This is a genomic window from Aquimarina sp. U1-2 (genome assembly GCF_017897595.1).
In the GTDB taxonomy this organism is placed as follows: domain Bacteria; phylum Bacteroidota; class Bacteroidia; order Flavobacteriales; family Flavobacteriaceae; genus Aquimarina.
Window position 1 is genome coordinate 230,686 of record NZ_JAGKIK010000005.1, and the last position, 57,671, is coordinate 288,356.

The 57,671-nt window shown below is 34.2% G+C and carries 51 protein-coding genes (1 of these 51 running past the window's edge); 15 read left to right on the forward strand and 36 right to left on the reverse strand.

The window, feature by feature from the left end:
- Nucleotides 1-52 carry the 5' portion of a bifunctional oligoribonuclease/PAP phosphatase NrnA gene (locus J8281_RS09090; protein ID WP_210197295.1) on the reverse strand. It extends 956 nt beyond the left edge of the window, so 52 of the gene's 1,008 nt are visible here — the first part of the coding sequence; it begins with the start codon at nt 50-52; its stop codon lies beyond the left edge, outside the window.
- Between the two features lie 120 nt (nt 53-172).
- Here J8281_RS09090 and J8281_RS09095 point away from each other — a divergent pair, with 120 nt between their 5' ends.
- Both J8281_RS09095 and J8281_RS09100 read left to right on the forward strand, forming a co-directional pair.
- Entirely contained in the window at nt 173-1,297 is a 1,125-nt protein-coding gene (locus J8281_RS09095; RefSeq protein ID WP_246849049.1) for an alkaline phosphatase D family protein, read from the forward strand.
- A 260-nt stretch (nt 1,298-1,557) separates the two neighbouring features.
- Nucleotides 1,558-1,977 (forward strand): nucleoside-diphosphate kinase, encoded by a 420-nt coding sequence (locus J8281_RS09100; RefSeq protein WP_210197296.1) that lies wholly within the window; start codon nt 1,558-1,560, stop codon nt 1,975-1,977.
- Between the two features lie 303 nt (nt 1,978-2,280).
- Here the strand turns inward: J8281_RS09100 and J8281_RS09105 are convergent, their stop codons facing one another.
- From J8281_RS09105 to J8281_RS09120, 4 genes are all read right to left on the reverse strand, one after another.
- A complete protein-coding gene (locus tag J8281_RS09105; RefSeq protein ID WP_210197297.1) occupies nt 2,281-4,833 on the reverse strand; it encodes a TonB-dependent receptor plug domain-containing protein in 2,553 nt (850 codons plus the stop codon).
- A gap of 7 nt (nt 4,834-4,840) precedes the next feature.
- On the reverse strand, nt 4,841-5,746 hold the full coding sequence (locus tag J8281_RS09110; protein WP_210197298.1) for a FecR family protein: 906 nt from the start codon (nt 5,744-5,746) through the stop codon (nt 4,841-4,843).
- A gap of 129 nt (nt 5,747-5,875) precedes the next feature.
- Nucleotides 5,876-6,235, reverse strand: coding sequence for a four helix bundle protein (locus tag J8281_RS09115; RefSeq protein ID WP_210197299.1), 360 nt, complete (start codon nt 6,233-6,235; stop codon nt 5,876-5,878).
- A gap of 76 nt (nt 6,236-6,311) precedes the next feature.
- The gene (locus J8281_RS09120; RefSeq protein WP_256437882.1) at nt 6,312-6,830 is read right to left on the reverse strand and encodes an RNA polymerase sigma factor; all 519 of its coding nucleotides are present in this window, start codon (nt 6,828-6,830) and stop codon (nt 6,312-6,314) included.
- A 249-nt stretch (nt 6,831-7,079) separates the two neighbouring features.
- Between J8281_RS09120 and J8281_RS09125 the strand changes: the two genes are divergently transcribed.
- The 3 genes from J8281_RS09125 (at nt 7,080) to J8281_RS09135 (ending at nt 11,314) form a co-directional block, all read left to right on the forward strand.
- Nucleotides 7,080-8,831 carry a hypothetical protein gene (locus tag J8281_RS09125; RefSeq protein ID WP_210197300.1) on the forward strand — a complete coding sequence of 584 codons (1,752 nt, stop codon included), beginning with the start codon at nt 7,080-7,082 and terminating at the stop codon, nt 8,829-8,831.
- A 262-nt stretch (nt 8,832-9,093) separates the two neighbouring features.
- Nucleotides 9,094-10,824 (forward strand): hypothetical protein, encoded by a 1,731-nt coding sequence (locus J8281_RS09130; protein WP_210197301.1) that lies wholly within the window; start codon nt 9,094-9,096, stop codon nt 10,822-10,824.
- A 91-nt stretch (nt 10,825-10,915) separates the two neighbouring features.
- Nucleotides 10,916-11,314, forward strand: coding sequence for an acyl-CoA thioesterase (locus J8281_RS09135; protein ID WP_210197302.1), 399 nt, complete (start codon nt 10,916-10,918; stop codon nt 11,312-11,314).
- Here the strand turns inward: J8281_RS09135 and J8281_RS09140 are convergent.
- From J8281_RS09140 to J8281_RS09150, 3 genes are read right to left on the reverse strand one after another with little or no spacing between them, the layout of a single operon-like run.
- Complete coding sequence (locus J8281_RS09140; protein WP_210197303.1) at nt 11,306-11,602, reverse strand: DUF721 domain-containing protein; 297 nt, start codon at nt 11,600-11,602, stop codon at nt 11,306-11,308. The genes J8281_RS09135 and J8281_RS09140 overlap by 9 nt on opposite strands.
- Entirely contained in the window at nt 11,602-12,027 is a 426-nt protein-coding gene (locus J8281_RS19665; protein WP_210197304.1) for a lipocalin family protein, read from the reverse strand. The genes J8281_RS09140 and J8281_RS19665 overlap by 1 nt, the downstream gene beginning before the upstream one ends.
- Complete coding sequence (locus J8281_RS09150; protein ID WP_210197305.1) at nt 12,024-13,112, reverse strand: DNA replication/repair protein RecF; 1,089 nt, start codon at nt 13,110-13,112, stop codon at nt 12,024-12,026. The genes J8281_RS19665 and J8281_RS09150 overlap by 4 nt, the downstream gene beginning before the upstream one ends.
- Nucleotides 13,113-13,248: 136 nt before the next feature.
- On the opposite strand from J8281_RS09150, the gene J8281_RS09155 reads away from it, so the two are divergent.
- From J8281_RS09155 to J8281_RS09185, 7 genes are all read left to right on the forward strand, one after another.
- Nucleotides 13,249-14,016: a tol-pal system YbgF family protein gene (locus tag J8281_RS09155; RefSeq protein WP_210197306.1), complete on the forward strand. Its 768-nt coding sequence runs from the start codon at nt 13,249-13,251 to the stop codon at nt 14,014-14,016.
- 47 nt (nt 14,017-14,063) lie between these two features.
- Nucleotides 14,064-14,567 (forward strand): 6,7-dimethyl-8-ribityllumazine synthase, encoded by a 504-nt coding sequence (gene ribH, locus J8281_RS09160; protein WP_210197307.1) that lies wholly within the window; start codon nt 14,064-14,066, stop codon nt 14,565-14,567.
- A 108-nt stretch (nt 14,568-14,675) separates the two neighbouring features.
- Nucleotides 14,676-14,966 carry a riboflavin synthase subunit beta gene (locus J8281_RS09165; RefSeq protein ID WP_210197308.1) on the forward strand — a complete coding sequence of 97 codons (291 nt, stop codon included), beginning with the start codon at nt 14,676-14,678 and terminating at the stop codon, nt 14,964-14,966.
- Complete coding sequence (gene mutL / locus J8281_RS09170) at nt 14,966-16,840, forward strand: DNA mismatch repair endonuclease MutL (protein WP_210197309.1); 1,875 nt, start codon at nt 14,966-14,968, stop codon at nt 16,838-16,840. Before J8281_RS09165 ends, mutL begins: the two co-directional genes overlap by 1 nt.
- Before the next feature lie 8 nt (nt 16,841-16,848).
- Nucleotides 16,849-17,601: a rhomboid family intramembrane serine protease gene (locus tag J8281_RS09175; protein ID WP_210197310.1), complete on the forward strand. Its 753-nt coding sequence runs from the start codon at nt 16,849-16,851 to the stop codon at nt 17,599-17,601.
- A gap of 1 nt (nt 17,602) precedes the next feature.
- Nucleotides 17,603-18,490, forward strand: coding sequence for a rhomboid family intramembrane serine protease (locus J8281_RS09180; protein WP_210197311.1), 888 nt, complete (start codon nt 17,603-17,605; stop codon nt 18,488-18,490).
- Between the two features lie 22 nt (nt 18,491-18,512).
- A complete protein-coding gene (locus tag J8281_RS09185) occupies nt 18,513-19,511 on the forward strand; it encodes an endonuclease/exonuclease/phosphatase family protein (RefSeq protein ID WP_210197312.1) in 999 nt (332 codons plus the stop codon).
- A 20-nt stretch (nt 19,512-19,531) separates the two neighbouring features.
- On the opposite strand, the gene J8281_RS09190 is transcribed toward J8281_RS09185, so the two are convergent.
- From J8281_RS09190 to J8281_RS09225, 8 genes are all read right to left on the reverse strand, one after another.
- Nucleotides 19,532-20,311 (reverse strand): M949_RS01915 family surface polysaccharide biosynthesis protein, encoded by a 780-nt coding sequence (locus J8281_RS09190; protein WP_210197313.1) that lies wholly within the window; start codon nt 20,309-20,311, stop codon nt 19,532-19,534.
- Nucleotides 20,312-20,532: 221 nt separating this feature from the next.
- On the reverse strand, nt 20,533-21,171 hold the full coding sequence (locus J8281_RS09195; protein WP_246849051.1) for a WbqC family protein: 639 nt from the start codon (nt 21,169-21,171) through the stop codon (nt 20,533-20,535).
- 18 nt (nt 21,172-21,189) lie between these two features.
- Nucleotides 21,190-22,761 (reverse strand): signal peptidase I, encoded by a 1,572-nt coding sequence (gene lepB / locus J8281_RS09200; RefSeq protein ID WP_210197314.1) that lies wholly within the window; start codon nt 22,759-22,761, stop codon nt 21,190-21,192.
- 52 nt (nt 22,762-22,813) lie between these two features.
- Nucleotides 22,814-23,512, reverse strand: a complete 699-nt coding sequence (dapB, locus tag J8281_RS09205) for a 4-hydroxy-tetrahydrodipicolinate reductase (RefSeq protein WP_210197315.1) — start codon at nt 23,510-23,512, stop codon at nt 22,814-22,816.
- A 36-nt stretch (nt 23,513-23,548) separates the two neighbouring features.
- A complete protein-coding gene (locus J8281_RS19670) occupies nt 23,549-24,160 on the reverse strand; it encodes a DUF5683 domain-containing protein (protein ID WP_371812598.1) in 612 nt (203 codons plus the stop codon).
- Nucleotides 24,150-25,064 (reverse strand): ParB/RepB/Spo0J family partition protein, encoded by a 915-nt coding sequence (locus J8281_RS09215; protein WP_210197316.1) that lies wholly within the window; start codon nt 25,062-25,064, stop codon nt 24,150-24,152. The genes J8281_RS19670 and J8281_RS09215 overlap by 11 nt, the downstream gene beginning before the upstream one ends.
- 6 nt (nt 25,065-25,070) lie before the next feature.
- Nucleotides 25,071-25,835: a ParA family protein gene (locus J8281_RS09220; protein ID WP_210197317.1), complete on the reverse strand. Its 765-nt coding sequence runs from the start codon at nt 25,833-25,835 to the stop codon at nt 25,071-25,073.
- 139 nt (nt 25,836-25,974) lie between these two features.
- Nucleotides 25,975-26,856, reverse strand: coding sequence for an SDR family oxidoreductase (locus J8281_RS09225; protein ID WP_210197318.1), 882 nt, complete (start codon nt 26,854-26,856; stop codon nt 25,975-25,977).
- Between the two features lie 487 nt (nt 26,857-27,343).
- Between J8281_RS09225 and J8281_RS09230 the strand changes: the two genes are divergently transcribed.
- A complete protein-coding gene (locus J8281_RS09230; RefSeq protein ID WP_210197319.1) occupies nt 27,344-29,110 on the forward strand; it encodes a carboxypeptidase-like regulatory domain-containing protein in 1,767 nt (588 codons plus the stop codon).
- A 30-nt stretch (nt 29,111-29,140) separates the two neighbouring features.
- On the opposite strand, the gene scpA is transcribed toward J8281_RS09230, so the two are convergent.
- The 17 genes from scpA to J8281_RS09315 all read right to left on the reverse strand — a co-directional run bounded on the left by scpA (nt 29,141) and on the right by J8281_RS09315 (nt 48,945).
- Nucleotides 29,141-31,267: a methylmalonyl-CoA mutase gene (scpA, locus tag J8281_RS09235; RefSeq protein ID WP_210197320.1), complete on the reverse strand. Its 2,127-nt coding sequence runs from the start codon at nt 31,265-31,267 to the stop codon at nt 29,141-29,143.
- A gap of 94 nt (nt 31,268-31,361) precedes the next feature.
- The gene (locus J8281_RS09240; RefSeq protein WP_210197321.1) at nt 31,362-31,985 is read right to left on the reverse strand and encodes a hypothetical protein; all 624 of its coding nucleotides are present in this window, start codon (nt 31,983-31,985) and stop codon (nt 31,362-31,364) included.
- An 89-nt stretch (nt 31,986-32,074) separates the two neighbouring features.
- Nucleotides 32,075-33,439 carry a methylmalonyl-CoA mutase subunit beta gene (locus tag J8281_RS09245; RefSeq protein WP_210197322.1) on the reverse strand — a complete coding sequence of 455 codons (1,365 nt, stop codon included), beginning with the start codon at nt 33,437-33,439 and terminating at the stop codon, nt 32,075-32,077.
- A complete protein-coding gene (locus tag J8281_RS09250) occupies nt 33,432-33,746 on the reverse strand; it encodes a septum formation initiator family protein (RefSeq protein ID WP_256437883.1) in 315 nt (104 codons plus the stop codon). Before J8281_RS09250 ends, J8281_RS09245 begins: the two co-directional genes overlap by 8 nt.
- 81 nt (nt 33,747-33,827) lie before the next feature.
- Nucleotides 33,828-34,436, reverse strand: a complete 609-nt coding sequence (gene udk, locus J8281_RS09255; RefSeq protein ID WP_210197324.1) for a uridine kinase — start codon at nt 34,434-34,436, stop codon at nt 33,828-33,830.
- A 141-nt stretch (nt 34,437-34,577) separates the two neighbouring features.
- Nucleotides 34,578-35,663, reverse strand: a complete 1,086-nt coding sequence (locus J8281_RS09260; protein ID WP_210197325.1) for an anhydro-N-acetylmuramic acid kinase — start codon at nt 35,661-35,663, stop codon at nt 34,578-34,580.
- Nucleotides 35,664-35,716: 53 nt separating this feature from the next.
- Complete coding sequence (locus J8281_RS09265) at nt 35,717-36,445, reverse strand: hypothetical protein (protein WP_210197326.1); 729 nt, start codon at nt 36,443-36,445, stop codon at nt 35,717-35,719.
- Between the two features lie 88 nt (nt 36,446-36,533).
- Entirely contained in the window at nt 36,534-36,995 is a 462-nt protein-coding gene (locus tag J8281_RS09270) for a cytochrome c (RefSeq protein WP_210197327.1), read from the reverse strand.
- A gap of 131 nt (nt 36,996-37,126) precedes the next feature.
- Nucleotides 37,127-38,245: a PQQ-dependent sugar dehydrogenase gene (locus tag J8281_RS09275; protein ID WP_210197328.1), complete on the reverse strand. Its 1,119-nt coding sequence runs from the start codon at nt 38,243-38,245 to the stop codon at nt 37,127-37,129.
- A 215-nt stretch (nt 38,246-38,460) separates the two neighbouring features.
- Nucleotides 38,461-40,707 (reverse strand): TonB-dependent receptor domain-containing protein, encoded by a 2,247-nt coding sequence (locus tag J8281_RS09280; protein ID WP_210197329.1) that lies wholly within the window; start codon nt 40,705-40,707, stop codon nt 38,461-38,463.
- 608 nt (nt 40,708-41,315) lie between these two features.
- Nucleotides 41,316-41,687 (reverse strand): DUF2237 family protein, encoded by a 372-nt coding sequence (locus J8281_RS09285; protein WP_210197330.1) that lies wholly within the window; start codon nt 41,685-41,687, stop codon nt 41,316-41,318.
- A 5-nt stretch (nt 41,688-41,692) separates the two neighbouring features.
- The gene (locus J8281_RS09290) at nt 41,693-42,124 is read right to left on the reverse strand and encodes a hypothetical protein (RefSeq protein WP_210197331.1); all 432 of its coding nucleotides are present in this window, start codon (nt 42,122-42,124) and stop codon (nt 41,693-41,695) included.
- Nucleotides 42,125-42,284: 160 nt separating this feature from the next.
- Nucleotides 42,285-42,467, reverse strand: coding sequence for a hypothetical protein (locus tag J8281_RS09295; RefSeq protein ID WP_246849059.1), 183 nt, complete (start codon nt 42,465-42,467; stop codon nt 42,285-42,287).
- Between the two features lie 711 nt (nt 42,468-43,178).
- Nucleotides 43,179-44,429, reverse strand: coding sequence for a hypothetical protein (locus J8281_RS09300; RefSeq protein WP_210197333.1), 1,251 nt, complete (start codon nt 44,427-44,429; stop codon nt 43,179-43,181).
- Nucleotides 44,430-44,478: 49 nt separating this feature from the next.
- A complete protein-coding gene (locus J8281_RS09305; RefSeq protein ID WP_210197334.1) occupies nt 44,479-46,878 on the reverse strand; it encodes a TonB-dependent receptor in 2,400 nt (799 codons plus the stop codon).
- Between the two features lie 101 nt (nt 46,879-46,979).
- Nucleotides 46,980-48,644 carry a PepSY domain-containing protein gene (locus J8281_RS09310; protein ID WP_210197335.1) on the reverse strand — a complete coding sequence of 555 codons (1,665 nt, stop codon included), beginning with the start codon at nt 48,642-48,644 and terminating at the stop codon, nt 46,980-46,982.
- A 19-nt stretch (nt 48,645-48,663) separates the two neighbouring features.
- The gene (locus J8281_RS09315; protein ID WP_210197336.1) at nt 48,664-48,945 is read right to left on the reverse strand and encodes a hypothetical protein; all 282 of its coding nucleotides are present in this window, start codon (nt 48,943-48,945) and stop codon (nt 48,664-48,666) included.
- Nucleotides 48,946-49,552: 607 nt separating this feature from the next.
- On the opposite strand from J8281_RS09315, the gene J8281_RS09320 reads away from it, so the two are divergent.
- Nucleotides 49,553-50,122, forward strand: a complete 570-nt coding sequence (locus J8281_RS09320; protein ID WP_210197337.1) for a dual specificity protein phosphatase family protein — start codon at nt 49,553-49,555, stop codon at nt 50,120-50,122.
- Nucleotides 50,123-50,203: 81 nt separating this feature from the next.
- Here the strand turns inward: J8281_RS09320 and J8281_RS09325 are convergent, their stop codons facing one another.
- Genes J8281_RS09325 through J8281_RS09335 form a run of 3 tightly spaced genes read right to left on the reverse strand, consistent with a single transcriptional unit; the run spans nt 50,204 to nt 55,890 of the window.
- A complete protein-coding gene (locus tag J8281_RS09325) occupies nt 50,204-52,195 on the reverse strand; it encodes a hypothetical protein (protein ID WP_210197338.1) in 1,992 nt (663 codons plus the stop codon).
- Between the two features lie 37 nt (nt 52,196-52,232).
- Nucleotides 52,233-53,492 (reverse strand): hypothetical protein, encoded by a 1,260-nt coding sequence (locus tag J8281_RS09330; protein WP_210197339.1) that lies wholly within the window; start codon nt 53,490-53,492, stop codon nt 52,233-52,235.
- Between the two features lie 10 nt (nt 53,493-53,502).
- Nucleotides 53,503-55,890 carry a TonB-dependent receptor gene (locus J8281_RS09335; RefSeq protein ID WP_210197340.1) on the reverse strand — a complete coding sequence of 796 codons (2,388 nt, stop codon included), beginning with the start codon at nt 55,888-55,890 and terminating at the stop codon, nt 53,503-53,505.
- A 173-nt stretch (nt 55,891-56,063) separates the two neighbouring features.
- Here J8281_RS09335 and J8281_RS09340 point away from each other — a divergent pair, with 173 nt between their 5' ends.
- Nucleotides 56,064-57,557, forward strand: coding sequence for a helix-turn-helix domain-containing protein (locus J8281_RS09340; protein WP_210197341.1), 1,494 nt, complete (start codon nt 56,064-56,066; stop codon nt 57,555-57,557).
- Nucleotides 57,558-57,671 lie beyond the last annotated feature (114 nt).

The window sequence follows — 57,671 nt, forward strand, 5'->3', positions numbered from 1 at the left end:
TCACAATTTGCCTGGGAGCACTTAAAAGTTCTTTAATTTCTTTGATATTCATAAGGGAGCGAATATACAAAAAGCCAATCTAGTCCCAAAACAAGAAGCAACAATCGTTAATAAGGATTTAATATTTTGATAATATAATAAACTGTATTTTTAAAGCTTTAACGCTACAAACATGCAAAGAAGTAAACTACCTCGGGACAAGCCCACGAGGCATTCGTTGAAAACAATTTTTCAATTTCGAGGCAAGCCTAGGGGGATTATACCCTTTGCCGGTGCCAATAAAATAGTTTTTGTGCTCATTTTTCTATCCTACTTTAACTATGGTCAAATGCCAGAAACAAGACGCGATAGTGACTTCGTTATTGCCTTTGGTAGTTGTAATAGACAAGATCATCCTCAACCTTTTTGGGAAGAAATAGTAAAAAATAATCCGGATCTGTTTATTTGGGGAGGAGATAATATTTATGCAGATACAAACGATATGTCAAAAATGAGCCAATATTACACGTTGCAACAAAATAATAAGGGGTATGAAAAATTAAAAAATAGTACTACGGTGATGGCTACTTGGGACGATCACGATTATGGTAAAAATGATGCCGGAGAAGAATGGGAAATGAAACAGGAGAGTCAGCAATTATTTTTAGACTTTATTGGAATAGGCAAAAGTGATTCAAGGAGACAACAAGAAGGAATATACACGTCTAGAATTTTTGAGATTGAAAAAGGTACTATCAAAGTAATTGTATTAGATACTCGATATTTTAGGTCTCCTTTAATAAAAAATGAAGTAAAGGGCAGACGATATAATCATAATAACGACCCTAAAAGCACAGTTTTAGGCGAAACACAGTGGAAATGGTTAGAAAACGAATTAGAAAATAATTTTTCTGACTTTATTGTCATTGTAAGTAGCATTCAATTTTTATCATCAGAGCATGGTTTTGAGACTTGGGGTAATTTTCCGCACGAAGTGAAAAGACTCAAAAAATTATTAGTAGATAAGGCGGTAAGAAATGCAATAATTTTGAGTGGTGATAGGCATCTGTCAGAGTTTTCTACCACCAAAATAAAAGGTCTTAAGTACCCTTTAATCGATTTTACCTCGAGCGGATTAACCCATGCGTATACATCGTACAACGGAGAATCAAATAAATATAGAGTAGGTAAAGTCATTGCTCAGCCCAGTTTTGGACTTCTAAAATTTGATTTGGATAGCTATACAGTAACAATGGAAATGAGAGGGAATAACAACATCGTACTTCAAAAATATAGTAAGCAATATCCTAAAAACTGACTTTTTTACCTCAATTGCGGTATTTGACACACTTTCTTATTATAATTCTTGCTTTTGATCCTTTTATGGCTAATTTTGCACAAATTTTCTAAATGAACTGATGTAAACTTTTTTGATTTAGGCAGGACCGACCGATAGGAAGGTGTCGGATGATGAGATTGCAAAACAGCATTTTTTAACAAATTGAAAAAAGTTTACATCAGTTCAATAATTAATACAGAAATTCACACATTTCTTTAAGAAATAAATATTAAAAGACAATGGCAACAAACAGAACTTTTACAATGCTTAAGCCGGATGCGGTGAGAAAAGGATATATCGGGGCTATCCTCGAGCAAATTACAGCGTCTGGTTTCAGAATTGTAGCAATGAAACTTACACAACTTACTACGGCTGATGCCAAAGAATTTTATGCAGTTCATAAAGAGCGTCCATTTTACGGTGAGTTAGTCGATTATATGACGAGTGGTCCTATTGTTGCGGCTATTTTAGAAAAGGAGAATGCCGTAGAAGATTTTAGAACTTTGATAGGGGCTACAAACCCAGAGGAAGCTGCAGAAGGTACAATTCGTAAAAAATTTGCTACCTCTATTAGTGAAAATGCGGTTCATGGAAGTGATAGCGACGAAAATGCTGCTATCGAAGGTGCGTTTCATTTCTCTGGAAGAGAGCAATTTTAAAAAAGTTTAGATCACAATATTTTAAGGGAGGTTGTTAAAAAAGTAAAGCTAATTGTTAAAGTGATTTGCTTTGAGCAGAAGGGTAATTCGTTTTTGAGTAACTTAAATCAAAAAAAATCCTTCGTTTCTTGCAGAATCACAGCTTTCAGACAGTCTCTTTTCTCATTTGCTAATAGATTGGTGTAAGTTAGTATAGCAGCGCACGTTAATTATGAGACTTGTTTTGGCTTGTACAAAATCGTCTTAAGTTAACAGAAATTTGTATTTCAACACTTCAAAATTCAGTTGTTTTTCTAATAGAAGTCACCAGAAAATTCTAAAGCTAAGGTTTGGTGTGATACCGAGTGAAATTATATTAGCATCAATAAATTGATTGTTTAAAGAGTTTGTAGTTCTAAACTCTCTGTTTAAAATGTTTTTTCTGTCGTATAGATTAAGCACAGAAATCCCAAGTCGATATTTGATACTTGACGTAGATCCAATCGTAAAATCATATATAGCAGAGAAATCTAGCCTATGATAAATCGGCAAATTAGCACTGTTTATAGCATCATATTCTAGAAGTACGATTTCATTTCCGTTATCAACCTGAGTAACATTGGTAAACGCTTTTCCTGTATGCCAAAACCAGCCTAAGGAGAATTGAAAATTTTTGATGCGGTAAAAATGAGACCATTTTACTGTATGCTCGATATTCCAGTTACCAGGAAAAAATTCATTATTATTAATGTTTTTAAATTTGTTTCGAGTATTAATGTATGAGTAGCTTATCCATGTTTTATAGTTAAGAAATCTTTTTTTTAAGAATACGTCAAAACCATAAATTTTGCTCTCTCCATTTTGGTATGTGTTATTTATAGGATTTATGAACCCCGCGGTTAAAGAGGTTACATCATCTATTTGCTTAAAATAGCCACCTATATCAAAATACCACTTATTTTTTTTAAAACTACTTCCAAACGTATACTGATAGCTCGAAATGATAGGGAATTGATCATTATTTGCAAGTGTCCATACCTGATTTTCTAGAGAAAGATCACTTATTACAGATTCTTGTATTTGACTTGTTGCCTGACTTCGGTATTCAACACTAGTATTAATTTCCCAATATGTACTTATATGTTTCTGAAGAAAAATTCTTGGTTCTACAAAAGATTGACTCAGTTCTTGGTAATGATTCATTCTTAGTCCTACAGATATATAGAAATTTTTAGGATCTTCAAATTGATATTCACTGTAAAATGAGTGGGTATTTAAATAACTATCATTTTCGTCTAAAATCAACTCATACGACGGAGTGGTAGTTACAAAGGCATACCGGGTATTGTTGTTAGAATATTGATATCCTAAAGATAGTTTTTGGTATAAAGACATTTGATACTTCAAATGCAATTCTCCCCCATAATCACGAACATAATTTTTTTTGTGTTCTGTAGAAGTTTTTACATCATTATCTCTGGTTATAAATTGATAATTTAAAATATATTTGGTGTAATATGAATGCATATGTAAAGAGACTTTGTCTGAAAAAATACTATTCCACCTTATATTATATCCTTCATTTTTAGTAACAAGATTATCGTTAAATGACTCGTTATCATCATTTTGTCTAAAATCAAGATCGTTAGTGCCGTAAATCGTATTAATTTCTATTTTTTGATACTCTGAAGGCTGAATTAGAAGATTGGCATTGTAGTCTGCATAGAAAAATTCTTTTTTTTCGTTGTTAAAATTCACAGAATCGACGATTTTTGTATTTTGAAAAACACGATCAGATAATTGGTTATAGGTAAAGGTTTCAAATACATCGGTATATGATCTTCTGCCAGATACCTGAAGCGAAACTTTATCTTTAATGATAGGAGTATGTACTACTGCATCGGCATTAATCATATTGATACCGGCACCACCAGTAAAACGATCAGCAATTTCGTTTTCTGAGGTTATATTTACAACACCTGCAATTCTATCACCATATCTGGCACTCACACCGCTCTTATAAAAATTTACATTTTTGGCTACATAAGGATTGAATGAAGACAACATTCCGAAAAAATGTGCCTGTTGGTAAGTTTTAATACCGTTCCACAATACTAAATTTTGATGTGGTGTGCTACCTCTTACAAACAATCCCGAAGCCGTTTCATAAGGATTATTTACTCCTGGGGTAAGTTGTACACTTTGCAAAATATCTGGTTCTGTTCTTCCGGGCAAGACTTCTACATCTTTTAAATTTACATCGATTATTTTTTTATTTTGAGAAATTCCTTTGGCTAAATATTCCTCAATTAAAACTTCATCCAGTAGCTCTTCTTCTGCCGGGATTAGGTACATCTTTGCACAGTTATTAAATAAAAATGATTTCGAATTCAGAACTTTCTGTCTAAAATCGGGAGCGCTTATGAGTATAATCGAATTGTAAGGAACTTCAGAATATTCAAAATAACCATTTTTATCTGTAGTGGTATTACTGCGAGTAGACTTGAAAAAAATTCGTATATCTTTAAGTGGCTTTTTGTTTTTATCAAGAATATAACCGCAAACAAAAATTTTATCGCTTTTATTAAAAGAGCGAATACTAATAAAATTGTTCCCTGTAAAATTAAATTTTAGACTTGTTTTCAGTTCGAGTTCTTTAACTAGTTGTTTTATAGATGTCTCAGGGTCTATAGTAATAGATATTTTGTGATGGTCTAATAATGAATCTATGTAAGAGAATTTTACATCATATTGCTTTTCAACAATTTGAATAACCTCAAACAACGATGTGTTTTCTAACACGATTGTATTTGTATTCTTTTGAGAAAAAACAGATAAATTGAATAAAAAAATAAAAGCACACAAAAATCGTATCATGCCGTGGCTACTTTTTAAGTACAACGGTTTTTCTATCTTGAGATATGGTATATTCGATACCTAAAGTATTGCAAACGGTTCTAAGAGCTACCTGTAGATTATTATTTGGAAATGTCCCTGTAAACGTATGTTTATTTAATTTTACATTATCATCGACTATTATAATATTGTACTGTTCTTCAAGTTCAGCAAAAACATATTGTATAGGGATATTTTTAAATGAACTTGTATTGGTTAACCAAGAAGGGATTGATGTGCTGAATTTCCATTTTTCTGAATTTTTATCAAGGCGTCTAAAGGCTATTCCTGCACTTAATATTGTATGCTCTTTATGACTAGCGACACTTACTTTACCTTCAAAACAATGAACCTGAAACAAAGATTTTTGAGAATGTACACTAAATTGTGTTCCAAGTACCGAAACTTCACCATTGGCAGTAGTTACTGTAAATTTACTGCCTTTTTGCACCTTAAAAAATGCTTCGCCTTCTAAAGTAATATTGCGTTGAGTATCCCAATTGCTTTCATCAAAACTAGCAGTAGATTTTGCATTAAGTGTCATTTCTGATCCATCAGGAAGTGTAACTGTTAGTGTTTCACCATAATTTGTATGGTAAGATATGTCAGGCGTAAACAAGAATAGACCAAAAATTATAACAATCGAAGCCGCCGCAGCAACAAAAGGCCACAATTTAATCGTAGAACTTGATTTCTTAAAATTACGTTTCGATTTAAGATCGGCGAGTTCCTTTTCAATATCATACTGCTTAGGATGCAGGGCATCAACTCCAGTTATAATTTTTTTATAGTGTGTATATTCTGGATGAGAGCGAAATTCATTAAGCTCTTTTTCAGAAAGTTCACCATTGATCCATCTAGATAAGAATATGTCGTCTTTTTTGTCGTCTAGCATAATCAAGTTCTTATAGTATTATAACGTTTTAATGTTCAACTACCCTACCTATGGTTTATTTTTTTTTGATTCAAGTATTATAGTCTATAGCTCATAGTCAATAGATCATGGTACATTAATTATTTAAATTTAATTCTTAATTAAAGTTTTTCTTAATGTTTGAATCATTTTAATAATTTCAGTTAGTTTATTGTAGAAAATATTGAACTGATTGTGATCAATTAAGTTTCTTCTTTTAGCCAAATATAAGCAACTTACAACTTCAATTGCTGAACGTAGAGCTATGCCTAAAAATCTATTAAATTCTTTATTTGTTTGTCCTGTCGATCCTTCTGCAATATTGAGAGAAATGGAATCTGTAGTTCTTTTTATTTGAGAAGTTAATATATAAACTTCTTCTTTTGGAAAACTAATCGTTAACTCATGAATGTCACCAGAAAGGTCAATAGACTTTTGCCATACTTTTAGTTTTTCAAATTTAAAACCCATGTAGTTCTTTCTCTTTTATAAGCGCTATATTAAAACACCAACCATCGACTATGGACTACCCGAACATTGACTACAATCAAATATTCCCAATCGTCTTCCTAAGCGTAGCCAATGCCTTATGCATCAATTTTTCTATAGCTTTGACAGAAACATTGGATATTTCTGCTATTTCTTTATATGTTTTTTTATCTATTCGGCTCAATAAAAAAACTTCTCTTTGTCTTTCAGGTAATTCTGCTATAGCTTGTTTTAACTTTTGCATATATTCTTTTTCTAGCGCAATAAATTCAGGAGATTCATTAGTAATGCCAGTGTTACGATGTAGAATATAATCTTTATAATTAAATTTTACTTTTTCATGACGTGCACGACTAATTCCTAAATTTGTAGCAACAGTGTAAACATAACTTTTGGCTTTATCGAGATGTACTTTTGAGCAATTTTTCCATAATTTGATAAAGGCATCCTGAACAATATCTTCAGCCTGATCAAGATTTCCAAACTTGTAATATAGGTAATTTCTCAAAAGTTTAGCATGACTTCTGAAAAAATGATCAAATACCTTTTCATTACAAGTAGAATCTTTTTCGTCCAAAATTAGATGTATAATACAGCGTCAAATCTATATGATTTTTTTATTCTGTCAAAAACTCTAGCTTTTGCTTAACAGAATTGAGTGTATTTTATTGGACTATTTAATTGTTGGTTTTGGTATTAAAACTTCAGGACTTGTCAGAAAGTAATTCATTTTTTTAGAGTAGAGGGGTAGGGTGTTTTTTTTTCATCGCGTTTCATAAGTGAGCCAACCGGCTTGAGAAAAAAATAAACCTCTAAATTAGAAATAATGAAAAAACTTAGTATTTGGCTGTTGTTATCATGCGTTACAGCACTATTTTTCACATCTTGTGAAGGAGAAATATTCGAATCTTGCCCTGATATGGCCTTTGAAATCGTGAAGAATGATACGGTAAAAACTAAAACGAGTAAAATAGATTCATTGATAGAAGTAAGCTTTAAAGCAAATTTTTCAGGAATCGAGAACACACCTTACGAGTGGTTTGTAAACGATAGTATTGTGGATTCTGAGATTGCTCTTGATAATCGGGATCATAAATATGTAGGCTTATTTGCACCTGGTAGTTACGAAGTTTGTATTAGAGCTGAAACTCCTGATTGTCCTGAAGGCGCTTCTTTTTGTGAAACTATAATTGTAGAAGAGCCTAATTCAAATTGCCCTGATGTTAATTTTACAATGGAAATCGAACCGGGGACATCTATTGGATATGGATTTTTAGCAGATTTTGAAGGAATAGAAAATGTTACTTCTTTTCAATGGTTTATTAATAATCAACAAATAGAGAGTCCAAATGATTCACAGATGGGTAGCAAATATCTATATGAAGTATTAGAACCGGGAGAAACATACAATGTGTGTCTCAAGATATTTACACCAGAATGTATTGATGGAACTTCCTTTTGTAAACAATTTGTAGCCGGAAGTGAGGTTGAATGCCCTATAACTACTTTTGAAGTACAGGCACAAGAAAATGAAGGAAATTATAAGTTTATTGCCGAAATTCAAAGAGAAGATGTTCTGTATTATTGGTACATTAATGACACATTAGTTGGTGATGCCGGCAACGCTGTATTTCAATACGATTTTTTACAAGATAACAGTGGACAAGTACCAGGTGGTCCAGGTGAGTACAAGATTTGTTTAGCAATAGAAGCTCCTAATTGTACTCTCGAGCAAAGTGAAAAAACTTGTGTTACTGTTTTGGTAGAAAATACTACTGTCTCTTGTCCTGAACCATTATTTATTATAGAACCCATTAATGAAACTACAAAAATGTTTATTCCTGATTTCGAGATCAATGAAGGTGACACATTACAATGGTTTGTTAATAATCAATTACAATTTGAACCTATGGGAGCGGCATGGGATGATTATACCTTTACCTATCAATTTGAACCTGGAACCTACGAAATATGCTTGAAAGTGGAGCGAGAAGGATGTAATGATGAAAAAATAGTGTGTAAAAATATTACAATTGCGGGATGTCCAGATATTTCTTTTAACGAAGAGCAAGATGCTGATAGCTTATCATATTTTTTCTATCCCAATGCTTTTACAGATATAGACAATACTCAAATTGATTGGTTTGTTGCAGGAAGTTTTGTTGGTAGCTCACCAGAAAATGCGCATAACAACCCTTTTAGCTATCAATTTGGCAAAGCAGGTATTTATTATGTATGTATGAAGATTGAGACACCTTCTTGCCCGAGCGGAGTAGAATATTGTAAAACGATAGTTGTAGGAGAGGTATGTCCACCAGCACCCGTATTCGACTATTATCCCATACCTAATAGTGTTGATCGGTACCAATTTTCGGTTCGCGAATTAGAATGGTCATTCATATCTGGTTATAGGTGGTACATTAATGGGGAGTTATTAGTAACCCCTAATGGTAATCCATTTACAGATAATCTCATCGAATATCAGTTAACTGCCGGCACCTACACCATTTGTGCGGTAGCCATGTCTGATAACTGTAGAGAAGGATCTGAGTTTTGTAGAACAATCCAAATAGAATAATACTGAATGATAATGAATATAACGTAAGTTAGTTAGGTTAGATCAATTAGGTAAATCCCCCTAAATGCGTTATTTGCGCTTATGGGGGATTTTTGTTCAATCCCACTTTACTAAGGGTGAAATAGATGTTAGATATAACCTCAATAGAATCATCAAATATTGACAGAAAATTTCAATTGGGATGATGTATTACTATAAGTGGTAGGGTACTATTAGTTTCAATCGTTATATTTATACAGAAAAAGGACTATAGCAAGATAACTTGAAAAGAAGAATTACATATAAATGGACAATAATATTCGTCATAACTTTGCAACTTTTTGGCTGTATTGATGATGAAGAAATTGACTTTCCTGAGCGATCGCAGATGAATATTGAATCTAGTAATGCGTTGGTTTCGGTTCTTAATAATATAGCTTCTGATATTGAAATTTCTAATGATAGTCCGTGTTTTACTTTTGTATACCCTATTATTTTAGGATATAATAATGAATCTAATATCACTATTGAAGATTACGACGGATTAGTAAGTGTTATTTCTAGTCAGGCCTCAAATTTCAATATTACAGGCTTGGTTTTTCCGATAGAAATCATTTTGAGCAATAGTAATGATGTTGTAAAGCTTACTAATGAAAATGAGTTATTTGATTTATTAGAAAATTGCAGCTATACAACTTTCCGTGATGAATTTGATCGTTTGTTCATGCAATGTTTTACGCTCAATTACCCTATAGATTTGTTTGATGAAGAGGGAAATGAAGTGCGTTTAACATCAACTGAAGAATTCGATACTTTTTATACTAATCAATCAGATAGTTATCAACTTGATTTTCAGTTTCCTTTATCAATATCAATAGTAACAGAAGGCGTTGACATATCCATAAATTCAATTTATGACTTTTATGAAATAATCAACGATTGTGTGGGATGTCCTGATCTTCGCTTTACGACTACAGAAATTACCCCAAATACCTTTGATTTTGATCCTGATTTTGAAGTTTTACCGCAGTATGAATTGTTTTGGATTATTAATGATGAGATACTATCTTTAATAGATACTTGGGGAGGAGCCTGGGATACCGATACACTAGTAAGACAATTTGAACCCGGACAGTACACCATCTGTATTCGAGCTATCACGCCCAATTGCTCTTCTGGTATAGACGTATGTCAAAATGTAATAGTACCATCTGTTTGTCCTAATCTTTCGTTTACTGGTAATCAAGAACCAGAATCTTTTATGGTTACTTTTGTTGCCGACTTTATTGAAATACAAACAACTCAATATCAATGGTTTGTTGACGATGTTTTTATAGAAGAAGATGGGGCAGAGGTCGCTAACGGAGATAATCGATTAATTTATAATTTTGAAGCGCCTGGTGAATATCAAGTATGTATAAAAACCACATCTCCTTTCTGTCCAGAAGGAAGATCATTTTGTGAGACAATAGTCGTAGAACCCATTTGTCCTGATCTGTTTTTTTCTGGCAATCAAGAACCTGACTCTTTTACATATGATTTTACGGCGAATTTCGAAAATATTGCAAACACAAGCTACCAGTGGATTATTGATGATATGTTCGTAGAGAATGATGGTGCTAATGCCCCAAATAGCGATAATAGTCTAATTTACAATTTTGAAGCTCCGGGATCTTATGAGGTGTGTATACGAACAGAGTCACCTTTATGTCTAGAAGGAACCTCATTTTGTGAGACTATAGTTTTAGACCCGATATGTCCAGAAATGACGCTTATAGTAGATCCATTGGTCGGAAATCGATATTTCTTCTTTCCACAAATTACTAGTAGCGAACCTATCGAAGTTGTTTTGTGGTCAATAGATAATGGAGTTGAACAACCCCGACCTAGTACAGAAGGTTTTGAGTTTGAATTTCCGGGATCTGGGACCTATACCGTTTGCGGTAGAATAGAAGCAACGAATAATTGTCCGGATGGTGTACGAGTCTGCGAAGAGATTACTATTCCTCAATAATGAAAAGATCATATCATTATTCAACTTTTGGATTGAAAGAGAATTGTATACGTTATCAATTTAATATTTTTGCGATGAATAAAGTAAAATCATGAGATATCATACTAGAAAAATGGTAAAGCCTGAAGATTTGAACTCTAATAATACGCTATTTGGCGGTAGGGTGTTAGAATGGATCGATGAAGAGGCTGCTTTATATACCATGATTCAATTAGAAAATAAGAGGGTAGTTACCAAGTTTATGTCAGAAATTAACTTTGTTAGTTCTGCAATACAGGGAGATATAGTAGAAATTGGTATGGATGTAGTACGATTCGGTAAAACCTCATTAATCATCAATTGTGAAGTACGAAATAAATTGACCAGAAAAACAATCATTAAAGTAGAAAATATCACTATGGTCAATCTTGATGAAAATGGCAAGCCCACTCCGCACGGCAAAACAAAAATTGAATTTGTAAAAGACAGGCTTAACGAAGACTTATCGTAAAACAATTTTTTTAATAAGCTCTTTTCCTAACTCTTGGTTAAGATTGTCTATAATTTTGTGTTTACCATAACTAAGTTCTTCTCTTAGTACCGAAGAGGTTAGCTGTACATACAATGTATGTTTATCCAATTTCAAATGTTGTGTGTATTTGGTGATCGCGGGCCCCATTATTTTCTCCCAAACCTCTCTTACGGCTACTTTGTCTAAACCTACTTGTAATTTATTATCGGTCACAAAATCTTGTAAAACTTCGCTTAAACTTTGATGTTCTTGATGCCGTTTAACCATTACAAAGAGATTTTTTTAAAGGGTTTGTAAAAGTACAAATTTCCAGCTTCATTTTTAATTACTATTTGATCCTCTTTTGCAGAAACTACTGTTTCTGTCCATGATGACAATGCAGTACTATAATTCATTCTCAAACTGTCGTTGTCTATTTTTAGGGTAAACATCTCACTATCGCTGCTGGTTAAAAAACTTCCATCCAGCTTGGGTTGTAATTTTTTCCGAACACCTGTAGTATCATTTATTTCAAAAAAGTCAATAGTTTGATTAAACGTATATGCCTTTTCTGTTCCGTCTGCTAAAATGACCTTATCGATCTGCCAATACCCGTCAATATATGACCTAAAAGTTTCCGGATTGTATGTAGTACAAGAAAGTAGTACTATATTACAAAATAATATGCACACAAGTTGTTTTATATTATTCACAATTGATTTAATTTAATAATTTTATACGATTGAGAGGTTTTCTTAACCACTTCTTCTGTACGATCTGCATGAGTATCACTAATAAAAAGTTGCCCAAAACTTTGATTATCTACTAATTTTATGATGTGTTCTACTCTTTTTTCATCTAGTTTATCAAAAATATCATCTAGTAACAAAATCGGAGGTACACCACTTTCTTCTTTAATAAAATCAAATTGAGCTAGTTTTAAAGCGATAAGAAATGATTTTTGTTGCCCCTGACTACCAAATTTTTTAATAGGATAATTTTCAATTTCAAAAGACAAATCATCCTTATGCACTCCTACACTAGTATACTGAAGCATGCGATCTCTAGTAAGATTTTGTGCTAGTAATGTTAAAAGATCCGTTTCAGTCAATTTACTTTGATACGTTAGAGCAACTGTTTCTTCTCCAGAACTAATGGAGCGGTATTTTTCTATAAAAATCGGAATAAAGGTGTTTAGAAAATCTGCTCTTTTTTTATGGATGATACTTCCGTATTCATACAATTGTTGATTATAAACGTCTAATTGTGTTTCGTCAAAAGTAGTATTTACTGCAAAAAATTTAAGCAAAGCATTGCGTTGAGAAACTACTTTTGAATATTTCAATAAGGTTGATAGATAATTCGAATCACTTTGTGAAATTACACCATCTACAAATTTGCGCCGCATATCACTTCCTTCAGTAATTAGATCCCTATCTGCAGGAGAAATGATAACCAGAGGTAAAAAACCTATATGTTCACTAAATGTTTCATATATTTTTCCGTTGCGCTTAATTACTTTTTTTTGTCCTTTTTTGGCACTAACGATTACTTTTTCTTCCCTGTCGTTTTTTTCATATTGTCCGTCAACTACAAAAAAATCGCTATTGTGCCTAATGTTTTGGCTTGTGATAGGGTTAAAATAACTCTTTCCGAAGGATAAATGATAAATAGCATCAAGAACGTTTGTCTTACCTACTCCGTTGTTTCCTACCAAACAATTAATCTTGTTGTCAAATTGAAAATTGATAGATTCAAAATTCTTATAATTAATTAAGGAAAGTGATTTTAAAATCATAAAATACTGATGATCAAGGCTTCATGGTTTTTAAGCAAATCGTGTTTAAGCGTTGCAAATTATTGAAAAATAATAAATAGTTGTGCTTTTAAATATGAATAAAAATTTTATTTTTGCCCTTCATTAAAGATAACTTATGGCAACGTATAAGAAAAGAGGGTATAAACCGAAAAATAAAGCCGAAGAAGTCGAGCAAACTGAAGATAACTCAACTACTGCAGAGGTATTTAATACTTTAGATGAAGGTGCCTCCAGAACCGAAGAATGGGTTGCAGCCAATCAAAAATATATATTAGGTATTGTTGGATTAATCGCCGCTGTTGTATTAGGCTATCTTGGATACCAAAAATTTATTCAAGAACCAAAAGAACAAGAAGCTGCAAACGAGATGTTTCAGGCACAACAATATTTTGATAACGCTGTTAACGGTAATTCTGTAGTGCGCGATTCTTTATACATATTAGCGCTTAATGGCGGAGAAGGAAAATACGGTTTTCTAGAAATCATTGAGAATTATGGTAGTACTAAAGCTGCCAATCTCGCTAATTATTACGCTGGTTTTTCATATCTGAACATGAATAAATACCAAGAGGCTATTTCTTATTTAGACAATTTCAAAAGCGACGATGAGATGCTGGGGCCTTTGGCTCTTGGAGGTATTGGTGATGCCTTTTCTCAACTTGATCAGGTTGAAGAAGCGTTAGGATACTATGAGCAGGCAGCTAATTTGAAAACCAATGAATTTACCACACCTAAATTTTTATTGAAAGCTGCTATTACTGCACTTGCTGTAAATAAGCCAGAGGTGGCGATTACTCATTTAGAACGTATTAAAGAAGAATTTCCTAAAAGTGTTGAAGCAAATCAAGCAGATGTTCATCTGGGTAGGGCACTAGCTATGTGAAACTAGTTCGACCCACGATAATGATCATATGATAATCCACGAGCTTTATGGCTACCGAAAATAAAAATTTATCTCAGTATGATAAGACTGTAATCCCAAGTGCGAAGAATTTTCGGTTTGGGATTGTTGTTTCAGAGTGGAATGAAACAATTACTCAAGGGTTATTTCAGGGGGCATTCGATGCACTACTAGACTGTGGTGCTATCAAAGAGAATATAGTACGATGGAATGTGCCAGGCAGTTTCGAATTGATCTATGGGTGTAAAAAGATGCAAGAATCTTTTGACATGCTTGACGTTGTTATTGCAATTGGTTCGGTTATACAGGGAGAAACCAAACATTTTGATTTTGTTTGTGAAGGCGTTACGCAAGGCATCAAAGATTTGAACATTGCTAATGATATTCCTGTAATTTTTTGCGTGCTTACCGATAATACGATGCAGCAATCTATAGATCGTTCTGGCGGTAAACATGGTAATAAAGGCACCGAAGCTGCCATCGCCGCTATCAAAATGGCTCAATTGCGAAAAGACGCGAAGTTTTATAAATAACTTTGCCTCGTCTTCATGTTTCTTATGATATTTTGTTTGTATCTTCATGTTATCGTAATGCTAAAAGCATACGTTGCAATATATTTTTGAGTACCTTTGAGATTAATTATGGGAATTTTTAAGACTAGAAAGAATAAAAAATTTAATTACGCTCCACGATATTGGGACGACAAAGGAGAAGGAAGCCCGTATCAAATGGAGCATAAGTTTGATAAATTTAGAAGTACTGTAGGTAAAAGCGGAAATTTAAAAAATAGATTCTCTACAGCATGGGACGAGTTACGACATCACTCCGATAAAAAAGTAAATGTAAGAGTTCTTGGCATATTTTTAATACTTCTTTTAATTTTCCTTTATCTTATAGATTTCGATTTGTCCATTTTCTTTACTCGAATTTAATGTCTGATATTATACAGCTGTTACCAGATCATGTTGCTAATCAAATTGCCGCGGGAGAGGTAGTGCAACGGCCGGCATCTGTTGTTAAAGAATTACTAGAAAACGCCATTGATGCCAGGTCTACTTCAATCAAGCTTATTGTAAAAGAGGCTGGTAAGACATTGATACAAGTTATTGATAATGGAATCGGAATGAGTGATACAGATGCCCGATTGAGTTTTGAGCGTCATGCCACTTCCAAAATACGTAATGCACAAGATCTTTTTGAGTTGAATACCAAAGGATTTCGAGGCGAAGCTTTGGCATCTATAGCCGCAATTGCGCATGTCGAATTGAAAACCAGGCAAGAGCAGGATGATATAGGTACAGAAATTAAAATAGAAGGAAGCCAGGTTGTTTCTCAAGAAGTTTGTGTAACCTCAAAAGGGACCTCTATTTGTGTAAAGAATTTGTTTTACAACATTCCCGCCAGACGTAATTTTTTAAAATCAAATACGGTAGAATTGCGCCATATTATTGATGAATTTCATCGGGTTGCTATGGCTCATCCCGATATAAAATTTGATATGCTTCACAACGGGAGCGAAATTTTTAATTTACCAATAACTAATGACCGACAGCGTATTGTTAATATTTTTGGTGGAAAAACAAACGAGAAGCTCGTCCCTATTACCGAAGAGACTGATTTGGTTCGGGTAGGTGGATTTGTCGGGAAACCGCAATATGCCAAACGCTCCAGGGGCGAACAGTTTTTTTTTGTAAATAATAGGTTTATTAAGAGTCCGTACCTCAATCATGCGGTGAATGCTGCTTTCGAAGGTTTACTAAAAGATAAAGCACATCCTAGTTATTTTATATATCTTAATGTTGATCCGCAATTCATAGACATTAATATCCATCCTACAAAAACCGAAATAAAGTTTGAAGATGAACATGCACTATATGCTATTTTGCGTGCTACAATAAAACACAGTTTGGGGCAGTTTAGTGTGGCTCCTGTCTTGGATTTTAATCGGGATGCTTCAATGGATACGCCTTATGAGTACAAAAGCAAAAGCGCCAAAGCACCCACTATCGAAGTAGATCGAAATTTCAATCCTTTCAAAGAAGAGAAATTAAATATCAACGATTCAAAAAGGAAATACATCCCAAATTATAAGGCTCAATCTGCCGGGAGCTGGGAAAGTCTGTACGAGGGATTAGAATCAGAAATTCAGGTAGCCGCAGCTTCAGACGAAAATAAATCTTCTACAATAGAATTCGAAAGTACACAAGTAACAGGCTCTCTGTTTGCAGATGAAGATACAAAGGTAGGGCATCAAACCACTTACCAACTCAAAAAAAAGTATATAGTAACTACGATTAAAAGTGGGATGGTCATTATTCATCAAAATCGAGCGCATCAACGAATACTATATGAAGAGTTACTAAAAAGCATTACTATGGCTAATGCTGTAAGTCAGCAATTACTATTTTCATTAAAGCTCGCTTTTTCGAAAACCGAAATGGCACTTTTGGAAACTGTAAAAGAACAACTTCAAAATGCCGGCTTTGTATTTGGCGATAAGCACATGGGTGAAATAGAAATTAACGCAATACCTGCTATAGTGTCTGAAAAGGAAGTGTCTACATTACTAGAGCAATTACTAAGTGATCTAGAGAACGAAGTGCCCGAAACCGGCTTTTCACAAACCGACCTTTTGGCAAAATCTATTGCGAAAAGCGTAGCGATAAGAACAGGCGTAGCTTTAGGGACAGAACAATTACATTATTTGGCAAATAGTTTGTTTGCCTGCACAGAACCATCTATAACGCCAGATAATAAAAGTACTTTTATTACTATGACGGTAGAAGATATAGATAAAAAGTTTTAAAATACTATATGGGTAGAATTACAGAAACGGTTAAGGTATTATTGATTATCAATGTTATTTTCTTTATAGGATCACTATCACTAGGTGATAAAGCATACGAATGGTTTGCCTTATGGTTTCCTAAAAACGAAAATTTTCAAGTTTGGCAAATTGTTACTCATATGTTTATGCACGGTGGAGCCGGTCATATATTCTTTAATATGTTTGCCTTGTATATGTTCGGAAGCCATCTAGAAACTTCTATCGGGAAGCATAAATTTCTTTTCATTTATTTCTTTTCTGGTCTCGGTGCGGTTGGTTTTCAAATACTGTTTACCTATTTTCAGTTTAATCCTGGTTATCAAGCTTATATAGAGGCTGGTTTTTCTCCTGCTGAAATCAATACGTTTATCAAAGATGCGGTTACAACCGGACAATTTAGAGTATATCCCAATATCTCTCAAGAAGTTACAGAAAAAATGATAGGTGCATTTGTAACTCCCATGGTAGGTGCTTCTGGAGCTATTTTTGGGATACTAGCAGCATTTGCCGTACTGTTTCCAAATTTACCGCTGTACCTCATTTTTATTCCTATCCCAATCAAAGCAAAATATTTAATAGGAGGATATTTCTTGTTAGATTTGTATTCTGGAATCACGGGCCAGGCTATTTTAGGTCCTTCTAATGTTGCCCACTGGGCGCATATTGGTGGTGCGGTGATTGGTTTTATTACTATGTGGTATTGGAAAAAGAATTCGTTTAATCAGCATCGTTGGTATTAATATGACATCGAATAATCTGGCATATCAATTTAGAACTGCAAATATTGTTATTAAACTTATTGTCGTTAATGTAATTTTATTTTTATTGGCAATACTAGCATCATGGATTTTTAAAATAAGTCCGGGTGTTTTAATGAGTTGGTTTGTACTCCCTGTCGATTTGGGAGATTTGGTTATTCAATTCTGGAGTATTCTTACCTACAGTTTTTTACATTTTGACTTTTGGCATATTTTCTGGAACATGTTGGTATTGTATTGGTTTGGGCAATATGTGTTAAATTTATTTACCGAAAAGCGATTTCTCACCATCTACCTGTTAGGTGCAATTTGTGGAGGCTTGCTTTTTGTGTTTTCTTACAATGTATTTCCTGTATTGTCTGGTTCTCTGGCGTATCTTATAGGAGCATCTGCCGCAGTTCGTGCGATTATGATTTTTATAGCTACATATACTCCTACGGCCGAAGTACGTATTATATTTTTTAATGTCAAACTTTGGCAAATTGGTGTTTTTGTAGTGCTTTCAGACCTCATACAAATACCTACTTCAGGAAACGCCGGAGGTTTAATAGCACATATGGGCGGAGCTATTTTTGGTTATTTCTACGCCATTCAACTTAAAAAAGGAAATGATATAGGAACGTGGTTCGAAAAGTTAATGGATGGGTTTACAGCTATGTTTACACCAAAAAAGAAAAGTCCGTTAAAAACAGTACACCGATCAAAGACCTATACCAAATCGCGCAAAACTACTACTGCTACACAAAAAAGATATACAAAAACACCTAATCAAGCGCAAATTGATGCAATTTTAGATAAAATCAGCAAAAGCGGCTACGATAGTTTAACCAAAGAGGAGAAAGACTTTTTATTTAAAGCAGGTAAAGAGTAGCGAGGGAGTCATGGGGAGATTGATGAATAAGATTGTGTTTTTAATCAATTCTTTGGTAGCCTTTGCACTACTTCTATCTTATATATTGCCACATGTTGCTCCTAAAACTTTTCCGCTTTCGGTATTGAGTTTAACAGTACCGGTACTGATACTCCTTAATTTGGTGTTTTTTATGTATTGGGTTATTTTATTGAATAAAAGAGGGGTACTTTCTTTGATCATCCTTCTTTTAGGTGTTTCTCATCTTTCATCACTATATAGACTTAGCGGGAGCTCTTCTACACCTACAAAAGATAGTATTACTTTATTAAGCTATAATGTACGAAGTTTTGATCGTTTTGACTGGATAAAGTCAGGTACCATTCCGCAGGATATCTCCAAATTGGTATTAGAACAAGAAGCGGATATTTTTTGCGCACAGGAATATTTCAACACCAATAAAACAGATTTTTCGCAATATCCTTATCAATATGAAGATTTTAATAATAACTGGGAGTTAGGCTTGGTAATCTTCTCTAAATTTCCAATTATAAATAAAGGGTCTCTCGGTTTCAAAAAAACAGCAAACAATATTATTTTTGCTGATATTCTTATTAAAAAGGACACTATTCGTATTTATAATCTCCATTTGCAATCGCACGGAATAAGTTCAAATACTGATAGATTTGATGAAGCAGATTCTCAAAAACTTCTTAAAAGAGTACAAGTTTCTTTTGAGACCCAACAAGAGCAGGTAGAAATGTTAATCGCCCACATGAAAAAATCGTCATTTAAAAAGATTGTCATGGGAGATTTTAATAATACAGCCTACTCTTATATTTATAACCAATTAATTTCAGAAGGGCTTATAGATACGTTTAAAGAAGCTGGCTCAGGATTCGGAAAAACCTTTGAGTTCGATTTATTTCCTCTTCGAATCGATTTTATTCTAGTACCCGAAGATACCGAAGTCTTAGCTTTTAAAAATTTTGAGGTACACTACTCTGATCACTATCCTATTTTTACTCGAATTGAACTGTGAGTACTATAAAAACTAGTTTTTTATGAGTTGCTCTCTAAGCGAACCGCTCTATCCTCCATATTTTTTTCCCAATTTTCTAAAAAAACGGCATGCCCATTTTTGACCATGTTACGCATCTTTTCTTTTACTGCCTTTTGTATTTGAATTGGTAAACCATAGAAATTCTTATTAATTTTCGTTAGTCTACCATCTTTTATTTCGCTGTTTTGATGTTTGATAGACATACGCTTTCCGCGGTAATAGGCCATGATCTTCACTCTTCCGTCCTTGTATCCATTTTGACCTTTGGTGCCAAAAACAAGTATGGGATCAACCATGCCATCATTATTTAGATCAGACAGTTCAGAATATTGGTTCCAAAATCCAATCGATGTTTCCCAATCTTCATCAATTCTTTCGTCTACCGTAGATCGCTTTTTTAGTTGATTGTTTTTTTTCGTGACGAACATTCCGTAGATGTTGTCATATAACGTATCATTTTGCGCATTGATTGTTTTCATATGGTCGGTGAGTAATAAATAATGATCGCCAGACTCATCACTGTAAGCGTATACTTGATATACCGTGTTCGAGATACCCAATTGATTTTGTTGTCTTCTGTTAAAAATAGATTGATGTTCTTTTGTGGCAAGCTTACTCGCAAATTTTGAATCTAAAAGTAACTCATCATGTTTACTTATAGGTTTTGATGCTATGATTTTTTGTTCTTTTACTTCTGCGTTAGAAGAATTAGAATCTTTGGCTTGTTTACCGCAGGATAGTATCGTTAGAATTAGTGAAAAAAGTAAAGTTCTTTTCATAAGTAACAAGGGGTTAATTAGTAACTATTTATATATAAATGTAAAAAATATTTTATAAATGAAGACAGTTATAAACCTCTATGTTGGCTATTTAAAGTTTTGGGTAGCTCATGTAGCGTTTGAAATCGGACGTATATTTTGATACATAAAATAGAACGTATCACATCAAACCATGGTTGTTAGAATTAAGAACAGTTTTTGGTTTCCAATGGAAGTATAAGCTATGGGTAAGATTTAAAAATAGTTTGATTTTCTAAATATAGCAGCGCATTTGTTCCTTCATTAAATAGTAGGTCAACTATAGACAAATTCGGAATAAAACCATGTTTCTCTATAAAAACCTGTGTATAAGGCTGAAGGTTGTATGTTTTAGCATGTTTAGCTTGAATTAAATGCCGCAGGTCTATACTATCGTTATTATCATATGTTTTCCTGTACATTTCGGTTTTGGTATACGAAAATTCTAACATTAAACAATCGAAGATGACTTGCATACATTCATAGTTAAAATCTAGCAGAAATTTTCTTTTTTGTTCAAATAAATGAACAAACTCATCCTCGTAATATTCAAAAAAGGGAGAAGTTCTATACGCTGTTTGCAAGGATTTCCAGTGTAAGGTTTGCCATTCAAAATCGTTTTCGATTCGAACATCTTTGTAGTGTTGTTTGCCGTCTTTTCCCGTATGTTTAATAGGGATACTAAGTAGTAGTTTACCATTTGCACCATAGATATAGCTACGGTTACGATACGTTTGTTTTTGATAATGATCTTCATTTTCAAAAACAATCGCTTGCGCTTGTACTATAGCTATATATTGCGCTATAGATCCAAAATACATGGGATGTACTATAGTGTTCAATGCTATTCTTAATGAAGTTTATGCATTTTTCTTGCGTTTTCGATATTGTTTATAGACAATATAGCCTATTACGACAATAAGAAAATATTTAAAATAGGATATGGGTTGGCCACTACCACCAACCGCAGTAAACATACGATCCCATCTTATTTTATTAAATAGTCCTTTTGCGTTTGTATCCCAACTAAACCATATAAAAACAGGTTTACCTACAATATGGTTTGCAGGTACATATCCCCAGGCTCTACTGTCTTCACTATTATGGCGATTATCACCCATCATCCAGTAGTAATCTTGTTTAAAGGTATAGCTATCGATAGGTTCACCATTGAGCACTACCTGAGTTCCGTTTACGGATAATGTATTGTCGATACCCATTTCAGAACCTTCGTAGACCTCTATAATTCTTCGGTAGAGCGAAAAACTATTGATATCCATAGCTACTGTTTTTCCCGCTTCAGGAATATAAATGGGGCCAAAATTATCCCGATTCCAGTTTACTTTACCATTATTCGGAAAAATCCCATATTCTCTTTCACCTTTGCTAATAATATTTCTTCTCAAAGTAGCAACACTCGGGTGACTTTTAAATCGCGCCGCAGCTTCTTCTGTAATTCCGGCGGCTCTAAATTCAGTCTGACTCGTAAAGCCAAATTCTCCTGGTTTTATTTTGTAGCGATCATACAAATTTTGCGAATTAAAATTTGTTGCCTTTGGGGTACCCACATACGAAAATTGCAATTGAGCTCTATCTGGTAGGTCGTTCTTTTTACCGTTTATATATACGTAACCATCGTTTACCGCTAAAGAATCTCCCGGGATACCTACGCAACGTTTTACATAGTTTGACTTTTTATCGATAGGTTTATAGTAACCAAGGTTGGATTGATCCCTGAACTTACTCACAGTATCTACCGGCCAACTAAACACCACAATATCATTACGTTCTATATCCTGAAAACCTGGTAACCTGAAATAGGGATATTGAGGTTTGCTGAAATACGATTTTGTTCTTACTAAAGGAATTGTATCATGAACCATAGGAAATGATACTGCGGTCATTGGTGTTCTGGCGCCATAATGAAATTTACTTACAAACAGAAAATCACCGACAAGTAACGTTCTTTCTAAAGATCCTGTCGGGATGGTGTAGGGTTGCATAAAATAAGTGTGTACAATAGTAGCAGCGACTACAGCAAACAAAATTGAACTAATCCATTCGCCCGTCGCTGTTTTTGGTTTTAATTCTCGATCTTCAATATAAGATACATCTAACATATAGTTGACATAAAAAATATAAAATCCCAAAGTCAAAACAACGAGAACTGTATCTTGGGTAGTATTTTTACCAAAACTTCGTATTGTCTCTACCCATAGCACAGGTAGCATTATTACATTAATTACCGGAATAAAAAGTAAAATTACCCACCACCAAGGGCGATTAATAATTTTCATTAAAATTACAGCATTATAAACTGGGATAGCAGCTTCCCAAGCTTTTCTTCCGGCTTTTACATAAAGCTTCCAGGTTCCAAAAAAATGAATTACTTGTAATACCAGAAAGAAAATAAACCATTCTAAAAGTGTCATCCTTAATATATTTTGTAGTATATGTATTTCTAATGTGTAAAATGTTACATTTTTATAGTCCTAGAACGTCTTTCATACCAAAAACCCCCTTTTTGTCGATTAACCATTCTGCAGCTACGACAGCTCCTAACGCAAAGCCATTTCTATTATGAGCAGTATGTTTAATCTCTATATCGTCTACTTCTGAAGAGTACGTAACGGTATGAGTGCCTGGTATGTTATCAATTCTCTTTGCCGCAATCGGAATGATATCTACATCACCGGTATCTAATGACCAACCTTTTTTTTGACTATGATCAATTATTCCCTCTGCTAATGTTATCGCCGTGCCACTGGGAGCATCAAGCTTTTGGGTATGATGAATTTCCTCCATTGCGATAGTATAACCATCAATGTGTTGCATCATTTTAGCTAATTTACGGTTTAACTCAAAAAACAAATTAACGCCTAAGCTGTAATTGGATGCGTATATGAAAGAACCATTTTTTTCTTCACATAAATTAACTATAGTTTGGTATTGATCCAGCCATCCTGTAGTTCCGGATACGATAGGTACATTTGCATGAAAACAATTTGATATATTCTGTACTGCAGCAGATGGGATACTAAAATCTATAGCTACTTGGGCTTGTGAAAGATCATAAGATGCGTCATCTCGATCTACCTTTACTACAATAGTATGTCCTCTGTCTATGGCAATCTTTTCAATAGTTTTACCCATTTTACCATATCCTAATAATGCAATTTTCATGAGATGACCGTTCGTTTTAATTAGATGAATTCGCTTTTAAAAACTATAGTTGAATGAGACTCCGTAATTGAGTCCTGGATTAAAATTATCTAGATTAACTTTAGGTTTAAAAGAAAGATCTTCAGTAATGTTATATTGTTGTAAATGCGCAGTAACGTTGGCATCTACTATGTTTAGCAAATATGCCGCAGCGGTGAGTAACAAGGACAATTCTTGATCACGCCTAAAACGATCTTGAAGATCAATGAGTTGGTCATCTGTAAATTGCGGAAATTCATCATCATCAAATCCAGATAATCGTCGTTTATAAGCATCTCTTAGGTCGTTATATCTGCTATTATTTTGAAGGTAAAAATACACACCCGCTCCTATGGCCGCATACACCAGGGGTACTTTCCAGTATTTTTTTGTATACACCTGCCCTAAACCAGGAAGTACAGCCGAATAAAATGCTGCTCTGGCAGGAGCTAAGGGTTCGTAAGGTCGTATTTTTTTTTCTCTCTTCCTCTTTTTTTTTGCGACAGCTACCTCTTCTGTAGTAACCTTTAATTCCTCATTTTCCGGTAATTCTTCATTTTCTTGAGAAAAAATACTTTGAGTAGAAAAAAGTAGTAAAAAAATTATAATATACGAACACTTAATCTTCACTATTGATAAGTTTCTTTAAACGGTTAAAATCTTCTTCTGAAGAAAACGGAATAATCAACTTGCCACTTCCTTTAGCAGAAACTTTCACATCAATTTTTGCGCCAAAGTATTCTGAAAAATCTTTAATCCCTTTAGCAATGTGATTGGGTAATGCGCCAGATGTTGAGGCGGCAGAATTTCCTTTTCCTTTTTCTGAAGTATCGTTGAGCGATCTTACCAAATTTTCTGTATCACGAACCGATAGTGATTTGCCAATAATTTTCTCATAAATATCCAACTGTTTTTGTTGATCGTCTATATTGATCAATGCACGGCCGTGACCCATCGATATAAATCCATCACGCATGCCCGTTTGTACAATGGGATCTAGTTTTAATAACCTTAAATAGTTTGCTATAGTAGATCTTTTTTTACCGACTCTATCACTTAGTTGTTCTTGGGTAAGGCTTATTTCGTCGATAAGTCTCTGATAAGATAAAGCAATTTCTATAGGATCGAGATCCTGGCGTTGAATATTTTCTACAAGCGCCATCGTAAGTGATTCCTGATCGTTAGCAATACGAATATAAGCAGGAATCGTTTTTAAACTGGCTAACTTTGAAGCTCGATACCGGCGTTCACCACTAACAAGCTGAAACGTATTAAAATCAAGTTTACGTACGGTGATAGGTTGTATGACACCTACTTCTTTTATAGAGGTTGCGAGTTCTTTTAAGGTCTCATCATTAAAACTCGTACGGGGCTGAAAAGGATTTACCTCAATACTATCCAGCTCCAATTCTATAATGTTACCTACAACTTTATCAGCATTTTTATCATCGACCGATTTGATATCGTTATCGGGATCTTTAAGTAATGCCGATAGCCCTCTACCCAGTGCTTGTTTTTTTGTTGCCTTCGCCATGAATCCTTAGCTGTTTTTCTTAATTATTTCGTGAGCCAAACTTAAGTAATTACTAGCTCCTTTACTAGCAGCATCGTAATTTATTATACTTTCACCATAACTAGGTGCTTCACTTAAACGTATGTTTCTTTGAATGATTGTTTTAAATACCATCTCGTTAAAGTGTTTTTGCACTTCTTCGACTACCTGGTTCGACAGTCTTAATCTGGAGTCATACATAGTAAGTAATAAGCCCTCTATATCTAAAGTTTGGTTATGTACTTTTTGTACACTTTTTATAGTATTTAGAAGTTTTCCTAACCCCTCTAGAGCGAAATATTCACATTGAATAGGAATCATAACTGAATCTGCTGCCGTGAGCGCGTTTAAGGTGAGCAAACCTAACGAAGGTGCACAATCGATCAGGATGTAATCATATTTTGATCGAAGACTCCGAATTGCTTTTTTTAGCATATACTCTCGCTCGTCTTTATCTACCAATTCTATTTCTATGGCCACCAAATCAATATGAGCTGGTATAATATGTACGTTTGGCGAACTGGTTTCAATAATGGCATCTTCGGGTTGTAACGTATGCTCTAGAATCTGATATGTTCCTTTTTCTATAGACTCTACATCGAGACCTAATCCAGAAGTTGCATTAGCTTGCGGATCTGCGTCGATAAGTAATACACTTTTCTCTAAGACACCTAGAGAGGCTGCTAAATTTACTGAGGTTGTTGTTTTTCCAACACCACCTTTTTGATTGGCAATCGCTATTATTTTACCCATAGGGGAAGATTTGGATTAAGAAAGTAAAAATACAATTTATTATATATTTTAAAAACGAAAAATGTTAACACCATAGTATAAAAAAGACCATTTCCTTGTAAGAATGGTCTTATATAGTTTTGAGATTGTTAATAAATAGCTATTTATTCTTTTTTGCTCTGATCATAGCTTCTAATTGATCCCACATTTCTTCAGGTATTTGTTCTAACATGTTAAATTGCCCCGCACCTTTAAGCCATTCACCGCCGTCTAAGGTGACTACCTCTCCATTAACATAAGCAGAAAAATCGGATACTAGATAAGCTGCAAGATTGGCAAGTTCTTGATGATCGCCTACACGACCCAGAGGCACTTGTTTTTTCATATCGATCTTATCTTTAAGGTCTCCAGGAAGCAATCGATCCCATGCTCCTTTGGTAGGAAAAGGCCCAGGGGCAATGGCATTAAATCGCATTCCGTATTTTGCCCATTCTACAGCAAGGGATCGGGTCATGGCTAGTACACCAGCTTTTGCAGTAGCGCTAGGGACTACATATGCAGAACCAGTCCAGGCATACGTGGTTACTATATTAAGTACAGCTGTATTTGTATACTTAGTAGCTATCCAATGCTTACCAAAAGCTAATGTACAATTTTTTGTTCCCTTTAATACAATATCAATAATAATGTCAAAAGCACGATGAGACAAGCGTTCTGTAGGGGAAATGAAGTTTCCTGCAGCGTTGTTTAAAAGAATATCAACAGTTCCAAATTCTTCTAAAACTTTATCTTTCATTGATTCAACTTGATCAAATTCTCTCACATCACATTGTACCGGTAAGCAAGTCCCTCCGGTTTCATCTTCTAGTTCTTTAGCTGTATTTTGTAGTTTTTCTAGATTACGTGACGTTATTGCTACTTTAGCCCCGAGCTCTAAAAAATATTTGGTCATAGATTTTCCTAGTCCGCTACCACCCCCGGTAACTACTATATTTTTTCCTTTTAATGCATCATCACGAAGCATTTTGTTTTTATAATTCATAAAAAAAGCGATTGTATTATTTGGTGAAATTTACGATTTAAACTTAAAAAAGCTATGCATGCATAGTAGTTTTATTAAAAATTTTATAAATATCCGTAATTTAACCTAAACGGTTTGTGTCAAGCTGAATACTGAAACGAGTTCAGCACAGGCTTGTTTCAGCTTCTCATTTCAATTTACTGAAAATAAGCTTCATGAGATCCTGAAATGAATTCAGGATGACTTCTTAGTTAAATTTTAGGTATAATAACGGACAAGCAATAAAATTTTCAATATATAGCTAAAATACTACTAATATATGTATTGAATGTACTGCAAAACTGAAAATAAACTAAAATGCTGTGTCGTAAGAGTTTAAACCAATTCAAAGCTGAATTCATAAAAACTGTTAATTAACATTTTGATATCATTTTACTGAAAAGATCTTCAGTAAATTAGGTTCAATTCAAATTACTCACATTTAATTCACACTCTTAAAATTGTTGAAATGAGCGCACAAAAACTTTCTTCATTCATTATACTTGTTGCTGTAGTAATGTTAACCAATTTATGTACTGTATATGGTCAATCTTCAGTAAAAAAAGAAATAGTAGGTTATGTAACTCATAACAATTACCCTCTAGCCAATGTAAACGTTTCAGTAAAGTATGGCGATAGAAAAACCATTACTGATAGTATGGGACAATATGTAATTCGTGCATCTGAAAGAGAATATTTACTATATACTCATATAGGTATGCAACCCATAGAAGTTATGGTTGAAGATGTTACTGATTTTTTGAATATAAAGATGAGAAAGGCAGACAACCAACTTGATGAAGTACTCGTCAATAATACTAAAAAACGTAACTCAATAAGTTTAAATAACAAAGAAAGGTTTAAAGTAACGACAGCATATGGAGAATTAAATAAACGTAGCTTGTCAAATGCATATCAAATCATAGAACAGAAAGACTTGTGGCTTGGATCTACAAATATAATGGACGCACTTCGAAATCAATTAATTGGTAGCAGAATTATCTTAGATAAGACAACTCAGCTGCCAATAGGTCTTCAAATACGACCACCAACTTCAAATAATGTTACTATGGCTCTCTGGGATATTGATGGAATGATATTTTCAAAAGATCCACCACATGTCGATCTGGTAGATATAGATTATGTTGCTATACTGAGATCTATAGCGGCAACCACTTTATATGGTATGCGTGGTGCCGGGGGTGTGATTGTCGTTCGTACGAAAGGCAACTCAAGAGCTAATGCAAGAAAACAACTACTTTCTGTCGCGGATCAAAAAAAATATGAAAATGATGCACTACCGTTCAGAAATTCATATGTAAACACTGAACATGTAAAGAAGTTGATGAATGTACCAAAGAAAGAATTATACAAGACTTATCAAAAAATGGAAAGCTTGACTTCTAAAAATCCACCTAGTTTCTACTTAGATGTTGCAAATTACTTCAAACAAGAGCAAAAGAATATAAAATTGGCTCTTAGTGTTCTAGAAGATTTGAAAGTAGTATATCATGAACACCCAGAAGCATTGAAATCTTTGGCATATACCTACGAGCAGTTTGGCGAATGGGAAAAAGCAATAGATATTTATTATAGAGTAGCTTATCTACGTGCTTCCTATTCTCAATCTTTTAGAGATTTGGCCAATGCATATGTTAAAAATAAACAATATGAAGAAGGCTGGGACATGTACCTTCGCTATTTACAAAGAGGTAATCAATTAAAAGAAAAGGGTATCGAACAAATCGTGTATAATGAAATGCAATTTGTTTACTCACAAAAGAAAGCTTTAGCAAAAATAAAAGAGAAATTCATACCTAAAAGTAAAAAAGAAGATAAAGAAAGTGACATACGAGTTGTATTTGAATGGAACACTACCGAGGCCGAATTTGCACTCGAATTTGTAGATCCCGATTTGAACGCTTTTACTTATGAAAATTCACTAGCCAAAAACAGTGAGCGTATTGCAGATCAAAAAGAGAAGGGGTACTCTTCAGAAGAGTTTTTTATTCATGATATGAAAAACGGGAATTGGCTTGTTAATTTAACCTATTTGGGGAACAAAAAATATCAACCTACCTATTTAAAAGCGACTGTTTATAAAAATTGGGGTAGAGATAATCAAACACAAGAAGTGAAGGTTTTCAAACTATCAGATATCGGGAATAAAATGCAGTTGTATGCGTTTAATTCTTCTTTATCGTCAGCTTTATCCTATACTAATCAGAGATTTTAGAGTACTATATACTATACGTCGATAAAAATTTTAAAATGTTGAGATTAAAATTTCTAGAATAGTTATTGCAGCGTCGCTAATTTTGGTTCCTGGACCAAATACTGCAACTGCTCCGGCTTCGAACAAATAGTCATAGTCATCAGGTGGAATAACTCCGCCTACAATAACCATGATATCCTCACGACCATACTTTTTGAGTTCTTCTATTATTTGAGGAACCAATGTTTTATGACCTCCTGCCAGTGAAGACACCCCAACGATGTGTACGTCATTTTCTACGGCCTGTTTTGAAGCCTCTTTTGGCGTTTGAAATAGCGGACCTATATCTACATCAAAACCTACATCTGCATAGCTTGTTGCTACCACTTTGGCGCCACGATCATGACCATCTTGACCTATTTTTGCGATCATTATTCTTGGTCTACGTCCTTCTAATGCCGCAAATTGATTAGCCAGCTCTCTGGCTCTATTAAATGATTCGTCGTTTTTTATTTCTTTTGCATACACTCCAGTAAAAGTTTTAATTTGAGCCTTATACCTTCCAAATGGTTTTTCTAACGCTTCACTTATTTCTCCTAATGTTGCTCTTAACCTTGCGGCTTCTACCGATAATGCTAATAAGTTTTGATCATTATTCGCAGCTGCTTTGGTTAAATTTTCTAAAGCTAATTGCACAGCATTGGTATCTCTATTTGCTTTTATTCTTTTTAAACTTTCAATTTGTTGCGAACGAACAGCTTGATTATCGACTTTTAGTGTGCTGATAGGATCTTCTTCTTCTAACTTAAATTTATTAACACCAATAATGATATCTTGTTCGCTATCTATTCTCGCCTGTTTGCGAGCTGCCGCTTCTTCAATCCTCATTTTTGGAATACCTGCCTCAATAGCCTTTGTCATTCCGCCTAACTCTTCAACTTCTTGTAACAGTTTCCAGGCCTTTTGGGCAATTTCATGAGTAAGCGATTCGATGTAGTAGCTACCTGCCCACGGATCTACGGTACGCGTAATGTTGGTTTCTTTCTGAAGATAAATTTGAGTATTTCTCGCAATTCGGGCCGAAAAATCTGTTGGTAATGCTATAGCTTCATCCAGCGCATTGGTATGTAGACTTTGAGTACCTCCAAAAGCTGCGGCACTGGCTTCGATACATGTTCTTGCCACATTATTAAAAGGATCTTGTGCAGTTAAACTCCATCCGCTGGTTTGGCAGTGCGTTCGCAGCATCAAAGATTTTTGGTTCTTAGGGTTAAATTGTTGTATTAATTTTGCCCAAAGCATTCTGGCCGCCCTCATTTTTGCTATTTCTATAAAATGATTCATTCCAATTGCCCAGAAAAACGATAGGCGAGGGGCAAAAGAATCTACATCTAATCCTGCTTCTATTCCTTTCTTTACATATTCTAATCCATCGGCAAGCGTATATGCCAATTCGATATCACATGTAGCGCCCGCTTCTTGCATATGATATCCAGAAATACTAATAGGGTTAAATTTTGGCATGTACTTAGAACAATATTTAAAAATATCACTAATGATACGCATAGATGGTGTAGGTGGGTAGATATATGTATTGCGTACCATAAATTCTTTCAGAATATCATTCTGTATGGTTCCAGAAAGCAACGTTTTATCTACACCCTGTTCTTCTGCGGCAACAATATAAAAAGCCATGATAGGTAGAACTGCACCATTCATCGTCATAGAAACCGACATGCTATCTAGTGGAATTTGATCGAAAAGTACTTTCATATCTTCTACAGTATCGATAGCCACTCCGGCCATACCTACATCTCCGAAAACGCGTTCGTGATCACTATCATACCCTCTGTGTGTAGCGAGATCAAAGGCCACCGAAAGCCCTTTTTGCCCTGCAGCAAGATTTCTTCGATAAAAAGCATTACTTTCTTCTGCTGTTGAAAAACCGGCATACTGCCTAATGGTCCAGGGTCTTCGAACATACATAGTGGTATACGGGCCTCTTAGATATGGAGGTTTGCCTGCAGAAAAATTGAGATGTTTTAAGGTATCAGTATCATTCTTGGTATAGTAAGGTTTTATTGTAATTCCTTCAGAAGTAGGGAAAACCGAATCTGATAAGGTATTGTGAATTTTCGATTTATTTAATTCTAAATGCTGTACATCTTTTCGACTCATCAGTTCCTATTACATTTTTAATGATAAAATTGATAGCGTTGTAAAATTAAGCTTTTAGAGCGATTTTATACCACTTCCACTTTAAAATTACTCATTAAAAAGCCTTTTCAATTACCATAAGAATGGAATAGTAAATGTCAAAAGCAATAAACTTTTTTATCTGAGGGGTTCTAAATTTTTGATCAGGAATGTAATAAATTCTTTGGGCTATAATCGATGTGCTTACATTACCGTCTCCTTCTAGAGTGTCAATAATTTCTTTAAAGTCATTGCTTTCGCTTGTGTTTTTAAGACATTGTATAAGCCCCCCACGATAGTTAAAAATCATGATTTCTTCCTGATTTTTACCTGATGGAGATGGTACAGATTTTTTAACCGCCTCTTGATTTTCATAATCACTTAGTTTTACCCATAATGAATTTTTACCGGTAGCGGCTTTTTTAAATTCTCGAGTAAGAGCTATAGAACTGCTCGAAGGTAATTTCTTTAAATCTATTGATAAACTAGCGACTTCTGCTAAGAACGTTCTGTATGTTTTTATAGAGTCGTTTTCAAATTTGTAATGTGTAAAAAGATCCTTTTCAAAAGAGGCAAATGCTTTTTTCGACAAACCACTGGTGTCTATACCAAGGCAATCGACATCTGTTTGAGCATAAGAATTTAGAAATAATAAAAGCAATACTACAAACATTGCTTTTAATCTAATCACTAGGGGCATGGATTTAGATTTAGTAAAGTTAATGTATAGGCTAAGACTAATTAATTTTGCCGCAAGTTAGTAATTCCTGAGTAAATATTAATGTTTTGTTAAAGATTTTTCTCTAGAAGCGCACTTAGTCGCTTTTCTAAAATAGGTTCTATTAATGTTTTTCTAGGTTTTTTTTTCTTGAACACAGGTTTCTCGAGCTCCGGAGTAACTTCGTTGGTGTTTTTAAATGCATTAGCACCAGTTAAAATGATCTTTTCTTCATCAAAAAGCTGCTGCTCTTTATTGGTACTTTCTTTAATTTTTTTCTGTATAATACCTGATTTAAGTTGCTTAAGAAAACCTCCGCTTTTTTCTATGTTTTTAAATAATGCCAGTGCTTTTTCGGCCATTTGTTGCGTGAGACTTTCAATATAATAAGAACCGTTTGCAGGATTTTTTACAAGTCCGAAATAGCTTTCATTCTTTAAAATAAGCAGTTGATTAAGGGCAATTCTTGTACCGAAATCATTTTCATAATTATAGACTTCGTCGTACGGAAGGTTGTACACCACATCTGCCCCACCCAGAATTGCACTCATACATTCGGTAGTAGTACGTAACATATTTACATTATAATCCAATATGGTTTTATTGCGATGTGAAGGATATGCTATGATATGACATTCGTTTTGAATAGTATAAGCTTCGGCCAGTGTTGACCAAAGCAGTCGTAATGCTCTTAGTTTTGCAATTTCAAAAAAATAGTTTCCACCTAAAGCAACTTTAAACACTATCTGGGTATTGATAAGAGGATTGTGGTCTTTATCCTTAAAAAAATTTAGGTATTCATTGGCGTGAGCTATACCATATACCAACTGCTGAATCATCGTAGCGCCTGCATTTTGATATAAACCCATATCGACACTAAGCACATTTTGTAGATTTGATAATTTTGTAATCTCTTCCAGGATATTGTAATCTTCTTTTAAGGTGTAGAACCAATTACCAGTACCTGCTAATCGATTAATACTATCGGTAAGAAACGAGATCGTCAGTTTTTTAGCTTTTGCCATCTCATTGATGGATTGTACGTAAGGTACAGACAAAAATTCTGTTTCTATATATATAACAATTGAAGCATCAATATTTTGTAACAATATGTTAAGATCGACTTGATCATTTTTGATCACCAAAAAAAGGCTTTCGGCTCCTTTTGTAATAGCTTTTTTAGCACTTTCGTTTCCTTTACTGGCGTCTTGAACTTCTATTTTTAAAGAATTTTTCCATACAGAAGAAGATGAAATAGGTTGTATAGTGAAGTCATCAATATCCTCTTGCGTATAAAAAGGTTTAATATCAATTCCTTCTAAAGATTTAAAAATTAAAGCTTCGTTATAGTCTGCACCTTTTAGGTCAAACTGAATTTTTTGCTTCCATTCTTTTGCAGTGACCTGATCAAAACTATCAAATAAGGGTTTAGTCATTCTTTTTAGTTTTCAAAATACTGTCTTCGTATTCGATGATGTAAATCTCTTCATTGTCTCGTTTCATAAAATATTCTTCTCTTGCAAACTTTTCAAGTTCGCTACTATCTTTTAATACTTTAATATCCTTTTGATCTTTGATAATCTCTTTGATATAGTATTCTTTATTATCTTCTAATTCTATAATTTCTTGATCTAACTCTCGATGTATAAGCCATGAGTTTGTATCCAGAAATAACATCCAAATCACAAACAATACTACAATTAGTACATATTTATTTAAAAATATAGCAAAAAATGGTATCAATGCTGGTTTATTTTTTAATTTTTGGAAATAACTTCTAAGCTTCAAAGTAAGTAGATAATAGTTGACCTAAAGGTACAAAAGTTAATTCAGGCGCTCTTTAATAATAGTACGAACTATATCAACGGCTACGTTATTGTAATTATTATTCGGGATGATAAGATCGGCAAACTCTTTTGTAGGATCTATAAATTGTTGATGCATGGGTTTTAAGGTGTTTTGATATCGATCCAACACTTCATCCATATCTCTACCGCGCTCGGCTATGTCTCTTTTTAAACGACGTATCAAACGCTCATCACTATCGGCGTGTACATATATTTTAATATCAAACATAGCTCGTATTTCTGCTTGTGTAAGAATTAGAATACCTTCTACGATAACCACTTTTCTAGGATGAGTACTTATCGTGTTTTGTGTTCTGTTGTGTGTTACAAAAGAGTATACGGGCTGTTCTATAGTTTCACCTCTTTTAAGCGCTGCCAAGTGTTGCCCCAGCAAATTAAAATCTATAGATTGCGGATGATCAAAATTAATCTTTACACGTTCTTCATAAGTAAGATGACTCGTATCTTTGTAATAAGAATCTTGCGAAATAACACAAACTTCTTCTTTTGGAAGTTCATTTATAATTTGATTGACAACCGTTGTTTTTCCGCAGCCAGTTCCACCTGCAATACCGATGATGAGCATTCTTATGTTTTTCTGGCAAATTTAGAAATAGTTTTTAATACTACGAGTTTTTGGGGTGGCGAGTTTGTAAATCATTAGGGTGGTGTGCATTTTACATATTATGTATACAGCCTGTTTAGGCTATTAATTCTTGATCAAAAGCTAGTGAGGTTCATAAACGATTCCTGAAGAGGAATCTCGATTTGCTCCGGTAACACTGCTTAGACAATTTATTTCTTTTCGATCGCGCAAGACTCCCATAAACGCAAAAATTAAGGCTTCTTTGAAATCTATAATTTGAGTAGACGGAATAGTAATTACTGCATCATCACCCAATTTTTCTCGTAGTATTGCTATGAGGAAATCGTTTTTTGCACCTCCGCCGGTGATCAACAACGACGGATTGTTTATTGGAATCATTTTTATTGCCTTTGCTATCTGATGAGCAATATGATGCACAGATGTATGCAAAAGGTTTTCAATAGTATCCTTTGTATTTTCTATGACCGGAATTATGTTTCTTTCAAACCATTCATATCCCAAAGACTTAGGGTAGGGGAGCTTGTAGTAATGAAGAGCATTCAATTGATGTAACAATTCTTGATTTATGGTTCCGGTAGCGGCTATTTGCCCTCCTTCGTCGTATGCAAGATTAATTTTTTTACAACTGTAATTAAGTAACATGTTTACAGGAGAAATATCATACGCATTTCTAGCGGTATTGATTTCAAAAGAGATATTACTGATTCCGCCTAGATTAAGGCACATATCATAAGAGCTAAACAGTAATTTATCTCCTACGGGAACAAGCGGGGCACCTTGCCCACCTAATGCCACGTCGTTGGTTCTAAAATCACAAATCACCTTTTGCTTACATGCATTGGCAAGATGCTGTCCTGATCCTATTTGAAAGGTTAGTCCGGATTGTGGTTGGTGAAACACAGTATGCCCGTGGCTCGCAACAAAATCTATTGCTAACTGGTGGCTATTTATAAAGCTTTTTACTTGTTGTCCTAACCAATTTCCATATATGTTGTGAAAAACCAAAAGTTCGGTAGCTTTACTGTGGATTGCATTTTTTAATTTTTGTTGTAAAGAATAGTCATAAGGTATACTTTTCGATTTTTGAATAGAAAATACCCAACAATCGTTTTTATACTCAAAATGACAGTAGGCTATATCCAACCCATCCAGGGATGTTCCCGACATGAGCCCTATTACTTCATATATTTTTTGAGGAATTGTCATCTACTATTTTAGAACATATAAAGATATGCTGAGATTATAAAAAATCAAATACATTACATTTTGGTAATGTATTGTAAATCTAAAACATCTGGATCAATTTCGGGTAATGATTTTTTGTAATAGAAATCGATAATTTGATTTTCTAAATAGTGTTCTATTTTTTCAATCTGATCTGCATTGTATAATTTGTAAACTGGTAAGGCTTCTGTTTTTTTAAACGTTTTCATCAAGCTATCGGGATTTTTTACAATATCAATGCCCTTATATTTTTCGAATTTACCTTTCATCCAGCGGTGGCATAGCAATTTGGTTTGGCTATCTATTAGTTCTTTTTTAGCGGTATCAAATTCTTCAATATTTGTTGGATTTTCATTTAATTTTCTATCTAATCGTACTTTTGCTTTGGTAAATTCTCGTTCAAATTTAAAATCGACGACATACATGTCTTTTTTTACTTTTTTTACAACCGCATATAGACTACTTTCATATGCATTTGCGAAATCTTCATAATTGTAAAGCGCATCTAAAAACTTTATAGCGTGTTTTTTATAATGTTTAGGAATAGGTTGTTTTTTTGTTTTAATAAAGAGGGAATTCAGTTCGTTTACTATTTCAATAGGAATATCTATAAATTTGGAATCATTTTTTAAAGCCTCTAATTTTGAAGTAATTTGTAGTCTGGTCCCTTTATAAAGCTCTGATCGATATTTAAATCTGTATGTATTTCTAGAATTTTCTACGTATTGAGCGGTACTAAGTAAGGAGATCAAAAACATTAGCATACATAGTAAATGTTTACTAGGGAAGCTGTTCTTTATTTGTAGTGCTTTTGTTGTCATCTTCGATAGAGTAACGTATACGTACCCGTACTTATTTTTTTACATTTGCTACTTCTTCGACGGTTACCATTTCTTTTTGCGTATTCCCCCAGCTATTCATAATATAATTCATTACATCTGCAATTTCTTCATCTTCTAGTCCTAGAGGCATCATAGCACTATTGTACGATTTGCCATTGACTTGTATTGGTCCGTTTAACCCGTATTTAATAGAGTGAATGCTTTCCAAACGTTTATTGACGAGCCAATCTGAGCCTGCTAGAGGTGGAAATACGTTGGGTGTACCTTTTCCGTCAGCAAGATGGCACTGCATACAAAAATCGGCATAAACTTCTTTTCCACGGGCCATACTCTCTGCTAATTTTGAATTTTGACTATCTACATAGTGATAAGGCTCATGTTCAAAATTTATAAGTTTTGGTTGTGCAAAAATAGCAATGGTTGTAGCACAAGTTATGCAGCCAACTACTATCTTTTTGTATGTTCGTTTCATACGAATAATCTATGTTTAAAGTTTTAAAATGTATTGGCACCGCCAAAGGGTCTTAGTACTCTCACGGCTTGTATCAAAATTAAAATTTAGTTTCTTTCGAATACCGTTTCGGCTTGCCCCAAGGGGGTTTACTATGTTTTAGGAACAATTTTTAAGATTCCCTTATTTTCTACAGCAACATAAATAAAACCGTCTGGTCCTTGTCTAACATTACGAACACGCCCGATATCTTCTAACAATTTTTTTCTTCCGGAGACTTTTTGATCGGTTAGTTCTACTAGCTCAAGATACTGAAACTTTAGCGAACCTATTACGATATCATTTTTCCAATCAGGATATATATCGCTGGTAACAAAATCCATTCCGCTAGGTGCTATAGACGGGATCCAATAGTAAAGGGGTTGTTGCATTCCTTCTTTTTTGGTAAGTGCTGTAATTTGAGTACCACTATAATTAATGCCGTAAGTGATAACAGGCCATCCATAATTTATTCCTTTTTGTATAGGATTGATTTCATCACCACCTCTGGGGCCATGCTCATGCACCCAAATTGTACCATTGGGATGTAATGCCATACCTTGTGGATTGCGATGTCCATACGAGTAAATGGCTTTTTTTGCGTTTTCTGTTTGTATAAAAGGGTTGTCCTTAGGTATACTACCATCATCATGCAAGCGATAAATTTTGCCGCCATCTTTGGTAACATCTTGTGGGTTCACATCTCGATTGCCTCGATCACCAATACAAAAATAGACATAGCCCTCGTTATCAAATTCTATACGCGAACCGAAATGATGACCTTTTGTAGTGTTTGGGGTTCCTTTATAGAGAGTTTCAATATCAATTAATTGATCATTGGCTAGTTTTGCTCTAATTAAAGCGGTATTACCTCCTTTTTCGGCACCGTCTTTCGACGAATATGTGATATATATCCAACCATTTTTCTCATATTGAGGATGTAATTCTATATCCAATAATCCTCCTTGATTTCTAACGTATACTTCGGGAACATTACCTATAGATTTCTTATTCCCGTTTTTGAAGTGAATTAATGCTCCACTTTTTTCTGTAATCAACATACTTCCGTCGGGCAACCAAGCCATTCCCCAGGGAATCTGCAGATCTTGAACCACCAATTCTGTCGTATAATTTTTTGGATCGGGCTCTAGCACAACATCGTTTTCTTTCTTTTCTTGAGCGCAAGCTGAAAAAGTAGCGATCACAAGAGATAAGCATAAAATTATTCTCATTTGATAATAGTATGATTTAAATGATTAATTGAGTAGTACACTTTTTGAAAGTCCTATACATTCTGATTTTTTTACGATTCATGCAAAACATCTCTTTACATCTACTTACTTCAGCATTGATAAAAACAATAGTGTTCTTTTCAACTATATATTCCATAGTGAAAAGATAACTCATTTAAAGTATTCTTAACCTGAAAAATACGACAAATTATTAGTTATAATCTATAATTTATGTTAATCCCACCATAGGTGTTAAATGGTAATCCAGGGTAGAAGTACCTTGGAGCATTGCCTCCAAAACCTCTTGCATTGATCTGAAGTTGAGCTACATATTGCGTATCTAAAATGTTATTAGCTCCAAAAAAAATATCAAAATCGAAATCCTTACCGATGGTATTTTTATAGCCAATTTTTCCGTGAAGTAATTCGTAAGAGTCACTAAACACCGTATTAGCATCATTGGCCGGAATTTCATGTACTTTTTGAAAGGTTAGGTTGCCATAGAAGCCTTTTACAGCGGTAATATCTATACCAAGATTGAAAACCTCTTCGGGTACACCGGTTAGTTTATTTCCTGAAAAATTGTTATCTAAATCTACAAATTCATCAAATTTATAATCGTAGATAGAAGCATTCACCCACAACTCTACTTGATAAGGTTTCTTATTGATTATGCTATAATTGATTTCAGCTTCAAAACCATTATGAGTTGTTTTGCCGGCGTTAATTGCAAAAAAGTTATCTTCAGTAGTTCTTCTCGCTACCAATAAGTCACTTACTTTCATAGTGTATGCAGAAAGAGTACCTCTAATATTTCGAAATAATTTATATCGGGTTCCTACTTCGTAATTCCATCCAATTTCTGGTTTAATATCGGGGTTGAATATGCCATTGGGAAGTAACGTTTCTGCGGTAGTTGGAGTAGAGAAGCCATGTGCGATGGTTCCAAATAGGATTAATTTGGGAGTAAGCGCTGCGTTAATTCCAATTTTAGGAGAGAGAATAGGTTCAAACTCGAATTGCCCCGAATTATTTTCACCGTCTTCAAAGAACGTATCTGTGATATCAAAAAAAGTTTGATTAAGATGAAGCCCTACATTTAGCGTTACTCCTTTATAAGGTACAAAATTTGATTCGGCAAATAAATTGTAATAATAACGTCGTTCAAAAAGATCAGAAAGTTGATCGCCTCTTACGCTTCCGGTTCCAGGAGGAAAACTTTCGTAAAGATTTTGAAAGGTTTTATGAGCATAGGTGTCAAAAAAAAGCTCTCCGCCAAGGGACCAGTTCCATTCTTTTTGCCATATCTTGTGATTTCCTAATATTCTTGATCGTACGCCTATAGTTTCTGTATTTTCTTCTAAGATATTAAAAGGTCTGGGTTCATCATTTTTTCTGAACGATAAAAAAGTGCTAGTAACCTGTTTCAGCATTGAAGAATAATCATGTTCCCAGGTGAACCCTAAAATCCCGTAATTTACATTTTCAAAAGCCTGAGATCGACCCCAGGTAAAGGCGGCTTGACTAGGGTTTGTATTAAAATCTTCTTGATTTAATGAGCTAGGTATTCCTGCTTTGAGGTCGACATAACTTCCTAAAATAGCTAAGCGGTCATTATTGTCTATGTTGAGGTTTGAAGTAAGTGTGACCGTGTTTCGATCATAGGTATTATTGGCTCTATATCCATCTGTATGGTTATTGCTATACAGAATGGTAAGATTTTTATTTTCGTTGCCAATAGCAGTTTTTGCGAATAACCTTCTTAATCCGTAACTGCCTGTCGACATAGATAATTGCGCTGTAGTACCCGCATTTATTTTAAACTGAGGTTTTAGTAAAATAGTTCCTCCCAATCCTACGCCGTAACTACTTGAAGAGGGGCCTTTTTGTATTTCTATACCTGCAACTGCTCCTAGTTCGAGATCTTCAATAGATGATTCACCATTACCATCTGTCAAGGGAATATCTCCAAAATAGGCTCTAATATTTGCAGTTCCAAAAAGATTTCGTGCTCCAATACCCCGAATGGTAATTCGATTTGTGTTTAGTGTAGCATTTTGCATAAATATCCCTGGGATGCGGTTAAGTACCGGGTGTAATTCCAAAGGGTTTCCACGATTAATATCTTCAGAAGAAATTAGTGAAACTGAAGCGGTAGCATTTTTATAGAAATTAGGAATTGATAATTGATTTACCAGTACTTCATCCAGATTTGTAATTTTTTGAGAAAGTTTGACGGTGATTTGAGTAGTATTATGTAAAAGAATACGCTTTTCTTCATATCCTTCTTTATAAATAATTAAACTATCTGAAGCCATTATGGTAAAAGTACCTGTTATATCTGTGTAGATTTCATTTTTTCCTTTTGATGTAATGCTAGCATTTTTAATAGGAGTATTGGTAGCGCTATCTAAAACGATTCCTGTAATTTGCTGCTGTGAATATACGATGATGGATTGCATCGTAATGAAGCATAAAAAAATATATTTCAAAACTTTTTTTGGTAAATATCGGAAACTCATGATGAAAGCCTTTAAAAATCATGATTGTATTTAAAAAATTATCATTTTCAGGCAAAAAAAGTTCTTAAATTGAATTTACTTGAAGAATAATAGAGATCAGCTGTTAGTTACTTGTTGAAATAAGACGTTATAGTACTACTGTCTGGGTGAGCCCTTTGTCAGAGCTCGTACAGGCTCAGTTGAAACCAATTTTACAATGACGAAAAGTTCTCGACTGTCCTCAAACGGACATGTGATAAGACTTCAAATTTCTGAAAACCATATTTTATAACATTATTATCTGATAAAAAAGTTGATACGCTCTGAAAACTTCAATTACCATTAAGAAATCATAAGTTTATAAAAAAGACACCTTGCTTTTCTAAAATTTAGACAACTTATTTTGAAACGGAATCGCCATTACTTCAAAAACCCCAATAGACAAGTAGTTACAAACAAGTTTTTGTTTTATTTTCTGACGGCGCAGCGGTCTAGTTTCTTTAACCGAACAATACTGATTTTATAATTAAACCTTTATGTATTTATCTAATGATCTTTAAAGAATCATTTTAATTTTTAATATAGGCGTACTTTTGAAGCATACTAAGATCGGTATATTCCAAGGCTTTTTGATGTGTCGCTTCCAGAACAACGAGAGGTGCTTTACCTTCTTTTTCTGCCTCTAACCATCTTGATATACATAAACACCAACGGTCTCCGGGATGAAGTCCTGGAAAATTCCAATAGGGTATGGCAGTAGACAAATCATTTCCACGAGATTTTGTGAACCTAAGAAAATCTTCAGTAACTACTGCACATACAACATGAGTGCCAACATCATCTTTCATTGTTCGACATAATCCGTCTCTAAAATATCCTGTCAACGGATTTTCACAGCAAGATGCCAGCGCAGTACCTAAAACATTTAATTCAGTTTTCATAGCTATCAAACCGTATCTACATGTGGATATCTGTGGTCATAGTCAGTTTTCATTTTTACAAGCTTCTGAAAAAAGATACGGTTTTCTTTATGCGTACGATTATTTTTAAAATGTACAAATTTACCCTGAGCATGAATACTTACCCCATTGGTTTTGTACATATAAAACTGATAATACGGTATTACCCAGACAAAGTTTCTAAGTCCTTTATTCATCGATACTAAAATTCCGTTAGGTCGCAATTCTATACTACCATACGTAAGATCAGATACTGTGTTCAGGTACTTGCTTAAACTCGGACTTACTTCATCAATAATCATTCTTTTAGAACCAATTCCTTTCATTTTAATGGCCTGAAGAAACGAAAACGGTCTACCAACCATAGCATTTATTGTTTTGGTAGTCTCTTTATTATTGTATGTTGTTTCTAAAACCATTTTATTATGATGTTTATGAAAACTCGAGATAACGTATGAAACCTTGTTACATAAAAATTGTTGAATTATTATTTATGTAAGTTTAAATATGCAATATGTACCTTAAGTTATACGAGATTTGATTGTAGATCCTTTTTAAGAATAACATAAATATTTAGATTTATGTTAGATCTGGCATACCTTTCAATCTTTTTTCTATTCTTCTTTTCTTCTCGGTAAGTCTTTTCATAAGATCCATAAGTTCTGAATCTTTCGTTTTTTTATAAATTTCATTGAGCCGAAGAACTAGAGATTTAGCCTCTCTCGAAGCAGCAACTCTATCACTAGTAGTCATATTGCTCATCTTTCTATTCTCAAATTCTAATACTTCTTCAATTAATTTCACTCGTTTAAATTTTAGTAATTATTTAATAATACGCTAATTATAAAATAAAGAACGTCTATAACTATTCCGTTCTCGTGTTAAGAAATTTAAACATTTTCTTTTGTAGGGTTCATCTAAATCTCTTAGTATTCCTTTTACTTGGTAAACAAAATCAATCCTATGGCATTTTAATTCTTCAAAATTCATTTGTCTTCTTCCAAAAAAACATTATAAATATACTACTTGTTTAATTAATTTTAAATACCGTTAAACAAAAATTAACTTTTCCTTATATGTACATAGGTAGTACTATATCGTCTTAATGCTTATCAGATGCTATTTTACATACTTTAACATCTAAATCAAAAAATCCAATCATCGTAATGATTGGATTTTTTGATTTAGATCGCATTACGCTAAACCTAGTTTTACTATTTACAGTCAACGATTGACACTATATTTTTGTGCTTAAGATCACCAAATCTCATGAATTTGTAGTGATCCTGGCGTTGACTTATCCTGTTTACGCGGGCGCAAATTTAATAATATATCTCAATTGATTGCTATCGAACTGTGTAAAATTATTAAAGAATAAATTCTTCACAACTATCTAAGTTTGATGATAAAAGCCGATCCTATGACAATCAACTTAACTGAAATTTACTATCAAATAATTACGGCTAAGGCTAATCAATTATTATTTGCGATATTATAGACTCCCGAAATATCGGCGCCTGTAATTTCAAAAGCTTTTTCTACAACTTCTGTATTGGTATTGTAACTGAAATAAGCGTTTTCTGTAGCATTAGCAACAGGAAAAAATATAGTATTTCCATCAAAAAATACTTGTCCGCCAGAAAATACACCAACAGCAGGAATATTCGCAATTGGTGTCACGGTAAACGCATTAAGGTCTAAAAAACACCAACGTGCCGATTCAGCAGAAAATAGTATAGAAAGAATTTCTTGAGTTTGAGCAGGAGTAAGGTTTGCTAAATTACCACCTACGCTAAGTATAATATCAATAGCCGCTTGCGGTGTTTCTGAATTTACTTTAGCAATAGCTTTACCATTATTCAAAACATAAAAATTGTTGAAGGTTGGAAGAAAAACGTTAGAAGGGTTCAAAGCTCGTGCAGGTTCAAAAACATAATCAGGGTCAATTTCATTACTTCCTGCAGGAATTTTATTAACTCTACCCCAAACCTGGCCACCTGTATAATTACCGGCATCTGCAACATATAAATTTCCCGAATCGTCTATCAAACGCTGACCGAAATTATTAAATGTAATGATATCTGAAACACCATTGCCATTACGCTGTGTGTCGCCAACAAACTGTCCTGTAATTAAGTTTGCTTGATGTAAGATGAAAGAGGAAAAAGACTCACCTGTTACATTACCTCTTATCGGAGCAAAAACATCATCTCCCCTAAAAATAAAGCGTTGGTAGCGTTGATCAATATCTCCTGGTACGAAGCCCTCATTCATATCTACTCCATCTATGATTTGTAGCGTTGTTGGATTAAAAATAGTAATATTATCTGGTGTTGCCCTGTCTTGAAAAACACCAAACTCAGCATCACGTACATCAATTCTAAATGAGCCTGCATTGAGCGTAGGTAGCGTTCCGATCTCAAACAAATCACCATTTTCACTAACTACATATTTAGAGTACCCCGGAGATTCATCGGGTCTAGCTAGAAAAATAGCATGATTGTAAATAGAGTTAGGAAAAAAACGAGGAAAATCAATACCGTCTGAAAGATCTATGGTTCCAGAAGGTAAATTTTCAAAATATTTTACACGAGCGGTATTTGAAGAGGTTGTACCTACTACTATAAATCCCGAGGTTTTGATATTATTTACATCTCCAAGATCAGCTAAATCATTAAGTCCATCATCACAAGAAGTGTGTATGAAAATGAATAAATATATCATTATAATGGCACATTTTTTCAACATATAGTTCATGATTTGACAAAAGGTATTATTGTAGTGAATAACTAATTTTAAATGCATAATTAATGCCAGGTCGGGGAATTCTGAAATTATCAAAAATTTCTTGATCAAATATATTTTGAACCGCAAGTGAGCATACCAAGTTCTGTTCTGGTAAAATATAGGAGATATTAGCATTATTTAAATGCTGTCTTGGCACTACAAACGCAGGGTTCGCACTGTCCAAATCGATAACTTCATTTACACTAAAACGATCTACAAACAGATAGTTCCAGGATAGCTCTAGATTATTTTTACTTCGGAAAATATTTTCTAAAGTATAATTAGCGGTAACATTGAAAAATAGATTAGGTATATTAGGTACCGAAGAACCTTCAGATCCACCTGAAGATCTTATGTCATTAGATTTACCAATTTCCAATTGCTGATATGTGAAGCTTCCATTAAAACTTAGATTTGAGAAAGGTCTAAATCTGCTCCCTAATTCAATTCCAATACTTTCTACATTAGCCTCATTAATGAATTGGGAATTTTCAGGTCCAAAGGGGACAGGTCTTATCAAATTTTCCTGATCCCGAAGAAAACCACTTACATCTAACGAAATAAATCTATTGTTAGTTAAATTTTTTTCATAACGCGCGCCGACATTTATATTATTACTTTGTTCTGGTCTTAATTCAAAATTAGGGACGATGGCGGCAAAATCTCCAAATACCTCATTCTGTGTGGGCAAACGCAGTGTTCTTTCAAAACTGGATCGTAAAAATATCTCTGTCGACATTTGATATTTGACCCCAAACCCAAACCCATCATTATTACTTTTTACTGTTCTCAAAGGGATTTCAGTAATGCCCGACGCGATAAATTCGATAGATCTAGCACTATAATCATAGTTTTTATAAAACCCTATTGCAGTTAATTTTTTATCAAAGAAAGTGGTATTTAATTCGGTACCAAACACATTAGATCTTAGTTTTGAAGGTATTGTATTGGGATCGATTTGTTCGCCATCGATTTCTATACGAGTACCGATCGGATCTTCTCCGTCAATTTCTATTCCGTAGTTAAACTCAGATATTACAAATTGTACATTATCGCTAATAGCATAGCTAGCGGTAATTCTATGGGCAGTTCCTATACTTTCTCCTTTGCGTGCAATCGGAATTCCAAAGATTTCAGAGCCTCTGCTATTTTCAGTAACTAATCGTTCTCCTCGCCAATTGTAAAATGCAGTAGTGCTATCGTTGGTTGTATTGATTGATCTAGCATATAATCCTGAGTAATTGAATTTGAGTTTTTCTTTGAAGAACGCTTTTTTATAATTTAATTTTTGAACTACCACCGTAGCTTCAGTTTCAGCTTCTCCTACGGCTAATCCTGTTATAAAAGTTCCTTGTTGTATTTGGTTATCTCTTTTTGAAAATAGAGCAGATACTTGTAGTTCATCGGCCCACGGAACATCATGAATGCTAAGTGAGGCTTCTACTAATGAAGATCGAAATCTGTCATGAAACCGTGTGGCGTTGATTCTCTCTTCGGTTATGCTCTCTACTGTACCGTCGGTGCGAAGATTTTCCACAATATTTGGGATATCTCTCATTTCGTAATCATTATCGGTATAATTAATAAATGATGAGATAGAAGCCGATAGATTTTCGTTAAAATTATAGTTTCCATGAAGGGAGAAGCGATGTGTATTAAATGAACCCACTGAATATGAAGTTCGTAAGATATTACCTCCAATTTTTAAAGGAACTAAATTAAGACCTCCGCCCAAAGCGTCTGTGCCAACATTTACGGGTATAATACCTTTATAAATATCCAAACGCTCCAATGCATCAACGGGTATAAAGTTTAATTGTAGTGCACCACCGTATAATTCTATTGGCATCCCGTCGTAGTAAGTTCTAACGGCTTGCCCCGTTAATCCATTTAAATTTATGTTTAGATTGCTCCCTAATCCTCCACTTTGTCTAACAACAACACCAGTAGACTGTTTCAAAACATCTTCGACCCCTAATGCCTGATCTTTACTTTTTTGAATATCTAACGAAGTAATGGCAACGACATTTTCTGTAAGTAATTTACTTTTGGTTTTACCGGTTACTAAAACATTATCCAAATCTTCTACAGTGGTAGTAAGAATAAAATTTTGTGTAAGATTTTTAGTAATAGTAATTTGCGTTTTTTGAGTCTTAAATCCTAAAGAACTTACCGATATACTGTATCGCCCTGGTTTTATATTATCCATACGATAACGACCATTTTCATCAGTTATAGCATATTTGTTATCCAAACTAAGAACAACATTTGCAAAAGGTATTGCCAAACGATTATCATCTACTACTTTTCCGGAAATAGTGAAACTATCTTGACTAAATACTACTAGTGGTAACCATAATAGTACAATCAAATAAAATTTACCCATGTTATAATGTATTCCATACAAATTTGAGCAAATATATAAGGTTATTTTTAATTATTCTAAATAAAAATAAATTTTAATCGTAGTAGACGTATTTAAGGTCACTAATTTTTCACAAAGTTTTGAAGAACCGGGGTAGGTGGTTTTACATGTGTTTTGCTTTTGGTGTTTTTCTTTTCTTTATCACTTGATGATTGATTTTTTGTTTCATCTTTTAATTTTGAGTAAGAAAAGCAAAAAAGTAAACTTGAAATTCCTATGATAAGCCAAGTCATATCGACACAAAATATATAGTATTGTTGATTAACCAAAGTTATCCAGATCCAGTCTCCGGTTACTAAACCATTGGCTACAGGGATGAGAAGACCTAAAACTCCACCTATCAGAATATAATTGCGGTTAAGCGCACGATAGTTATTCCAATAAAGTCCGGCTATACTAAGACTCAACCAGCCTAAAAAGAAGATGGTATTTACATATACGATACGATCTGCTACTGCTAGCGGTACTATTTTGTTAGCAATAAAAATCAAAGCTAATGCAGGAAACATAGATAAAGTTATCGCCAGATACACTTTGGTCACCCTGTGGTGAAAACGCCGCTGTGCTTCTGTATACCTTTTGTTGTCTCGCGCTGTTCGCCATATCATAACTCCGCTAATTATGATGTAACAGGTAATCATTGCTAAAATAAAATAGATAATTTTTAAAAATAAACCACCATAAGTAGCATAATGTAACTTGATTAATACGCCATATGCTCCTTCTGAATATGATTTATCATCTGGTTGCACTGCTTGTAACAATTCTCCTGTTTTATAACTATAAACAAAAATGCCATCACCGGCTATACCTGTAAGATCATCTATTCTTGCATTTACAGTACCATCTTCTTTTCCAAAATTAGTGCTATACAATAAGGTGACTTCTTTGTTGGGATACGTTTCTGTTAATTCACTATAAATACTATTTAAACTTACTTGTCCCTCTATTACTTTTGCATTCTTATCATAAGTAATACCTGCATCCGGTCGAACTGCCTTGATAATTTCATTGGTATCCCCATCGAACATCAAGAATGCGCTAGGAGCCAATAAAAGGATGGATAAACCCAACAATGCTCCGGTAACGGCATAAATTATCTGAAATGGTAAAGCTATAAAACCTAAAGAAACATGCCCATTAGTCCAAATTTGTTTCCATTTTCCTTTAACAGTAAAGGCGTAAAATTTAGTAATAATATTTTTCCAATGGGTTAAAACACCGGTAATAATAGCAAAGAGAAAGAAAAATGCAACGAATCCAGAAATGTATAGCCCTGCTACGGGAATTTGATGAAAAAAGTGCAGCTCATACAGGGTTCTTGCCATATGAGTTTTTGGTTCTCCTGTAGTGTGTATTTTATATGTTATTGGATGAATTTGAGCTTCAAACCGTTCTGAAGTACCATCGGTTGTTTTTTGATACCCATAAAGGTGCACAAAGGGATCTGTTTTTTTTGGAGGAACTAAACTAAAACGATAACTAGTATCAAAATTTGGGTTTTCGTTTTGGATAATGGTTAATATTCGATCGTAATCTACATCTGTTGGTGGTGGAGCTTCAAAACGTGCTTCAGGATTCTCCCAAGGGTATAGTTCTTCCATAAACAACGCTACCGCACCTGCATAAAATATAATAAAAAGCGCAAAACTAATAACAATTCCAGAGACGGTATGCGTGTGAAAAACAATATTGTGTAGTCTTGGTTTTAATGCTTTTAATTTCATACGAATCAGACTTTTTACGTTATTTATTAATAAAAATAATTCCGGCGCATATCAAAATTATGATGATATAAGTCGCCCAGGCCTTCCATCCGTTTTTAAACAAAAAAGGAACTATTAATAATATAGACCATAAGAAAAATGATGAATAAGCCGAGGTTATAAGTAATCCTGCTTTTTCGCTAAGTAGGCTACCTATACTATTATGAAATAATATCGTTACTAAATAACCGCCAAGTATCCCTGCAGTAATTTTAACAATACGTTGGCTATTACTTGATAAATGTTTTGGGTTCGCCGGCATATTACATTATGTTTTCAATGATAATAATTAAAATACTTAAGGTTGTTAAGAGGTACACTAATTTTTTATGCAGAGGTATTACAAATACAACAAGACAGCAGGCTAACGTGACTATCATAAAAAAAACAATGATACCAGTAAACATACCAAATTGCTGCGAAAGTAGAATAAATGAGCTTATAAGTAATACATAAGCAATACCACGTACCAAGTTTGGTTTTGCTACTAGCTTCTTATGGAAAATAGCATGTTTATATGGAAAATGTGACGATTTTACATATAAAAATAAAATAGCTAGAAATATGATCGAAATTGCCATAATATTTATTAAAAGCGGCTAATAGACTATTTGTTAGAATATAGATGCATATATTCATATAGCTTACAACATACAAACATACCTATTTAAATCCAATCTAAATAAAAATAATTTTATATTTTTATGTTATTAATAAAAATGGGTTGGATTAATGTACTAATACGTTTTTTTAAGAATACATCAGATTATATAAAAAGTGATTATGTAGGTTAACTATATAAATTATAAGCGAATTAAATGTTAAAAGCTGGATTACAATTTTAAAATTTTAGTATTTTAAGAATGCTATTGAAAAAAGAAAATATGGGTAGAACGATTTTGTTAGTTAAAGGATTTGGTATCTTTCTGTTGAATACAATATACTGTAACGCACAGGCAGAAGAGTATCAAAACATCGATTCGAAATACTTTAAAAATTTATATCAAATCAATGATTCTCTATACCGTTCTGAACAACCTAGTAAAAAGGGTTTTCGTGAATTAGAGGCAAAAGGTATAAAAACTGTTTTGAATGTTAGAAGGCTACGAGATGACACTAAAAAAGCAAGAGGTACCAGTCTGCAATTGCAGCGTTTGCCATTAAAAGCCGGAACTTTAACTAAAGAAGACCTTTTTAAAGCGCTGGACATCATAAAAAATTCTAAAAAACCATTACTTGTTCATTGTTGGCATGGTTCTGATAGGACCGGAGCTATTATTGCCGCGTATCGAATTGTATTTGATGGTTGGTCTAAAGAAAAGGCAATACGAGAATTTCGTATTAAAGATTTTGGTTATCACGAAAAATGGTACCCCAATTTAATTGAACTTCTTAATAATCTGGACGTGAATCATATGCGTGATAAACTGGGTATTTAATAATCTTTGAATATGTCAAATTGTAAATGAAACCCGGACTGTACTAGACATTGTCCGGGTTGTATAGTTGGCTGTTGTTTTTTAAAATTCAAAGCTCAAATTGTCTACAAAACTTATAGATCCATTAATCGCGATGGGATTAGGTGCTATAAATTCTGGTGAGGATGAAAGTACAAAGACCCATTGTGTAGGAAGTTGATCTGGAATTAGAACTTCTACCGGTACAGAGAAGTCAGTATAATTTGCTACATCACTTAAAACAGTGTCTGCCTTTGCAATAACCTGACCGCTGTCATTCATCATCACTGCATATACTCTAAACCCTCCATTAAAAGTGGTATTTTCAGTTAATCGACCAAGAGATGTGCATACACCCGGACCAAAAGTAACTGCAGTACCGCTATTATGTTTGTAAAATCCTTTAATATGAGTGGGGATTTTTGTAAACTGATATGGTACTGGTAGCATATCCTGCCAAAAAATTTCTGGATTGAAAAAACCAACAGCACCCATAATCCCATCTACACTACGAAGTCTGATGGCAGAATTACCGGCATACGCATTCGCCGCATTTGTTTGGTTTACATATCGATCGCCCGAATCTGGAAAATCTAATAAGATATCGGCTGTTGTATTTAATCCAATAGGTCTGTCTATAACTGTCTGTGTTCTGTCAAAATTGTTTACACCATTTATAATTTCGCATGATTCGTTTATAGAAGCACCGGATTTTGTATAAATAGCAACATCTTGAGTGCCAAAATTTTCAAAATCAAGGTTCGGTATAGAAAGTGTATCTTCAAAATTATCCAAATAATCGGGTAGACCATCTCCATCAGCGTCATCATTGTTTAGATTACCATCATTATTCGCATCTTCTTCTGGGGTATTTATTCCATCACCATCGTCATCAAGTTCAAGATAATTGGCAATTCCATCACCATCGGTATCATCATTTGTAGGATCCCCGTCGTTATTGAGATCTTCGTCGCTTGTATTTAGTGTATCTCCATCATCATCTATATCCAAATAGTTCAAAATACCGTCATCATCTGTATCTCCATTGCTTCTTTCAATAGCCGTATTTACTCCGTCGCCATCATCATCTGGATCTTTATAATTAGGAATCCCATCGTTATCGGTATCATCATTTTCAAAATTACCATCGTTGTTTAGATCTTCTTCTTCGTTTGGGATACCATCGGCATCTACATCGGTTACATCTTCGCTATCCAGGTAGTTCGGGATACCGTCACCATCGGTATCATCATTCGTTACATCCCCATCCTCATTAATATCTTCATTTGGAGTATTGGTACCATCGCCATCGTCGTCAATCTCTAAATAATTCGGAATTCCATCGCCATCGGTATCATCATTTGTTACATCGCCATCAGCATTCAAATCTTCATCTATAGTGTTAAGCGTATCCCCATCATCATCAACATCCAGATAATTTAAAATACCGTCACTGTCTGTATCTCCATTACTTCTTTCAATAGCAGTATTCACTCCGTCGCCATCATCATCAAGATCTTTATAGTTGGGAATCCCATCGCCATCGGTATCATCATTTTCAAAATTACCATCGTTGTTTAGATCTTCATCTTCGTTAAGAATACCATCAGCATCTACATCGGTAAGATCTTCGCTATCCAGGTAATTTGGTATACCATCCCCATCGGTATCATCGTTGGTTACATCTCCATCGCTATTGATGTCTTCATCAGGAGTATTTACACCGTCACCGTCGTCATCAATTTCGAGGTAATTAGGAATTCCATCATCATCGGTATCCCTTGTAGTACCTTCAATTCTGGTGGTTATTCCGTCCCCATCATCGTCTATATCCAGATAGTTGGGAGTGCCATCTGCATCGGTATCGTCATTTTCATAGTCGTCGTCTTGATTGAGGTCTTCGGCCGCGTTTAAAATTCCGTCTTGATCCTCATCGGCTTCAGGATCAATACGTTGCGCCTGGTCATTAGTATCATCGTCACCAGAGCAATTCGTCATTAAATTGACACTTAATAGCATACAAGCTAAAACAAGTATTAGTCTTACTTTTTTCATTTTTATAATTATTTACACATTTGTTAAGGTTATCATATTATTTTTCTGTTTCTTCCAATTCATAAAATCCATAAATAATGCCTCCAGAAGCAGCATTAAATACCATTTCGGCAGTAGTGCTAGACGGATCTGTTTCATAAATAGCACTTATATTTTCCTCAGGGTTGTACACTACTAGTTGTACTTTATCTCGATAGTTATATGCCATTCCTGAAGTTAATCCTACATTTCTAGGTACCCTTTCTACTAGGACAGCCGTTTGATTTATCAGATCAATTTTTGCCCAGCGCATCAAGGGTCGATTAACCAGGTCTGAACCACTCACAGGTTCTTCCATTAAAATATTAGTATATCCAATGCCATTGCCTACGTACAAAAAACCAGCATTGATTTTTGTGATAGCCGTAGATGTTGAAACTTGATCTTGTGGAACAAATTCGTATTCCGGATCAAAATCATCGCTTCCTGAAGGTATTTTGACTATTTTCCCGGGAGTAGGAGTATCCGAATCAAAAGTTAATCCGCCTTGGGTTGCTAAATATAGCGTTCCATCTTCATCGATTACATTACTACTATATCGCAAGAAGGGCTGCCCCGGATATTTGCTGTCTTCTTTGAAGATATCTTTAATATAGGTATTACTATCGGTATCAACTACTCCTACGATGCTACCCACATCGCTTCGATATGCAAAGGGTGGAAAACCCAAACCGGTATACAAACAGCTAAAAAGCCGGTTACCCCTTACTATGATGTCGCTATATTGATTGCTGGCATTTTCAGGAATGATAAAAGCCTGCGACATGTCAATTTCTCCTGTTCGTTTGAAAGTAGAAGGATTAAAAATTTGAATATTAAGTGTATTGAAATCGCTGTAATATCCTATACTATCGTTTAAAAAGGCTACCGAGGATCCACCTCTAAACGTTTCGATAATGCTGCCTGCAACCGGAATTTTGTTTTCGTTAAGTGTAACCCGTTGATAACCCGCTCCACCAAAAAGTTTTTGTTGATTTACGACATAGTTTCTAAATGCAACACCGCCAGAAATCGCTGGAAAAGCCAATGTAGTCTCGATATTAGGAATATCCAGTTCGCCACTAGGAAAAGTATCAAAACCTGTAATAAAGCCATTAGGAGAAGATCCACTTCTGGTAAAAAGCATGTAATCTTTGGTCTCACTAGGTTCTCCAAATGATACTCGATCGTCACTTATCGGGATAGCATCATCTGTTGCACAAGATAAAAGAAGTCCCAAGGTGCTTATGCCAATACATAAAATTCTAAAATTCATCATTTTCATAAGGTTACTGAATTACATATCGAAGTTTTACGGTAAAGTTCGTTCCCGGGCGTTGTACGCGAAAGTTATCGTACACATCATCATTAAAAATGTTATTAATTCTAGCCGAAAAGTTCCATTGTTTACTTGGTGTTGTATAGATGGCTTCCAATGAATTGATATGTTGTGTCGGAACAAAGTTTTCTACATTTTCTGTAACATTAGCCTCTCTAACCGATGAGAACTCTTCTACAAAATCATAAAAATAGGAGAGTGTTAATTGGTCTTTTTTCGCTAAAAAATGATGAAAGCTATACGTTGCATCAAAACTTGCGAACCAATAAGGGACATTAAATAAACGAGTACCCAAAAGAGAAGCATCGGCCTCGTTAATAACTTTTCGAATACGAATATCCTGAAAAGTAGCGGCTAGGTTAATCTTTAAATGGTCTACAGGTTTGAAAGCGATATAACCATCTACTCCTGCGATTTCTACTTCTTCTTCATTAAAAAATTGTGCCAGATCAAAACCTGATGCCAATAAAACGATGCGGTCACGTTGATAACGATAAAAACTATTAATTTCGATAGCGAGAGGTTTATCTTTGAACAGGTTTGTTTTGTAAAATAGTCCTACATTTATGTTATCACTTTGTTCTGGTCGCAAATTGATGTTGGATCGAATAGTAGTTTGATTTCCAAAGAGTTCATTTTCTTCTGGTAGTCTATAGGCATATTCGAAGGATGATCTTATAAAAAAATTGTCGGTAAATGTATATTTTAAGGCTACATTGCCACCACTATAAGAATTACTTACTTCTCTACGTTCAAAAGGATCCTCTTCAGCATCATTTGTTGCGATACTTTCCAGACTTGTAGCATCAGCGCTGTTTTGGTAATTTTTGTAAGTAGCAACAGATTCTAGTTTGTTATGAAACCATTTGGCACTCCACTCGATACCTGCATAATTTTGTTGTAGTGAGGCTGGAAATCTAAAAGGATCATCTTCTTCTGCTAAAAATGCATTACGACCTTCTCTTTGCTGATCGATAAACAGGTTACTTAGTGTTATTTTTTGAGACGGACTAAAAGCATACGAGACTGTAGTTCGCTGCAGTAAAATCTCTCTATCAATGCTAATATCGGCAGGACCCCCAAGCAAATCGGTGCCTCTTTCATTGGTAATTGGAGAGCCATTAGTATCTCTAATAATGGTACCAGACCAATTATAAAAAAATGCAGTCGAGTCTTTAATCTTTTCTTCATAGACCCCAAAATTAGTTTTAGTCGCTATGGCTAATTTGTCATTAAATGCTTTTACGCTATAATTTAGTATACTGGTAAAGCCATCGGTCGTATTATAAATTTCTCCAGCTGCTCTTACAGGATCAAATTGCACCCCGTTTTGCACTTCATCATAGGTATTATTATAAATTATAGTGGCCTTTAATTCTTCTGCCCAGGGTTGGTCTTGTATTCCGACTGAAAAATCTGCGTAATAAGATCGGTAGCGATCGTGAAATCTTTCGGCTTCTATAATATTTTGAGCAGAACGAGTTTCTACATCAAAATCCTGAGCATCAATTTTATAATTATTATCAGAATAATTGATAAAAAAGTTACTTCCGATAAATACATTGTTATCTGATACGTAAAATAGGTTTACAGATGGCCTGTGTGTATTAAAAGATCCAAATTGATAGTTCATATCAACATAAGTATCTTTAAATTTTTTGGGGATGATATTGATGCCACCACCAAGAGCATCGGTTCCTACTTCTAACGGAGTTACACCCCGATAGATATCAATTCTTTCTATTTGATTTACGGGCAGATTATTAATATCTAAACCGGCAGCCAGAAATTTGATAGGTAGTCCATCATAATAACGTCTAATAGCATTGCCCTGTGCACCCTGAATAGAAATATTGACATCACTACCCAGCCCTCCAGATTGGCGAACTCGTAAACCGTTGGTGCGGTCCAGAAGGCTTGCAGCATCTATATTTAAATTTTGAAAGAGCTGTACATCGATAGAAGATATCGCAAGAGGTTGCTCGTTAAGTACTCTGATCTGGGATTTACTTTTAAGTATGACTTCATCAAGATTCTCGGTACTTTTATATAATTTGAATTCTAGAGTTAAACTTGAAAGATCAGAGAGATCAATAGTTTGAAAAGAGGTCTTAAAACCTATGGCACTCAACCGAAGTGTGTACACTTTATTTTTAAGATCTTCAATGCTGAAAAACCCATCTTTATCAGATACTGCATACTTTTGAGTATCACTCACAATAATATTAATAAAGGGAATAGGGGACTGGTTGCTATCTATTACACGACCCTTTATATTAGATTGCGCATGGGTAACAACATAAGTAATAATTAAAATAATCGATAGGTATACCTTCAAAACAAACTAATTATATTAATTTAGACTCAGTATAAATAATTGGAGACGAAAATAAATTATGTAACCTATAAAAAGTCCAAAAAACAGTACTATGCCACTTTCTGTACTCTTAAATAAGCTCATGAACTTATACTACGTATAGTTTTCAGACTTTTATCACTTTAGATGTTACTATGCAATTATTAAATTTGATCATATTTACCTCAGGATTTCATGCTATTCTTTTGGGAATATATCTCTTTTTTCAAGGTATTAAGAAGAAAAAAGCCATGATGTATTTGGGTGTTTTTATGGTTCAGGTAGGCATAGATCTGGTTTTTAGTTTTTTTCAAATGGAGAAAATGTTCTATGAGTTTAGAACACTTTTTTATATTCCGGTTTATTTGGTCACTTTGCCTACGGTAAGTATATTTTCATACTTTGTAGAAGTTCTTGAACCGACCACCCAATTAAAAAAGATTAAAAAATGGTTGTGGTCAATCCCTTTGTTAGAATTTATCGTATTGCTTATTATCTTTTTTCAGCATATAGCCTATCAGGAAGATTTATGGCTAAGTGATACATTTTATCTGACCAAAGTGCTTCATTTTTATGTAGTTCAAGGCGTAAATTTGTTATTAGGGTTCGTGATTGTATATTTTGTTTATACCTCATTAAAACAAACGATTGCACTACTCAAAAAGGATAACCTTTGGTCTGTCGATGTGATTAATAGTGTTCGATGGTTACAGTTTTTCTTGCTGGGGTATTTCATTTTTCATTTTTTTTGGTCTATTTTAATTAGTTTTGATGCCTTGTCTATTGGCGGAAATCATTTTTATGAGTATGGGCTCCCTTATGTGTATACGTTTGCTGCTATTTTAACGTATTGGATAAGCTTTAAAGCAATTCGTGTACCGAAAATTGTGACATCTCCGTGGAATCCCTTGTCCACAAAAAATCAAATCAAATCTATTTTTGAGGCAATTCAGGAAAAGAAACATCCAATTCTAATTACAAATTCGAAGCATATTATCCTGCATGCCAATAGCCAATTATTAAGTATACTTAAATTTGGCTATACCGAATTGCAGAACAAATCCATTTCAGTTCTTTTGAATCAAGAAGATTTACATAAAATATACAATCTCGATTTACTAAACGAACTGGACAAGCCGCAAAAGAGTGAATTTATGATATCGGGTAAAAACGATGCAGCATATGGATGTGAAGTCGAAGCTCATATTGCTTCCGATGAAAAGGGGAGACCATCTTCATTCATCTTTTATTTTATGCATTTGAAACAACTGTCTACAGGAAAAAATATACGCTCTCAATATCAAAAAAATCTTAAGTCCACTATCGAAAAATTATTAAATGATAAAAAGGTGTATAAAGATCCTACGTTATCTCTTGATTCTTTTTCAGACTTGCTGCATATTTCTACGCGGTATACCTCGACGTTGGTAAATGAGTTATTTGACAAAAATTTTAGAGATCTAATTAATGAATATAGAGTAAACGAGGTCAAAATGATGCTTCAACATCCAGATTATAAAGATTATAGCCTGTTATCAATAGGTTTGGAAGCTGGTTTTAACTCAAAATCAACATTTCATGCTGCGTTCAAAAAGCATACCGGTCTTACCCCAATGAAATATCAATCCATAAAAAATAGATCCAGATAGTTAGATTTGATTGCTATTACTCTTGATATTACCGCAATCAACTTTTATAGCATACAAACCTAAACCTACTCATACTATGTTGACCTAAATTGTATGCCAGTCTACTTGATCAAT

Coding starts and splice junctions, on each gene's coding strand:
- J8281_RS09330 (WP_210197339.1), bottom strand. CDS start 53,492: ATGATGAATTTTAGAATTTTATGTATTGGCATAAGCACCTTGGGACTT.
- J8281_RS09300 (WP_210197333.1), bottom strand. CDS start 44,429: ATGATATATTTATTCATTTTCATACACACTTCTTGTGATGATGGACTT.
- J8281_RS09095 (WP_246849049.1), top strand. CDS start 173: ATGCAAAGAAGTAAACTACCTCGGGACAAGCCCACGAGGCATTCGTTG.
- lepB (WP_210197314.1), bottom strand. CDS start 22,761: ATGACACTTTTAGAATGGTTTATTTTCTTTCTGGTATTACAAGTAATT.
- J8281_RS09165 (WP_210197308.1), top strand. CDS start 14,676: ATGGGAATTTTTAAGACTAGAAAGAATAAAAAATTTAATTACGCTCCA.
- J8281_RS09265 (WP_210197326.1), bottom strand. CDS start 36,445: ATGCTAATGTTTTTGATCTCCTTACTTAGTACCGCTCAATACGTAGAA.
- J8281_RS09225 (WP_210197318.1), bottom strand. CDS start 26,856: ATGAATTATAAAAACAAAATGCTTCGTGATGATGCATTAAAAGGAAAA.
- J8281_RS09310 (WP_210197335.1), bottom strand. CDS start 48,644: ATGAAATTAAAAGCATTAAAACCAAGACTACACAATATTGTTTTTCAC.
- J8281_RS09110 (WP_210197298.1), bottom strand. CDS start 5,746: ATGCTAGACGACAAAAAAGACGACATATTCTTATCTAGATGGATCAAT.
- J8281_RS09140 (WP_210197303.1), bottom strand. CDS start 11,602: ATGGTTAAACGGCATCAAGAACATCAAAGTTTAAGCGAAGTTTTACAA.
- J8281_RS09285 (WP_210197330.1), bottom strand. CDS start 41,687: ATGAAAACTGAATTAAATGTTTTAGGTACTGCGCTGGCATCTTGCTGT.
- J8281_RS09315 (WP_210197336.1), bottom strand. CDS start 48,945: ATGCCGGCGAACCCAAAACATTTATCAAGTAATAGCCAACGTATTGTT.
- J8281_RS09260 (WP_210197325.1), bottom strand. CDS start 35,663: ATGACAATTCCTCAAAAAATATATGAAGTAATAGGGCTCATGTCGGGA.
- J8281_RS09220 (WP_210197317.1), bottom strand. CDS start 25,835: ATGGGTAAAATAATAGCGATTGCCAATCAAAAAGGTGGTGTTGGAAAA.
- J8281_RS09290 (WP_210197331.1), bottom strand. CDS start 42,124: ATGGTTTTAGAAACAACATACAATAATAAAGAGACTACCAAAACAATA.
- dapB (WP_210197315.1), bottom strand. CDS start 23,512: ATGAAAATTGCATTATTAGGATATGGTAAAATGGGTAAAACTATTGAA.
- J8281_RS09245 (WP_210197322.1), bottom strand. CDS start 33,439: ATGACTAAACCCTTATTTGATAGTTTTGATCAGGTCACTGCAAAAGAA.
- J8281_RS09240 (WP_210197321.1), bottom strand. CDS start 31,985: ATGCCCCTAGTGATTAGATTAAAAGCAATGTTTGTAGTATTGCTTTTA.
- J8281_RS09280 (WP_210197329.1), bottom strand. CDS start 40,707: ATGCAATCCATCATCGTATATTCACAGCAGCAAATTACAGGAATCGTT.
- J8281_RS09305 (WP_210197334.1), bottom strand. CDS start 46,878: ATGGGTAAATTTTATTTGATTGTACTATTATGGTTACCACTAGTAGTA.
- J8281_RS09105 (WP_210197297.1), bottom strand. CDS start 4,833: ATGATACGATTTTTGTGTGCTTTTATTTTTTTATTCAATTTATCTGTT.
- J8281_RS09125 (WP_210197300.1), top strand. CDS start 7,080: ATGAAAAAACTTAGTATTTGGCTGTTGTTATCATGCGTTACAGCACTA.
- scpA (WP_210197320.1), bottom strand. CDS start 31,267: ATGAGTCGAAAAGATGTACAGCATTTAGAATTAAATAAATCGAAAATT.
- J8281_RS09270 (WP_210197327.1), bottom strand. CDS start 36,995: ATGAAACGAACATACAAAAAGATAGTAGTTGGCTGCATAACTTGTGCT.
- J8281_RS09340 (WP_210197341.1), top strand. CDS start 56,064: ATGCAATTATTAAATTTGATCATATTTACCTCAGGATTTCATGCTATT.
- udk (WP_210197324.1), bottom strand. CDS start 34,436: ATGCTCATCATCGGTATTGCAGGTGGAACTGGCTGCGGAAAAACAACG.
- J8281_RS09215 (WP_210197316.1), bottom strand. CDS start 25,064: ATGGCGAAGGCAACAAAAAAACAAGCACTGGGTAGAGGGCTATCGGCA.
- J8281_RS09295 (WP_246849059.1), bottom strand. CDS start 42,467: ATGAGCAATATGACTACTAGTGATAGAGTTGCTGCTTCGAGAGAGGCT.
- J8281_RS09175 (WP_210197310.1), top strand. CDS start 16,849: ATGGGTAGAATTACAGAAACGGTTAAGGTATTATTGATTATCAATGTT.
- J8281_RS09185 (WP_210197312.1), top strand. CDS start 18,513: ATGAATAAGATTGTGTTTTTAATCAATTCTTTGGTAGCCTTTGCACTA.
- J8281_RS09155 (WP_210197306.1), top strand. CDS start 13,249: ATGGCAACGTATAAGAAAAGAGGGTATAAACCGAAAAATAAAGCCGAA.
- J8281_RS09150 (WP_210197305.1), bottom strand. CDS start 13,112: ATGATTTTAAAATCACTTTCCTTAATTAATTATAAGAATTTTGAATCT.
- mutL (WP_210197309.1), top strand. CDS start 14,966: ATGTCTGATATTATACAGCTGTTACCAGATCATGTTGCTAATCAAATT.
- J8281_RS09180 (WP_210197311.1), top strand. CDS start 17,603: ATGACATCGAATAATCTGGCATATCAATTTAGAACTGCAAATATTGTT.
- ribH (WP_210197307.1), top strand. CDS start 14,064: ATGGCTACCGAAAATAAAAATTTATCTCAGTATGATAAGACTGTAATC.
- J8281_RS09115 (WP_210197299.1), bottom strand. CDS start 6,235: ATGGGTTTTAAATTTGAAAAACTAAAAGTATGGCAAAAGTCTATTGAC.
- J8281_RS09325 (WP_210197338.1), bottom strand. CDS start 52,195: ATGAAAAAAGTAAGACTAATACTTGTTTTAGCTTGTATGCTATTAAGT.
- J8281_RS09230 (WP_210197319.1), top strand. CDS start 27,344: ATGAGCGCACAAAAACTTTCTTCATTCATTATACTTGTTGCTGTAGTA.
- J8281_RS09190 (WP_210197313.1), bottom strand. CDS start 20,311: ATGAAAAGAACTTTACTTTTTTCACTAATTCTAACGATACTATCCTGC.
- J8281_RS09100 (WP_210197296.1), top strand. CDS start 1,558: ATGGCAACAAACAGAACTTTTACAATGCTTAAGCCGGATGCGGTGAGA.
- J8281_RS09275 (WP_210197328.1), bottom strand. CDS start 38,245: ATGAGAATAATTTTATGCTTATCTCTTGTGATCGCTACTTTTTCAGCT.
- J8281_RS09135 (WP_210197302.1), top strand. CDS start 10,916: ATGAGATATCATACTAGAAAAATGGTAAAGCCTGAAGATTTGAACTCT.